The sequence below is a fragment of the Frondihabitans sp. OV104 genome (genome assembly GCF_057787745.1).
This window is the reverse complement of sequence record NZ_CM173541.1, coordinates 1,074,209-1,131,879: the sequence shown is the minus strand read 5'-3', so window position 1 is coordinate 1,131,879 and position 57,671 is coordinate 1,074,209. Positions and strand designations below refer to the sequence as shown.

General features: G+C 68.5%; 51 protein-coding genes and 1 tRNA gene (2 of these 52 running past the window's edge). 36 read left to right on the top strand and 16 right to left on the bottom strand.

Translation table 11 applies throughout. The annotated features are described in order from the left end of the window. The 5 genes from lgt to AC3CBB_RS05315 form a co-directional block, all read left to right on the top strand. Positions 1 to 176 carry the end of a prolipoprotein diacylglyceryl transferase gene (gene lgt / locus AC3CBB_RS05335; protein WP_370454060.1) on the top strand. 838 nt of this gene lie to the left of the window's left edge, so 176 of the gene's 1,014 nt are visible here — the last part of the coding sequence; the start codon falls outside the window, past its left edge; it ends in the stop codon at positions 174 to 176. A gap of 298 nt (positions 177 to 474) precedes the next feature. Further along, positions 475 to 5,046, top strand: a complete 4,572-nt coding sequence (gene gltB / locus AC3CBB_RS05330; RefSeq protein WP_488626253.1) for a glutamate synthase large subunit — start codon at positions 475 to 477, stop codon at positions 5,044 to 5,046. Between the two features lie 53 nt (positions 5,047 to 5,099). Further along, positions 5,100 to 6,557 (top strand): glutamate synthase subunit beta, encoded by a 1,458-nt coding sequence (locus tag AC3CBB_RS05325; RefSeq protein ID WP_123504571.1) that lies wholly within the window; start codon positions 5,100 to 5,102, stop codon positions 6,555 to 6,557. Positions 6,558 to 6,644: 87 nt separating this feature from the next. Further along, a complete protein-coding gene (gene pyk, locus AC3CBB_RS05320) occupies positions 6,645 to 8,090 on the top strand; it encodes a pyruvate kinase (RefSeq protein WP_488626252.1) in 1,446 nt (481 codons plus the stop codon). 171 nt (positions 8,091 to 8,261) lie between these two features. Then, positions 8,262 to 8,891, top strand: a complete 630-nt coding sequence (locus AC3CBB_RS05315; RefSeq protein ID WP_488626251.1) for a hypothetical protein — start codon at positions 8,262 to 8,264, stop codon at positions 8,889 to 8,891. 102 nt (positions 8,892 to 8,993) lie between these two features. Here AC3CBB_RS05315 and AC3CBB_RS05310 read toward each other — a convergent pair whose 3' ends face one another. Continuing rightward, on the bottom strand, positions 8,994 to 9,197 hold the full coding sequence (locus tag AC3CBB_RS05310) for a cold-shock protein (RefSeq protein WP_123504568.1): 204 nt from the start codon (positions 9,195 to 9,197) through the stop codon (positions 8,994 to 8,996). Between the two features lie 261 nt (positions 9,198 to 9,458). Between AC3CBB_RS05310 and AC3CBB_RS05305 the strand changes: the two genes are divergently transcribed. Together AC3CBB_RS05305 and AC3CBB_RS05300 are read left to right on the top strand one after the other, a co-directional pair. After that, positions 9,459 to 9,540 (top strand) — tRNA-Leu (locus AC3CBB_RS05305). Between the two features lie 122 nt (positions 9,541 to 9,662). Beyond that, positions 9,663 to 10,268 (top strand): ANTAR domain-containing response regulator, encoded by a 606-nt coding sequence (locus tag AC3CBB_RS05300; RefSeq protein WP_123504567.1) that lies wholly within the window; start codon positions 9,663 to 9,665, stop codon positions 10,266 to 10,268. Between the two features lie 145 nt (positions 10,269 to 10,413). Here the strand turns inward: AC3CBB_RS05300 and AC3CBB_RS05295 are convergent, their stop codons facing one another. After that, positions 10,414 to 10,758 carry a hotdog fold thioesterase gene (locus tag AC3CBB_RS05295; protein ID WP_123505153.1) on the bottom strand — a complete coding sequence of 115 codons (345 nt, stop codon included), beginning with the start codon at positions 10,756 to 10,758 and terminating at the stop codon, positions 10,414 to 10,416. 149 nt (positions 10,759 to 10,907) lie between these two features. Here AC3CBB_RS05295 and polA point away from each other — a divergent pair, with 149 nt between their 5' ends. The 17 genes from polA (at position 10,908) to AC3CBB_RS05210 (ending at position 32,748) form a co-directional block, all read left to right on the top strand. After that, positions 10,908 to 13,571 carry a DNA polymerase I gene (gene polA / locus AC3CBB_RS05290; protein ID WP_488626250.1) on the top strand — a complete coding sequence of 888 codons (2,664 nt, stop codon included), beginning with the start codon at positions 10,908 to 10,910 and terminating at the stop codon, positions 13,569 to 13,571. Between the two features lie 56 nt (positions 13,572 to 13,627). Beyond that, positions 13,628 to 13,939 (top strand): PTS sugar transporter subunit IIBC family protein, encoded by a 312-nt coding sequence (locus AC3CBB_RS05285; protein WP_123505152.1) that lies wholly within the window; start codon positions 13,628 to 13,630, stop codon positions 13,937 to 13,939. A 35-nt stretch (positions 13,940 to 13,974) separates the two neighbouring features. Next, entirely contained in the window at positions 13,975 to 15,678 is a 1,704-nt protein-coding gene (locus AC3CBB_RS05280) for a DUF885 domain-containing protein (RefSeq protein WP_488626249.1), read from the top strand. A 208-nt stretch (positions 15,679 to 15,886) separates the two neighbouring features. Next, entirely contained in the window at positions 15,887 to 17,338 is a 1,452-nt protein-coding gene (gene rpsA, locus AC3CBB_RS05275; protein WP_123504564.1) for a 30S ribosomal protein S1, read from the top strand. Between the two features lie 98 nt (positions 17,339 to 17,436). Next, positions 17,437 to 18,051, top strand: a complete 615-nt coding sequence (gene coaE, locus AC3CBB_RS05270; RefSeq protein WP_488626248.1) for a dephospho-CoA kinase — start codon at positions 17,437 to 17,439, stop codon at positions 18,049 to 18,051. Between the two features lie 77 nt (positions 18,052 to 18,128). Next, positions 18,129 to 20,195, top strand: a complete 2,067-nt coding sequence (uvrB, locus tag AC3CBB_RS05265; protein ID WP_123504562.1) for an excinuclease ABC subunit UvrB — start codon at positions 18,129 to 18,131, stop codon at positions 20,193 to 20,195. Then, positions 20,185 to 21,099 carry an SDR family NAD(P)-dependent oxidoreductase gene (locus AC3CBB_RS05260; protein ID WP_123504561.1) on the top strand — a complete coding sequence of 305 codons (915 nt, stop codon included), beginning with the start codon at positions 20,185 to 20,187 and terminating at the stop codon, positions 21,097 to 21,099. The genes uvrB and AC3CBB_RS05260 overlap by 11 nt, the downstream gene beginning before the upstream one ends. Before the next feature lie 127 nt (positions 21,100 to 21,226). Beyond that, the gene (gene uvrA / locus AC3CBB_RS05255) at positions 21,227 to 24,181 is read left to right on the top strand and encodes an excinuclease ABC subunit UvrA (protein WP_370454059.1); all 2,955 of its coding nucleotides are present in this window, start codon (positions 21,227 to 21,229) and stop codon (positions 24,179 to 24,181) included. 9 nt (positions 24,182 to 24,190) lie between these two features. Beyond that, the gene (uvrC, locus tag AC3CBB_RS05250) at positions 24,191 to 26,152 is read left to right on the top strand and encodes an excinuclease ABC subunit UvrC (RefSeq protein ID WP_488626247.1); all 1,962 of its coding nucleotides are present in this window, start codon (positions 24,191 to 24,193) and stop codon (positions 26,150 to 26,152) included. Next, positions 26,149 to 27,048 carry an RNase adapter RapZ gene (rapZ, locus tag AC3CBB_RS05245; RefSeq protein WP_488626246.1) on the top strand — a complete coding sequence of 300 codons (900 nt, stop codon included), beginning with the start codon at positions 26,149 to 26,151 and terminating at the stop codon, positions 27,046 to 27,048. Before uvrC ends, rapZ begins: the two co-directional genes overlap by 4 nt. Before the next feature lie 98 nt (positions 27,049 to 27,146). Beyond that, a complete protein-coding gene (gene whiA / locus AC3CBB_RS05240; protein ID WP_123504557.1) occupies positions 27,147 to 28,127 on the top strand; it encodes a DNA-binding protein WhiA in 981 nt (326 codons plus the stop codon). Positions 28,128 to 28,294: 167 nt separating this feature from the next. Next, positions 28,295 to 28,918 (top strand): superoxide dismutase, encoded by a 624-nt coding sequence (locus AC3CBB_RS05235; RefSeq protein ID WP_123504556.1) that lies wholly within the window; start codon positions 28,295 to 28,297, stop codon positions 28,916 to 28,918. Positions 28,919 to 29,016: 98 nt separating this feature from the next. Next, on the top strand, positions 29,017 to 30,021 hold the full coding sequence (gene gap / locus AC3CBB_RS05230) for a type I glyceraldehyde-3-phosphate dehydrogenase (RefSeq protein ID WP_488626245.1): 1,005 nt from the start codon (positions 29,017 to 29,019) through the stop codon (positions 30,019 to 30,021). Positions 30,022 to 30,076: 55 nt separating this feature from the next. Beyond that, entirely contained in the window at positions 30,077 to 31,288 is a 1,212-nt protein-coding gene (locus AC3CBB_RS05225) for a phosphoglycerate kinase (protein ID WP_488626244.1), read from the top strand. After that, a complete protein-coding gene (gene tpiA, locus AC3CBB_RS05220) occupies positions 31,282 to 32,070 on the top strand; it encodes a triose-phosphate isomerase (RefSeq protein ID WP_123504553.1) in 789 nt (262 codons plus the stop codon). The genes AC3CBB_RS05225 and tpiA overlap by 7 nt, the downstream gene beginning before the upstream one ends. A 55-nt stretch (positions 32,071 to 32,125) precedes the next feature. Beyond that, positions 32,126 to 32,377, top strand: coding sequence for a preprotein translocase subunit SecG (gene secG, locus AC3CBB_RS05215; RefSeq protein WP_123504552.1), 252 nt, complete (start codon positions 32,126 to 32,128; stop codon positions 32,375 to 32,377). Then, positions 32,377 to 32,748 (top strand): RNA polymerase-binding protein RbpA, encoded by a 372-nt coding sequence (locus AC3CBB_RS05210; protein WP_123504551.1) that lies wholly within the window; start codon positions 32,377 to 32,379, stop codon positions 32,746 to 32,748. Before secG ends, AC3CBB_RS05210 begins: the two co-directional genes overlap by 1 nt. A 146-nt stretch (positions 32,749 to 32,894) precedes the next feature. Here the strand turns inward: AC3CBB_RS05210 and pgl are convergent, their stop codons facing one another. The 5 genes from pgl to tkt all read right to left on the bottom strand — a co-directional run bounded on the left by pgl (position 32,895) and on the right by tkt (position 39,575). Further along, positions 32,895 to 33,665, bottom strand: coding sequence for a 6-phosphogluconolactonase (gene pgl / locus AC3CBB_RS05205; RefSeq protein WP_488626243.1), 771 nt, complete (start codon positions 33,663 to 33,665; stop codon positions 32,895 to 32,897). 2 nt (positions 33,666 to 33,667) lie between these two features. Then, a complete protein-coding gene (locus tag AC3CBB_RS05200; protein WP_123504549.1) occupies positions 33,668 to 34,618 on the bottom strand; it encodes a glucose-6-phosphate dehydrogenase assembly protein OpcA in 951 nt (316 codons plus the stop codon). Beyond that, positions 34,615 to 36,159: a glucose-6-phosphate dehydrogenase gene (gene zwf / locus AC3CBB_RS05195; protein WP_123504548.1), complete on the bottom strand. Its 1,545-nt coding sequence runs from the start codon at positions 36,157 to 36,159 to the stop codon at positions 34,615 to 34,617. Before zwf ends, AC3CBB_RS05200 begins: the two co-directional genes overlap by 4 nt. 153 nt (positions 36,160 to 36,312) lie before the next feature. Next, positions 36,313 to 37,440 (bottom strand): transaldolase, encoded by a 1,128-nt coding sequence (tal, locus tag AC3CBB_RS05190; protein ID WP_488626242.1) that lies wholly within the window; start codon positions 37,438 to 37,440, stop codon positions 36,313 to 36,315. Between the two features lie 32 nt (positions 37,441 to 37,472). After that, positions 37,473 to 39,575, bottom strand: a complete 2,103-nt coding sequence (gene tkt / locus AC3CBB_RS05185; RefSeq protein ID WP_123504546.1) for a transketolase — start codon at positions 39,573 to 39,575, stop codon at positions 37,473 to 37,475. Positions 39,576 to 39,983: 408 nt separating this feature from the next. On the opposite strand from tkt, the gene AC3CBB_RS05180 reads away from it, so the two are divergent. Beyond that, a complete protein-coding gene (locus tag AC3CBB_RS05180; RefSeq protein ID WP_123504545.1) occupies positions 39,984 to 40,916 on the top strand; it encodes a heme o synthase in 933 nt (310 codons plus the stop codon). A 48-nt stretch (positions 40,917 to 40,964) separates the two neighbouring features. Here the strand turns inward: AC3CBB_RS05180 and AC3CBB_RS05175 are convergent, their stop codons facing one another. Beyond that, positions 40,965 to 41,930 carry a COX15/CtaA family protein gene (locus AC3CBB_RS05175; protein ID WP_488626241.1) on the bottom strand — a complete coding sequence of 322 codons (966 nt, stop codon included), beginning with the start codon at positions 41,928 to 41,930 and terminating at the stop codon, positions 40,965 to 40,967. 233 nt (positions 41,931 to 42,163) lie between these two features. On the opposite strand from AC3CBB_RS05175, the gene sufB reads away from it, so the two are divergent. The 5 genes from sufB to AC3CBB_RS05150 are packed head-to-tail and all read left to right on the top strand — an operon-like array spanning position 42,164 to position 46,459. Further along, complete coding sequence (sufB, locus tag AC3CBB_RS05170) at positions 42,164 to 43,582, top strand: Fe-S cluster assembly protein SufB (RefSeq protein WP_123504544.1); 1,419 nt, start codon at positions 42,164 to 42,166, stop codon at positions 43,580 to 43,582. Continuing rightward, positions 43,583 to 44,959, top strand: coding sequence for a Fe-S cluster assembly protein SufD (sufD, locus tag AC3CBB_RS05165; protein WP_488626240.1), 1,377 nt, complete (start codon positions 43,583 to 43,585; stop codon positions 44,957 to 44,959). Beyond that, positions 44,959 to 45,306 (top strand): Rieske 2Fe-2S domain-containing protein, encoded by a 348-nt coding sequence (locus AC3CBB_RS05160; RefSeq protein WP_123504542.1) that lies wholly within the window; start codon positions 44,959 to 44,961, stop codon positions 45,304 to 45,306. The genes sufD and AC3CBB_RS05160 overlap by 1 nt, the downstream gene beginning before the upstream one ends. 41 nt (positions 45,307 to 45,347) lie before the next feature. Further along, the gene (gene sufC, locus AC3CBB_RS05155; protein WP_123504541.1) at positions 45,348 to 46,124 is read left to right on the top strand and encodes a Fe-S cluster assembly ATPase SufC; all 777 of its coding nucleotides are present in this window, start codon (positions 45,348 to 45,350) and stop codon (positions 46,122 to 46,124) included. 2 nt (positions 46,125 to 46,126) lie between these two features. After that, complete coding sequence (locus AC3CBB_RS05150) at positions 46,127 to 46,459, top strand: metal-sulfur cluster assembly factor (RefSeq protein ID WP_123504540.1); 333 nt, start codon at positions 46,127 to 46,129, stop codon at positions 46,457 to 46,459. A 91-nt stretch (positions 46,460 to 46,550) separates the two neighbouring features. Here the strand turns inward: AC3CBB_RS05150 and AC3CBB_RS05145 are convergent, their stop codons facing one another. Next, entirely contained in the window at positions 46,551 to 47,168 is a 618-nt protein-coding gene (locus AC3CBB_RS05145; RefSeq protein ID WP_123504539.1) for a biotin transporter BioY, read from the bottom strand. A gap of 137 nt (positions 47,169 to 47,305) precedes the next feature. Between AC3CBB_RS05145 and AC3CBB_RS05140 the strand changes: the two genes are divergently transcribed. Further along, positions 47,306 to 48,904, top strand: a complete 1,599-nt coding sequence (locus AC3CBB_RS05140) for an ABC-F family ATP-binding cassette domain-containing protein (protein ID WP_488626239.1) — start codon at positions 47,306 to 47,308, stop codon at positions 48,902 to 48,904. Positions 48,905 to 49,109: 205 nt separating this feature from the next. Here AC3CBB_RS05140 and AC3CBB_RS05135 read toward each other — a convergent pair whose 3' ends face one another. Genes AC3CBB_RS05135 through AC3CBB_RS05125 form a run of 3 tightly spaced genes read right to left on the bottom strand, consistent with a single transcriptional unit; the run spans position 49,110 to position 50,625 of the window. Further along, the gene (locus AC3CBB_RS05135) at positions 49,110 to 49,994 is read right to left on the bottom strand and encodes an SURF1 family cytochrome oxidase biogenesis protein (RefSeq protein ID WP_488626238.1); all 885 of its coding nucleotides are present in this window, start codon (positions 49,992 to 49,994) and stop codon (positions 49,110 to 49,112) included. After that, a complete protein-coding gene (locus tag AC3CBB_RS05130) occupies positions 49,991 to 50,236 on the bottom strand; it encodes a hypothetical protein (protein WP_488626237.1) in 246 nt (81 codons plus the stop codon). The genes AC3CBB_RS05135 and AC3CBB_RS05130 overlap by 4 nt, the downstream gene beginning before the upstream one ends. After that, complete coding sequence (locus AC3CBB_RS05125; protein WP_488626236.1) at positions 50,233 to 50,625, bottom strand: DUF3099 domain-containing protein; 393 nt, start codon at positions 50,623 to 50,625, stop codon at positions 50,233 to 50,235. Before AC3CBB_RS05125 ends, AC3CBB_RS05130 begins: the two co-directional genes overlap by 4 nt. Positions 50,626 to 50,759: 134 nt before the next feature. Between AC3CBB_RS05125 and fabG the strand changes: the two genes are divergently transcribed. Next, positions 50,760 to 51,470 (top strand): 3-oxoacyl-ACP reductase FabG, encoded by a 711-nt coding sequence (gene fabG, locus AC3CBB_RS05120; RefSeq protein WP_488626235.1) that lies wholly within the window; start codon positions 50,760 to 50,762, stop codon positions 51,468 to 51,470. Between the two features lie 87 nt (positions 51,471 to 51,557). Here fabG and serB read toward each other — a convergent pair whose 3' ends face one another. Both serB and AC3CBB_RS05110 read right to left on the bottom strand, forming a co-directional pair. Further along, entirely contained in the window at positions 51,558 to 52,196 is a 639-nt protein-coding gene (serB, locus tag AC3CBB_RS05115; RefSeq protein WP_488626234.1) for a phosphoserine phosphatase SerB, read from the bottom strand. A gap of 75 nt (positions 52,197 to 52,271) precedes the next feature. After that, positions 52,272 to 53,513 carry a glucose-1-phosphate adenylyltransferase gene (locus AC3CBB_RS05110; RefSeq protein ID WP_488626233.1) on the bottom strand — a complete coding sequence of 414 codons (1,242 nt, stop codon included), beginning with the start codon at positions 53,511 to 53,513 and terminating at the stop codon, positions 52,272 to 52,274. 46 nt (positions 53,514 to 53,559) lie between these two features. On the opposite strand from AC3CBB_RS05110, the gene glgA reads away from it, so the two are divergent. The 4 genes from glgA (at position 53,560) to AC3CBB_RS05090 (ending at position 56,383) form a co-directional block, all read left to right on the top strand. Continuing rightward, positions 53,560 to 54,741 carry a glycogen synthase gene (gene glgA, locus AC3CBB_RS05105; RefSeq protein WP_488626232.1) on the top strand — a complete coding sequence of 394 codons (1,182 nt, stop codon included), beginning with the start codon at positions 53,560 to 53,562 and terminating at the stop codon, positions 54,739 to 54,741. A 39-nt stretch (positions 54,742 to 54,780) separates the two neighbouring features. Next, positions 54,781 to 55,563, top strand: a complete 783-nt coding sequence (locus AC3CBB_RS05100; protein ID WP_488626231.1) for an ABC transporter ATP-binding protein — start codon at positions 54,781 to 54,783, stop codon at positions 55,561 to 55,563. Next, positions 55,564 to 56,016, top strand: coding sequence for an SUKH-4 family immunity protein (locus AC3CBB_RS05095; protein ID WP_488626230.1), 453 nt, complete (start codon positions 55,564 to 55,566; stop codon positions 56,014 to 56,016). A 115-nt stretch (positions 56,017 to 56,131) separates the two neighbouring features. Continuing rightward, positions 56,132 to 56,383, top strand: coding sequence for a type B 50S ribosomal protein L31 (locus tag AC3CBB_RS05090; protein ID WP_123504521.1), 252 nt, complete (start codon positions 56,132 to 56,134; stop codon positions 56,381 to 56,383). A 187-nt stretch (positions 56,384 to 56,570) separates the two neighbouring features. Here the strand turns inward: AC3CBB_RS05090 and AC3CBB_RS05085 are convergent, their stop codons facing one another. Then, complete coding sequence (locus tag AC3CBB_RS05085) at positions 56,571 to 57,404, bottom strand: HAD family hydrolase (protein ID WP_488626229.1); 834 nt, start codon at positions 57,402 to 57,404, stop codon at positions 56,571 to 56,573. After that, positions 57,404 to 57,671, bottom strand: the 3' portion of a protein-coding gene (locus AC3CBB_RS05080; protein WP_488626228.1) for a phosphoribosyltransferase domain-containing protein. 2,273 nt of this gene lie beyond the right edge of the window; the window shows 268 of its 2,541 coding nt (coding positions 2,274–2,541); the start codon falls outside the window, past its right edge; it ends in the stop codon at positions 57,404 to 57,406. The genes AC3CBB_RS05085 and AC3CBB_RS05080 overlap by 1 nt, the downstream gene beginning before the upstream one ends.

The following is a 57,671-nucleotide window of genomic DNA, read 5'->3' as shown; positions in this document are numbered from 1 at the left end:
TCGTGCCGAGCGCCTATGTTCCGGGCCGTGGTCCGAACGAGGAGGGCTTCCACCCCGTCATCACCGGTGAGGTCGACCACCCTGAGGTAGACTCGGCGGCAGGCACCGACGACGATGACGACGCGGAGCCCACGGATCGCACCCCATCCGACGCCTCCGCAGATGTGAAGGCCTAACCGGCCGGCAACGATCCAGCACCACCAGCTCTGCACCGGAATCACCAGCACTGCATTCTCAGCACCACAGCACCCCACAAATCACCCCTGGTCCGCACCGAAGACCAGGGGGTCGGCCGGCATTGCCGCATCCGACGAAGCGACTCCTACGGCCACGACCCCGAGCCACGAGACGCCTGCCAGAGTCACTCGGTTTCCTGCCGAGTGGAAGCGAATCGGGCCAGCGACGCCCCGCCCTGCGTTAGTTTTCCTCTACTGGTCATTCAGCGACCAGTTCCCATCGTGAGGACGGATCGACATGGCTCTCACGCCAGCGCACCAGACATTCAGCAGCATCCCGGCGGCCCAGGGTCTCTACGACCCGAGCCTGGAGAAGGACGCCTGTGGCCTCGCCATGGTCGCGACCCTCCGAGGCACGCCAGGACACGACATCATCGACGCCGCCCTCGGCGCCCTGCGCAACCTCGAGCACCGCGGGGCCGTGGGGTCCGACGCGGGCACAGGCGACGGCGCGGGCATCCTCATGGAGGTGCCCGACGCCTTCTTCCGCGATGTCGTCGAGTTCACGCTGCCCGAGGCCGGCCACTACGCGGTCGGCATCGGCTTCCTGCCGACCGACTTCGACGAGCGGGTGACACTCCAGAAGGCGATCGCCAAGATCGCCGCCGAAGAGAGGCTGCGCGTCGTCGGCTGGCGCGACGTCCCCGTCCGCGCCGACGAGCTCGGCACGCTCGCACGCAACGCCATGCCCGCCTTCGAGCAGCTCTTCATCGCGGCCAACCACGGCGAGGACCACGTCTCGGGAATCGAGCTCGACCGCCTGGCGTTCCGTCTGCGCAAGCGCGCCGAGCGCGAGCTGGGCGCCTACTTCACGTCGCTCTCGAGCCGAACCATGGTCTACAAGGGCATGGTCACGACGCTCCAGCTCGAGCCGTTCTACCCCGACCTCTCGGACGAGCGCGTCGCCTCGAAGCTCGCCATCGTTCACTCGCGCTACTCGACGAACACGTTCCCGTCGTGGCCGCTCGCGCAGCCGTTCCGCATGATCGCCCACAACGGCGAGATCAACACCGTGCGCGGCAACCGCAACTGGATGCGCGCGCGCCAGTCTCAGCTCGAGTCCGAGCTCATCGGCGACGTGAAGCCGCTGCTCCCGATCGTGAGCCCGGGCAACAGCGACTCGGCGTCGTTCGACGAGGTCGTCGAGCTCCTGAGCCTGACGGGCCGCTCGCTCCCGCACGCCATCATGATGATGGTGCCGGAGGCGTGGGAGAACCAGGTCGGCATCGACCCGGTGCTCCGCGACTTCTACGAGTACCACTCCATGCTCATGGAGGCGTGGGACGGCCCCGCCGCCGTCACCTTCACCGACGGCTCGCTCGTCGGCGCCACCCTCGACCGCAACGGCCTCCGCCCCGGCCGCTACCTGGTGACCGACGACGGCCTCGTCGTGCTCGCCAGTGAGATCGGCGTGCTCCCCGACATCGACCAGTCGAAGATCGTCCGCAAGGGCCGCCTGCGCCCGGGCAAGATGTTCCTCGTCGACACCGAGGCCGGCCGCCTGATCGAGGACGACGAGATCAAGCAGCAGCTCGCCTCCTCCGAGGAGTACGGCGAGTGGCTCGAGATGGGCCGCCTGCACCTCAAAGACCTGCCCGAGCGCGAGCACATCGTGCACACGCCGGCCTCCGTCACGCGCCGCCAGCGCACCTTCGGCTACACCGAGGAGGAGGTGCGGATCCTGCTCACCCCCATGGCGAAGACCGGAGCCGAGCCCCTCGGCGCCATGGGCAGCGACACGCCCATCGCCGTGCTCTCGGACCGCCCGCGCCTGCTGTTCGACTACTTCACCCAGCAGTTCGCCCAGGTGACGAACCCCCCGCTCGACTCCATCCGCGAGTCGGTCGTGACGAGCCTCAAGGTCGGCCTCGGCCCCGAGCGCAACCTGCTCGCGGCGACTCCCGAGCACGCGAAGCAGGTCATCCTCGACTTCCCGGTCATCGACAACGACGAGCTCGCGAAGATCCAGCACATCGACCCGCGTCCCGGCTCGCGCCTGACGACGACCCTCAGGGGCCTCTACCGCGTCGACAAGGGCCCCCGCGCCATGGAGAAGCGGATCGCGGCGCTCTGCACCGAGGTCGACGAGGCGATCGAGGAGGGCTCGCAGTTCATCGTCCTCTCCGACCGCGACTCGACTGCCGACCTGGCGCCGATCCCGTCGCTCCTCATGCTCGCCGCGGTGCACCACCACCTCATCCGCACCGAGAACCGCATGAAGGTCGGCCTGATCGTCGAGGCCGGCGACGTGCGCGAGGTCCACCACGTGGCGACCCTCATCGGCTACGGCGCTTCGGCGATCAACCCGTACCTGGCCATGGAGACCTGCGAGAACCTGGTCCGCAGCGGCATGATCACGGGCATGTCGCCCGAGCAGGCCGTCAAGAACGTCATCAAGGCTCTCGGCAAGGGCGTGCTCAAGATCATGTCCAAGATGGGCATCTCGACCGTCTCGTCGTACGCGGCCGCCCAAGCCTTCGAGGCCGTCGGCCTGAGCCACGAGTTCATCGACACCTACTTCACCGGCACCTCGACCCGCCTCGGCGGCGTCGGCGTCGACGTGATCGCGACCGAGAACGCCGAGCGCCACCTCAGCGCCTACCCGGCCGACGGCGCGACCGCCGCGCACGAGCGCCTCCAGACCGGCGGCGAGTACCAGTGGCGCCGCGAGGGCCCGCCCCACCTCTTCAACCCGGAGACGGTGTTCCGCCTCCAGCACGCGACCCGCACGCGCCGGTACGACATCTTCCGCGAGTACACGAAGATGGTCGACGACCAGGCCGAGAGCCTGATGACGCTGCGCGGCCTCTTCACGCTGCGCGAGGGAGTCCGCCCCGCTGTGCCGCTCGACGAGGTCGAGCCGGTCTCGTCGATCGTCAAGCGGTTCTCGACGGGTGCGATGAGCTACGGCTCGATCTCGAAAGAGGCTCACGAGACTCTCGCCATCGCGATGAACCGCCTCGGCGGCAAGTCCAACACCGGCGAGGGCGGAGAAGACGTCGACCGTCTCCTCGACCCCGAGCGCCGCAGCGCGGTCAAGCAGGTCGCCTCGGGCCGCTTCGGCGTCACGAGCATGTACCTGACGCACGCAACCGATATCCAGCTCAAGATGGCGCAGGGCGCGAAGCCCGGCGAGGGCGGCCAGCTGCCCCCGTCGAAGGTGTACCCCTGGGTCGCCCGCACCCGCCACGCGACGCCCGGCGTCGGCCTCATCTCGCCGCCCCCGCACCACGACATCTACTCGATCGAAGACCTCAAGCAGCTCATCTTCGACGTGAAGCGCGCCAACCCCTCCGCTCGGGTGCACGTGAAGCTCGTGAGCCAGTCCGGCATCGGCGCGGTCGCGGCGGGCGTGACGAAGGCCCTCGCCGACGTCGTGCTCGTCTCCGGCCACGACGGCGGAACGGGCGCCAGTCCACTGAACTCGCTGAAGCATGCCGGCACCCCGTGGGAGATCGGCCTCGCCGAGACGCAGCAGACGCTTATGCTGAACGGCATGCGCGACCGCGTGGTGGTCCAGGTCGACGGTCAGATGAAGACGGGTCGCGACGTCGTCGTCGCCGCTCTGCTCGGCGGCGAGGAGTTCGGCTTCGCAACGGCGCCGCTCGTCGTCTCCGGCTGCATCCTCATGCGCGTCTGCCACCTCGACACCTGCCCCGTGGGCGTCGCGACGCAGAACCCCGAGCTGCGCGCCCGCTTCTCGGGCAAGGCCGAGCACGTCGTCAACTTCTTCGAGTTCCTGGCTCAGGAGGTCCGCGAGTACCTCGCCGCCCTCGGCTTCCGCTCGCTCGACGAGGCGATCGGCCACAGCGAGATGCTGGGCGTCGACCGCGCCGTCGAGCACTGGAAGGCGTCCGGCCTCGACCTCGAGCCCGTCCTCGTCGGCCCCGACTTCGCCGACGACGAGCCGCGCCGCAACTTCGTGCCGCAGGACCACGAGCTCGAGAAGCACTTCGACAACCAGCTCATCGCGGAGGCGTCCGACGTCATCGACAACGGCGGCCGCATCGATATCTCGCTGCCCATCCGCAACACGGAGCGCGCCGTCGGCACCATGCTCGGCCACGAGGTGACCGTCCGCAACGGCGAGCACGGGCTGCCCGCCGGCAGCATCGACGTGACCCTGACCGGTTCGGCAGGGCAGTCGCTGGGTGCGTTCCTGCCCGCCGGAATCACGCTGCGCCTCATCGGCGACAGCAACGACTACGTCGGCAAGGGGCTGTCGGGCGGCACGGTCATCGTCCGACCGCCGGCGGAGGCCTCGTTCGCCGCCGAAGACAACGTCATCGCCGGCAACGTCATCGGCTACGGCGCGACGCAGGGCTCCCTGTTCATCCGCGGCATCGTGGGCGAGCGGTTCCTGGTCAGGAACTCCGGAGCCTCCGCCGTGGTCGAAGGCGTGGGCGACCACGCCCTCGAGTACATGACCGGCGGCCTCGCGGTGATCCTCGGCGAGACCGGGCGCAACCTCGGCGCCGGCATGTCGGGCGGGACGGCGTACGTGCGCGGTCTCAAGACCGAGAACGTGAACGACGACGCGCTGTCGACCGGCGAGCTGCTGCTGCAGCCGCTCGGCTCCGCCGACATCGAGATCCTCGCCGACCTCCTGCGCCAGCACCTCGAAGAGACCGGCTCGACCGTCGCCGAAGCGCTCCTCGCCGACATCGAGGCGAGCGCCGAGGAGTTCGTCAAAGTCCTGCCCCGCGACTACGCCGCGGTCATGGAGACGCGCCGGACCGCCGCGGAAGAGGGCCTGGACCTCGACGGCGACGAGGTCTGGAACCGGATCATGAGCGTCACGGGTGGCTGAGTTCCGGCGCCCCCTGCCCCTAGTCGTGTCTACCCACAGCAAGGAGGTGTCCCATGGCTGACCCCAAGGGATTCCTGAAAGTCCAGAAGCGAGAGCTTCCCCAGCGCCGCCCCGTGTCGGTTCGGCTCATGGACTACAAGGAGGTCTACGAGCAGCAGGAGTCGGGCGAGCTCCGCCGCCAGGCCGGCCGCTGCATGGACTGCGGCGTGCCGTTCTGCCACCAGGGCTGCCCGCTCGGCAACCTGATCCCGGAGTGGAACGACCTGATGTGGCGCGGCGAGGGCCGCCAGGCGATCGAGCGCCTGCACGCGACGAACAACTTCCCGGAATTCACGGGCCGCCTCTGCCCGGCGCCCTGCGAGGCCTCCTGCGTTCTCGGCATCAACCAGCCTCCCGTCACCATCAAGCAGGTCGAGGTGTCGATCATCGACCAGGCCTTCTCGAACGGCTGGGTCACCCCGCACCCGCCCGAGCGCCTCACGGGCAAGACGGTCGCCGTGGTGGGCTCCGGCCCCGCCGGACTCGCCGCCGCCCAGCAGCTCACGCGCGCCGGCCACACGGTCGCTGTCTACGAGCGCGACGACCGCATCGGCGGCCTGCTCCGCTACGGCATCCCCGACTTCAAGATGGAGAAGAAGCAGATCGAGCAGCGCCTCGCTCAGATGCAGGCCGAGGGCACCCGCTTCCGGGCCGGCGTCGAGATCGGCCGCGACATCACCTGGGATGACCTCCGCGCGCGCTACGACGCTGTCGTGGTCGCCACGGGCGCGACCGTTCCGCGCGACCTCCCGATCCCGGGCCGCGACCAGTCGGGCGTGCACTTCGCCATGGAGTACCTCGTCCAGCAGAACAAGGCCGGCGCCGGAGACAGCGTCGGCGACCAGATCTCAGCCGAGGGCAAGCACGTCGTCGTCCTCGGCGGCGGCGACACCGGCGCCGACTGCATCGGCACCGCGCACCGCCAGGGCGCGCTGAGCGTCACGAACCTGGCCATCGGCACGCAGCCACCCGCGGAGCGCCCCGACAGCCAGCCGTGGCCCACGCAGCCGACGCTGTTCGAGGTCTCCAGCGCCCACGAGGAAGGCGGGGAGCGCATGTTCCTCGCCTCCACCGTCGAGTTCCTGTCGAACGAGGTCGGAGAGGTGCGCGCCATCCGCGTCGCCGAGACCGAGTTCATCGACGGCCGCCGCGTGCCGAAGTCGGGCACGGAGCGCGAGATCCCCGCCGACCTCGTCCTGCTCGCCCTGGGCTTCACCGGCCCCGAGAGCGACGCGCTGGAGAGCCAGCTCGGCCTCCCGATCGACGGTCGCGGCAACGTCCAGCGCGACGGATCGTACGAGACCAGCCAGCCGGGCGTGTTCGTGACCGGCGACGCCGGCCGCGGCCAGTCGCTCATCGTCTGGGCCATCGCCGAGGGCCGTGCCACCGCCGCGGCGGTCGACAAGTACCTCGAGGGTGCGACCTCGCTGCCCTCGCCCGTCAAGCCGACCGACCGGGCTCTGTCCCTGTAGGTCACCGCTCTGACACCCGCTGGTTAGATTCCACCCCCTCGCCGGGAATAGGGTGGACAGCGAAATCACCCCCCAACGAAGGAAAAGATGAGACGAGCAAAGATCGTCGCGACCCTCGGGCCCGCGACGTCGAGCTATGAAGACATCCGAGCGATCATCGATGCGGGCGTCGACGTCGCGCGGATGAACCTCAGCCACGGAACATACGACGTCCACCAGGGGGTGTACGAGAACGTTCGCAAGGCAGCGGCCGACTCCGGACGCGCTGTCGCGGTCCTCGTCGACCTCCAGGGCCCGAAGATCCGTCTCGGCAAGTTCTCCGACGGCCCGCACGAGCTCGCGGTCGGCGACATCTTCAAGATCACGACCGAAGAGATCCTCGGCACGAAGGAGATCTGCGGCACGACGTTCAAGGGCCTTCCGCAAGACGTCTCCGCTGGCGACCCCCTGCTGATCGACGACGGCCGCGTCAAGCTGCGCGTGCTCGACACCGACGGCACCGTCGTCACCACCGAGGTCGTCGTGGCCGGCACCGTCTCGAACAACAAGGGCATCAACCTGCCCGGCGTCGCGGTCAACGTGCCCGCCCTCTCCGAGAAAGACGAGGCCGACCTTCGCTGGGGCCTCCAGCTCGGCGCCGACTTCATCGCCCTCTCCTTCGTCCGCAACGCCGACGACATCGACCGCGTGAACGTGATCATGGGGGAGGAGGGCCGCAAGGTCCCCGTCTACGCCAAGATCGAGAAGCCGCAGGCCGTCGACAACCTCGAGGCCATCATCGACGCGTTCGACGGCATCATGGTCGCGCGCGGCGACCTGGGCGTCGAACTGCCCCTCGAGGCCGTGCCGATCGTCCAGAAGCACGCGGTCGAGCTCTCACGCCGCATGGCCAAGCCGGTCATCGTCGCGACGCAGATGCTCGAGTCGATGATCTCGTCGCCGATCCCGACCCGTGCCGAGACGTCCGACGTCGCGAACGCGGTGCTCGACGGCGCCGACGCGGTCATGCTCTCGGGCGAGACCAGCGTCGGGGAGTTCCCCGTCATCACGGTGCAGACCATGGCCCGCATCGTCTCCTCGACCGAAGAGCACGGCCTCGAGCGCATCCCCGAGCTGGGCACCAAGCCCCGCACGCTCGGCGGAGCCATCACGCTCGCCGCGGCCGAGGTCGCCGAGTTCGTCCAGGCCTCGTACGTCTGCGTCTTCACCGAGGGCGGCGACACGGTGCGCCGCATGGCCCGCCTGCGCCACTCGATCCCGATCGTGGCCTTCACGACCGACGAGGCGATCCGCCGCCGCATCGCGATGAGCTGGGGCGCCCAGGCGTACGTGGTCGAGCCGGTCACGCACACCGACGCCATGTTCAGCCAGGTCGACGACGTCCTCCTCGGCAACGGCCTCGCCCAGGCCGGTGACAAGGTCATCGTGATCTCCGGCTCCCCTCCCGGAATCTCGGGATCGACGAACGACCTCCGCGTGCACCGCGTCGGAGACGCTCACAACGAGGCCGCGCCGGCGTACGCCCGCAGCTAGCGGTCATCCGCTCAGCAGAAGGCCCGTGCCCCTCGGGGTGCGGGCCTTCGCCGTGCCCGGAGGCGGCGGGGCGGATCCTGCGCCCGATCAGAGATGTCGAGGAGGGGCGCGCCAGCCGTGACCCTCCTGAGATTCGGTCATGGCACTGGGCCGCGTCGATAGTGTCGGGGCATGGCGATCGACGGTTCGCACCCCGGGTGCTTCACGCACGGCTCGCGGCTCTATGCGGTGCCGACCAGGACCGGCCACAGCGTCCCCGACACGCGCGAGAGCTACATCGCCGCCGAGCGGGTCCGCCGCACGCGTCGTCGCCCGCGCATCCACTGGACCGCCATCGTCGGGGGAGTCGCCGGCGGTCTCCTGATCGACCTGTCGGCCGTCAACAACGCAGGCGTCAGCGACTGGCTCGCCCTCGCGATGATGTTCGCGCTCGGCGGCCTCGTGGGCTTCGCCAGCGCGATCGGCATCCGAGACGCCTTCGTCGGCCGAGCGCCCGAGCCGGTCGTGCTGCGTCTCCCGGCGGTCGAGATCCCCGGTGACGTCGCCCGGCTGGCGCCCGACGACTCGACAGCCGACGAGCTCGCCCTCTGGAGCCTCGTCACTCGCCGCTACCGCGCGGCCAAGGTCGCCGTCGAGAACCTGCCCTTCGAGAACGACCACGGCCTCTTCGTCAGCGGCCCGACCACGGTCGCCGCCCCTCCGTCGACCGAGGCGCTGGCCTCCGCGGAGCTCACCTACATCACGGCCCGTCACGACTTCGAGCCGGTCGCCGAGCTCCTCGGTCTGCCGCTGCCGCGCTGAGCCCCTTCGCAACTCCGGGCGCAGGAACTCGCCACCCGACGCCGAGCACGAAGAAGCCCCGCCGACCGAAGTCGACGGGGCTTCTCGAGTAAGTCGTTCGACTTAGAGAACGCGGATGTTCTCGGCCTGGAGACCCTTGTTGCCCTGAGCGGTCTCGAATTCGACCTTCTGGTTCTCTTCGAGGTTGCGGTAGCCATCGCCGGCGATCGCGGAGAAGTGCGCGAACACGTCAGTGGATCCGTCGTCGGGGGTGATGAAGCCGAAGCCCTTTTCGGAGTTGAACCACTTCACGGTGCCTGTTGCCATTTTTCTTATTCCTTCAATCAGAGGTGTTCGATCCCGTCCATCGAGATCTCTCGTCGCGGTGCTTTTTTGGTCCGCTCCCTCTAAGAACGATGAGACGAAGCGCCTCATCGCGAAGTACAAATGCGTAACACAACAACCAGTGCGGCTCACACTATCGCAGGCTGACCCCCGAACGCGCGGTTTTCGCCCAAGAAGATCCAATGTGACGCCCGTGTCGTCGCGAATCGACCCTTCATGGAAGCCGGTAGGCTTGTCGCCTGCGCGAATGTGGTGGAATTGGCATACACGGGGCACTCAAAATGCTCTGCCTCACGGCTTGCGGGTTCGAGTCCCGCCATTCGCACGACACGAACGACGACGCTCGTGATTCGCGATGGTGCGAACGTCCAGCAGACGCCCCGTGCTCACGCCCTCGTGTGCACCGAAACGGCGCGCCCCCACGAACAGACCGGTAGGATTCATCCCGTGAGTGATCAAGAAGCACCGTCCGCAGCACCCCGTCGCGTCGTCGTCGCCGAAGACGAGTCGCTCATCCGCCTCGACATCGTCGAGATCCTCCGCGACAACGGGTTCGAGGTCGTCGGCGAGGCCGGCGACGGCGAGACCGCCGTGGCTCTGGCCACCGAGCTCCGGCCCGACCTCGTCATCATGGACGTCAAGATGCCCAAGCTCGACGGCATCTCCGCGGCCGAGCAGCTGTCCAAGAACCACATCGCGCCCGTCGTCCTCCTCACGGCCTTCAGCCAGAAGGAGCTCGTCGAGCGGGCCAGCGAGGCTGGGGCTCTCGCCTACGTCGTGAAGCCGTTCACCCCGAACGACCTCCTTCCGGCCATCGAGATCGCCCTCTCGCGCTACACGCAGATCATCACCCTCGAGGCCGAGGTCGCCGACCTGGTCGAGCGCTTCGAGACCCGCAAGCTCGTCGACCGCGCCAAGGGCCTGCTCAACGAGAAGATGGGGCTGACCGAGCCCGAGGCGTTCCGCTGGATCCAGAAGGCGTCGATGGACCGCCGCCTCACGATGCACGACGTGGCGCAGGCCATCATCGAGCAGCTCAGCGTCAAGAAGTAGCAGTCGCGTTACGGACGGCCGGTCCCTTCGGGGGCCGGCCGTTTTCGCGTCCAGCCCAGAAATTCAAGGAGATTTTTGCCTGCGCAGACCCGGATCGGCGCGGATCGCCCCGCCCGGCGAAAAATCTCCTTGAATTTCTGAGGGCCTAGGCGTCGCGGAGGATGTTCGTGATGCGGACGGTCGACAGGCGCCGGCCCTGCTCGTCGGTCATGACGATCTCGTGGGTCGTGAGCGTGCGGCCGAGGTGCAGCGCCGTGCAGGTGCCCGTGACGACCCCCGACGAGGCGGCCCGGCTGTGCGACGCGTTCAGCTCGATGCCCATGGCGATGCGGCCCTCGCCCGCGTGCACGCTCGCGGCCATCGACCCGAGCGACTCCGCGAGCACGACGTGGGCCCCGCCGTGCAGGATGCCGACCGGCTGGCGGTTGCCCTCGACCGGCATGGTGCCGACGGCTCGGTCGGCGCTCAGCTCGAGGATCTCGATGCCCATCTTCTCGGCCAGCTCGCCGGCGCCGCGACGCTCCAGGAACTCGATTGCGGCAGGGCTGAACGGCTGGTCGGTCACGGTGTCTCCCGGGGTTTCGTCGCGTCAGCTCTCGGGCAGGGACGAGTGTCGGAGGGGGCCGCTAGGCTGACGGGGTGTCGGACGCAGCAAAGCCTACCCTCCTCGTAATCGATGGTCATTCCCTCGCATTCCGGGCCTTCTACGCCCTACCGGTCGACAGTTTCGTCAACCGCGAGGGGCAGCACACGAATGCCATCCACGGCTTCATCTCGATGCTCCTCAACCTGATGAAGAACGAGAAGCCGACCCACCTCGGCGTGGCCTTCGACATCTCGCGCTACTCGTTCCGCACCCGCGAGTACCCCGAGTACAAGGGCACGCGCGATGCGACCCCGGTCGAGTTCGTCGGGCAGATCCCCCTGCTGCAGGAGGCCCTGCACGCCATGGGCATCACGACCATCACCAAAGACGACTTCGAAGCCGACGACATCCTCGCGACGCTCGCCGCCCGCGGCTCGGCAGCCGGCTACACGGTCAAGGTGGTCTCGGGCGACCGAGACGCGATCCAGATGGTCAACGACGACGTCACTCTCCTCTACCCCTCGGCTCGCGGGGTCACCGACCTCACCCGCTACGACCGTGACAAGGTGTTCGAGCGCTACGGCATCGAGCCGCACCAGTACCCCGAGATCGCCGCCCTCGTCGGCGAGACCAGCGACAACCTCATCGGCATCGACAAGGTCGGCGAGAAGACCGCCGTCAAGTGGATCAACCAGTTCGGCTCCCTCGACGAGATCGTCGCGCACCGCGACGAGGTCAAGGGCGTCGTCGGCGACAAGCTCCGCGAGCAGTACGACCGCGCCGTTCGCAACCGCAAGCTCAACCGCCTCGTCACCGACGTCGATCTGCCGGTCGGCCCGGACGACCTCGAGCGCCGCCCCATCGACGTCTCCGCGGTCCGCGAGGTGTTCGACAAGCTGCAGTTCCGCACCCTGCAGGAACGCGTCGTCGCCCTGGCCGACGACTCCGCAGCACCCGCCGAAGCCGAAGCCGTCGCGGCCGGCCCGGCGGCGCCCGTCATCCGCACCCTCATCGACGAGGAGCTCGATCACTGGCTCCGCACTCACGCGGGCGCCGACAAGCCGCCGGTCGGCGTCGCCGTCGAGTACGGCGCCGACGGCACGGTCACGGGCCTCGGCATCGCCGCGCCCGACGACTCCGTGTACGTCCCGTGGGCCGCCGGCCGCGGTGACTACGTCGCCCTCGAGGCCTGGCTCGACACCGAGTCGCCCAAGGTCGTCCACGACTCCAAGCGCGCCTACAAGGCGCTCAAGCGAGCCGGCCTGGAGCTCACCGGCCTCCACGGCGACCCGCGGATCGCGGCCTGGCTGCTGCGCCCCGGCAACCACTCCTTCGTGCTCGCCGACCTCGCCTACGAGCTGCTCGGCGAGCGGATGCCGGTCGCCGACCCCAATCAGCTGGTCCCCGTCGACGAAGCCGGAGGTGTCGCGACCGAGGCCTGGTTCGCGCTCCGCGTCTCCGACGAGCTCGACGAGCTGCTCGACGAGGGCTCCCGCGGCGTGCTCCGCGACATCGAGCTCCCCCTCGTGTCGGTCCTCGGCGACATGGAGCTCACCGGTGTCGCGACCGACCAGCCCGGCCTGCGTGCCCTCTCCGCTCGCCTCGGCGAGTCGGCGGCCAACATCGCCGCCGAGGCGTTCGAGGTCATCGGCCGCGAGGTCAACCTCGGCTCGCCGAAGCAGCTGCAGGAGGTGCTCTTCGAGCAGCTCGACATGCCCAAGACCCGCTCCATGAAGACCGGCTACTCGACCGACGCGGGGTCGCTCGCCGACCTGCAGGACAAGCATCCGCACCCCTTCCTCGGCCTGCTGCTCAAGCACCGCGACGCGACGAAGCTGCGCCAGATCATCGACACGCTCGACAAGGCCGTCGACGGCGGCGGGCGCATCCACACGACGTACGACCAGACTGGCACCACCACCGGCCGGATCTCGTCGATCGACCCGAACCTGCAGAACATCCCGGTCAAGACGGAGGTCGGCCACGAGATCCGCGCCGCCTTCCAGCACGGTCCCGAGTACGAGACTCTGCTCACCGCCGACTACTCGCAGATCGAGATGCGGATCATGGCGCACCTCTCGGGCGACGCCGGCCTCATCCAGGCCTTCACCGAGGGCGAAGACCTTCACCGGTTCGTCGGCGCCCGCATCTTCGGCGTCGAGCCCGCCGACGTGAGCCCGACCATGCGCACGAAGGTCAAGGCGATGTCGTACGGCCTGGCCTACGGCCTCAGCGCGTTCGGCCTCTCGAAGCAGCTCCGGATCGAGACCGCCGAGGCGAAGCAGCTGATGACCGACTACTTCCACCGGTTCGGGGCTGTTCGCGAGTACCTGCGCAACGTGGTCGAGCAGGCTCGCGAAGACGGCTACACCGAGACGATCTTCGGCCGCCGCCGCCCCTTCGCCGATCTGAAGTCGTCGAACCGCGTGCTGCGCGAGAACGCGGAGCGCGCCGCGCTCAACGCTCCCATCCAGGGCTCCGCCGCCGACATCATGAAGATCGCGATGCTCGGCGTCCAGGCCGAGATCGACGAGCGCGAGCTGCAGTCCCGAGTCCTGCTCCAGGTGCACGACGAGCTCATCGTCGAGGTCGCCACCGGCGAGGTGGACGTGATCGAAGACGTCGTCCGCCGCCGCATGGGCTCCGCCGCCGACCTCCGGGTGCCGCTCGACGTCTCCGTGGGCACCGGCGAGAGCTGGGACGCCGCCGCGCACTGAGACGGCGCATGATGGAACAAGAGCACTCCCTTCCGTCCTCGAACAAGGAGCACCCCGTGGCCACCCTCGACGGATCACACGTCAAGAAGCTGATCGTCGCCTGCGACGCCGGCATGGGCTCGAGCATCATGCTCGCCTCCAGCCTCAAGAAGCTGCTGAAGAAGAACGGCGTCCACGTCGAGCACTCGGCGGTCCGCGAGATCCCCGCCGACGCCGATGTCGTCGTCACTCAGAACAACCTGGCCGCCCGCGCGCGCGAAGTCGTCACCGAGGGCACGCCCATCGTGCCGTTCCAGCTCTTCATGGGCGACCCGGCCGTGGCACGGCTCGTCGAGGCGATCCAGTCCGGCTCGACGATCGAGGTCTGACCGCCGCTGTCGGCCGGTCGTCCTAGGCTCGGACCATGAGCTTCGAGTCCACGCCCGCTGTCCGCCAGCCCACCCCGATCGACGCCGTCGCCGAGAAGTGGGTCGACACGATCGTCGACCTCGATCCGAAGTGGGCCACCTGGCTCGGCCGCGAGGGGCGCACCGGCGAGTACGGCGACACCTCGCCGGCCGGCCACGCGGCGTACATCGCCGCCGTGCGCGCGACACTCGACGAGCTCCGCGCGGCACCGGTCGTCGACGCCGTCGACCAGGTCACTCGCGACGATCTCGAGTCCTCGCTCACGCTCGACCTCGAATACGACGCCCTGCACCTGCAGCTGCGCGACCTCAACGTGCTCGCATCGCCCGCCCAGGGCATCCGCGAGATCTTCGACCTCATGCCCACCGCCACCGAGAAAGACTGGCGCGACATCGCCGCGCGCCTCGGCAATGTCGCGGGCGCCCTCGACGGCTATACCGAGACCCTGCGCGCGGGGATCGCCGAGGGCGTCGTGCCCGCCAAGCGCCAGGTAGCCGCGGTGGCCGAGCAGTGCGCGCGCCACTCCGCACCCGGCGGATTCTTCGAGTCGCTGGTCTCGACGCCGGAGCTCGCGGGCGACGCGGTGCTGCCGGAGGCGGTGGGGGAGGCGCTGACGGTCGGAGCGGTGGAGGCTGCCGCCGCGTACACGGCCTTCCGCGAGTTCCTGCTCTCCGAGCTCCTTCCGGCCGCCGGCGACGGCGACGGAGTCGGCCGCGAGGCGTACTCGCTGCACTCGCGGCGGTTCCTCGGGGCGACGGTCGACCTCGACGAGACCTACGAGTGGGGCGTGGCCGAACTCGCGCGCATGACCGCCGAGCAGGAGGCCATCGCCGAGGCCATCGATCCCGGGGCGAGCGTCGCCCGCGCCATCGAGGTGCTCGACGCCGACCCGGCCCGCGTGCTGCACGGCACCGACGCCCTGCGCGAGTGGATGCAGCAGACCAGCGACCAGGCCGTCGAGGAGCTCGGGCGCACCCACTTCGACATCCCGGAGGCGATCCGCACCCTCGAGTGCAGGATCGCCCCGACGCAAGACGGCGGGGTCTACTACACGAGCCCGAGCGACGACTTCACGCGCCCCGGCCGCATGTGGTGGTCGGTTCCTGTCGGCGTCACCACCTTCACCACCTGGCGCGAGAAGACCACGGTGTACCACGAGGGCGTTCCGGGCCACCACCTCCAGCTCGGCCAGGCGGTCTACAACCGCGCGAGCCTCAACACCTACCGCCGCTCGATCGCCGGCACCTCGGGCCACGCCGAGGGCTGGGCCCTCTACGCCGAGCGGCTGATGGACGAGCTCGGCTACCTCGCCGACCCGGCCGACCGACTGGGCATGCTCGACGGGCAGCGGATGCGCGCGGCCCGCGTCGTGCTCGACATCGGCGTGCACCTCGGCAAGGAGTTTCCCGGCACTCCGTCGCACGCGGCCGGAGGCACGTGGGACCACGAGAAGGCCCTCGCCTTCCTCGCCGACAACTACAACGCCGACGAGGCCACGGTGCGCTTCGAGGTCGACCGCTACCTCGGCTGGCCGGGGCAGGCGCCGTCGTACAAGGTCGGCCAGCGCGTGTGGGAGGGGCTCCGTGCCCGGCTCGCGGAGCGCGAGGGCGACGGGTTCGACGTGAAGCGCTTCCACTCGGAGGCACTGGCGCTCGGCGGCGTCGGTCTCGAGACCCTCGAGAAGGCGCTTCTCGGCTGACTGGACGGCCGGGCGGAGGGGGCGAACACGCCGCTCGCCCGGGTTGATCGCCCCTGCGGCAACCCGTTAGAATCGATTGGCGCAAACTGCGTTGAACTATCCGCACGCCGCACTCTCACAATCACCGCGACAGCCTCCGATCCGAACGGATCCTGCTGTCACCGGCGAGATGCGGCCCGAGAAATGCCCAAAACGGAGCAATCACTACATGACAATCGTAACGACCAAGGCACCCAAGCAGGTCGCCGTCAACGACATCGGATCTGCTGAAGACTTCCTTGCCGCGGTCGAAAAGACTCTCAAGTTCTTCAACGACGGAGACCTCATCGAGGGCACCGTCGTCAAGATCGACCGCGACGAGGTCCTCCTCGACGTCGGGTACAAGACCGAGGGCGTCATCCCCTCGCGCGAACTCTCGATCAAGCACGACGTCGACCCCACCGAGGTCGTCAACGTCGGCGACACGGTCGAGGCCCTCGTCCTCCAGAAGGAAGACAAAGAAGGCCGTCTGATCCTCTCCAAGAAGCGCGCTCAGTACGAGCGTGCCTGGGGAGACGTCGAGAAGATCAAGGACGCCGACGGCGTCGTCACCGGTACGGTCATCGAGGTCGTCAAGGGCGGCCTCATCGTCGACATCGGCCTGCGTGGCTTCCTGCCCGCGTCGCTCATCGAGCTGCGCCGCGTCCGCGACCTCACGCCGTACCTCGGCCAGGAGATCGAGGCCAAGATCCTCGAGCTCGACAAGAACCGCAACAACGTCGTCCTCTCGCGTCGCGCTCTCCTCGAGCAGACGCAGTCCGAGAGCCGCACCTCGTTCCTCAACAACCTCCACAAGGGCCAGGTCCGCAAGGGCATCGTGTCGTCGATCGTCAACTTCGGCGCGTTCGTCGACCTGGGCGGCGTCGACGGTCTCGTCCACGTCTCCGAGCTCTCGTGGAAGCACATCGAGCACGCCTCCGAGGTCGTCGAGGTGGGCCAGGAGGTCACCGTCGAGATCCTCGAGGTCGACCTCGAGCGCGAGCGCGTCTCCCTGTCGCTCAAGGCGACGCAGGAGGACCCGTGGCAGGTCTTCGCCCGCACCCACGCCATCGGCCAGGTCGCACCGGGCAAGGTCACGAAGCTCGTTCCGTTCGGTGCGTTCGTCCGCGTCGCGGACGGCATCGAGGGCCTCGTCCACATCTCCGAGCTCTCCGCCAAGCACGTCGAGCTCGCCGAGCAGGTCGTGTCGGTCGGCGACGAGGTGTTCGTCAAGGTCATCGACATCGACCTCGAGCGTCGCCGCATCTCGCTGAGCCTCAAGCAGGCCAACGAGGGTGTCGACCCCGAGGGCACCGAGTTCGACCCCGCGCTCTACGGCATGCTCACCGAGTACGACGACCAGGGCAACTACAAGTACCCCGAGGGCTTCGACCCCGAGACCAACGAGTGGCGCGAGGGCTTCGAGTCCCAGCGCGAGAAGTGGGAGCAGGACTACGCTGCCGCCCAGGCTCGCTGGGAGGCCCACAAGAAGCAGGTCGCGGCGTCGCTGGTCGAAGAGGCCACCGCGTTCGACGTGCCGACCGGCTCCTCGTTCTCGAACGAGTCGACCTCTGGCGCCGGCACCCTCGCCGACGACGAGTCGCTCGCCGCGCTTCGCGAGAAGCTGTCGAACAACAACTAGTCACACCGCACCATCCGCGAACGGCGGTCACCCTCGGGGTGGCCGCCGTTCGGCATTGCAACAGGTGTCGCCTTCCGTCGGGGCACTAGGGTGGAGGCGTGTTCGTAGTGGGATTGACCGGCGGGATCGCCGCAGGCAAGACGATCGTGTCGTCGCGGCTCGCCGAGCGCGGAGCCGCGCACATCGACGCCGACAAGCTGGCGCGCGAGGTCGTCGAGCCGGGGACACCCGGTCTCGCGGCGATCGAGCAGCGCTTCGGTGCGGGAGTCCTCCAGGCCGACGGCAGCCTCGACCGAGCTGCACTCGGTGCGGTCGTGTTCTCGGACGCCGATGCCCGCAGAGCCCTCGAGGCCATCACGCACCCGGCCGTCCAGGCGCTCAGCCAGGAGCGCATGCGGGAGTCCGTCGCCCACGACCCGACCCGCGTCGTCGTCTACGACGTGCCGCTGCTCGTCGAGGCCAGGGGAGCGGGCGAGTTCGACCGCGTCGTCGTCGTGCACGCGCCTCGGGCGATGCGGATCAAGCGCCTCGTCGCGCTCCGCGGCATGGCCGAGGCCGACGCCGTCCGCCGGGTCGACGCGCAGGCGTCCGACGACGAGCGGCTGGCAGTCGCCGACGACGTCATCGACTCGTCGAGCAGCCTCGAGTCGACCGTCCAGCAGACCGACGCCCTCTACCGGAAGCTCGCGGCTCTCGCACTCGAGAAGGCGTAGCCGCCTGTTCGCTCCCAGCGGCGGCGGTCGGCGTCTCCCGGCGGACGAGTGTCGGTGGCCACTCGTAGACTTGTTCTATGGAACCGACTCGCAGCGTCCGCCCCTTCGAAGTGGTCAGCGAGTACCAGCCGAGCGGCGATCAACCAGCCGCCATCGCTGAACTCGCCGGCCGAATCAACGCCGGTGAGACCGACGTCGTGCTTCTCGGCGCAACCGGTACCGGCAAGTCCGCGACGACCGCGTGGCTCGTCGAGGCCGTGCAGCGTCCGACCCTGGTGCTGGCCCACAACAAGACGCTCGCCGCCCAGCTGGCCAACGAGTTCCGAGAGCTGTTCCCGAACAACGCCGTCGAGTACTTCGTCTCGTACTACGACTACTACCAGCCCGAGGCGTACGTCCCGCAGACCGACACCTTCATCGAGAAAGACTCCTCGGTCAACGCCGAAGTCGAGCGCCTGCGCCACTCGACCACGAACTCGCTGCTCAGCCGGCGCGACGTCATCGTGGTCTCGACCGTCTCCTGCATCTACGGCCTCGGTACGCCCGAGGGCTACATGGAGGCGATGATCGCGCTCCAGGTCGGCATGCAGATCCCGCGCGACCAGCTGATCCGGCGCTTCGTCGCCATGCAGTACCAGCGCAACGACATCGACTTCTCGCGCGGCAACTTCCGCGTGCGCGGCGACACGATCGAGATCATCCCGATGTACGAGGAGCTCGCCGTGCGCATCGAGATGTTCGGCGACGAGATCGAGGCGCTCTACTACCTCCACCCTCTGACCGGCGACGTCGTGCGCACCGTCGAGGCCGTCTCGGTGTTCCCGGGCTCGCACTACGTGGCCGGCACCGACGTGATGCACCGCGCCATCGGCACGATCAAAGAAGAGCTCGCCGTGCGGCTCGAAGAACTCGACAAGCAGGGCAAGCTCCTCGAGTCGCAGCGTCTGCGCATGCGCACCACGTTCGACCTCGAGATGATGGAGCAGATCGGCTTCTGCAACGGCATCGAGAACTACTCGGCCCACATCGACGGCCGCTCGCCGGGCGAGGCGCCGCACTGCCTGCTCGACTACTTCGCCGACGACTTCCTCGTCGTGATCGATGAGTCGCACGTCACCGTGCCGCAGATCGGCGCCATGTACGAGGGTGACGCGTCGCGCAAGCGCACTCTCGTCGATCACGGGTTCCGCCTGCCGAGCGCGCTCGACAACCGGCCGCTCAAATTCGACGAGTTCCTCGACCGGGTCGGCCAGAAGGTCTACCTGTCGGCGACGCCGGGCCGCTATGAGCTCGGCATCACCGACAGCGTGGTCGAGCAGATCATCCGTCCGACAGGCCTCATCGACCCGAAGATCGTCATCAAGCCGTCGGAGGGGCAGATCGACGACCTCCTCGAAGAGATCCGACTCCGCACCGAGCGCGACGAGCGCGTCCTGGTGACGACCCTGACGAAGAAGATGGCCGAAGAGCTCACCGACTTCTTCACCGAAGCGGGGGTACGGGTGCGCTACCTGCACTCCGATGTCGACACGCTCCGTCGTGTCGAGCTCCTCACCGAGCTGCGGCAGGGCGTCTACGACGTCCTCGTCGGCATCAACCTGCTGCGCGAGGGCCTCGACCTCCCCGAGGTGTCGCTCGTGGCCATCCTCGATGCCGACAAGGAGGGCTTCCTCCGCTCGTCCACCTCGCTGATCCAGACGATCGGCCGCGCCGCCCGCAACGTCTCGGGCGAGGTGCACATGTACGCCGACAAGATGACCGACTCGATGAAGCAGGCGCTCGACGAGACGGACCGTCGCCGCGAGAAGCAGGTCGCCTACAACCTCGAGCGCGGCATCGATCCGCAGCCGCTCCGCAAGAAGATAGCCGACATCACCGCGGTGCTCGCCCGCGAAGGAGCCGACACGGCCGAGCTGCTCGCCGGCCGCCAGGGCGGCAAGCGCGCCCCGACGCCGAACCTCCGCCGCGAGGGCATGGCGGCCGGTGCGGCCGGCGGGCTCGAGACGATCATCGCCGACCTCAACGAGCAGATGCTGCAGGCCGCTGCAGAGCTCAAGTTCGAGCTGGCCGGCCGCCTGCGCGACGAGGTCGCCGACCTCAAGAAAGACCTCCGGCAGATGGAGGCCGCGGGCCATGTCCGCTGAGCCCGGGGCGCCGCGCCTCCGGGTCGTCGTCACCGGAGCGAACGCAGGTCTCGGCTACTTCGTCACCGAGCAGCTCGCCGCCACCGGCGCGGTGGTCATCCTGGCATGCCGTGACGCGGCCCGCGCGCAGGCGGCTGTCGACAGCATCCGCTCCCGCCTGCCGGACGCACAGCTCGAAGTCGTCATCGCCGACCTCGCGAACCTGGAGTCGATCCGCACGGCCGCCGCAGAGATCCGCGCGGGCGGCCCGGTCGACGTGCTCGTCGCCAACGCCGGCGTCGTCGGCTCGCGGTCGCGAGCGACGACCTCCGACGGCTTCGAGCTGCAGTTCGGTACCAACCACCTCGGCCACTTCGCGCTGATCTCGCACCTGATGCCGGCACTGAAGGCCGCGAAGGCCGGGCGCATCGTGCACCTCGGCAGCATCAGCCACCGCTGGGTGCGACTCGATCTCGACGACCCGATGATGGTGACCCGCTACCGCGGCTACGTCGCGTACGCGCGGTCGAAGCTCGCCGTGATGACCTTCGGGTTCGACCTCGACCGGCGACTCCGCGCCTCGGGCTCGAGCGTCCGAAGCGTCGTCGCCCATCCCGGCTTCGCTCTCGAGAACCTGACCGAGCGCCGGCCCGGCATCGTCCGGCGCCGCTGGCTCCCCGCCCCGATCATCGGCCTCATGCGGACGGTCTCGCAGGGTAAAGACCAGGGCGCGCGGCCCTTGGCGCACGCCGCCGTCGGCGCCGATGCGCAGGGTGGCGAGTACTGGGGGCCCGACGGCTGGTTCCAGCTGACCGGCGCCCCCGCCGTCGTGCGGGCCAAGAAGCACGCGCACGGCCGCAAGGCGGCGACCCGCCTCTGGAACCTCTCCGTCCGCCTCACCCGGGTGCAGCCCTCTGTCGACTGAGACCGCCCGCCGACTTCCGAAATCCGAACGCCGTAGAATGGACACAGTGTCGACTTCACCCGCGCAGACCCCCAAGAAGACTCCCTCCAAGGCTCCGAAGAAGGCCGCACCAGCGGCTGAGACGGTCCTGACCCCGGCCGTCGTCTCCGCCTCGATCACCGACCCCGGCGATGTCTCGACCCTGACAGTCCGCGGCGCACGAGTCCACAACCTGCAGAATGTCGACCTCGCGATCCCGCGCGACTCGCTCGTGGTGTTCACCGGCCTGAGCGGCTCGGGCAAGTCGTCCCTCGCGTTCGACACGATCTTCGCCGAGGGCCAGCGCCGCTATGTCGAGTCCCTGTCGGCGTACGCGCGGCAGTTCCTGGGCCAGGTGGATCGACCCGACGTCGACTTCATCGAGGGCCTCAGCCCCGCCGTCTCGATCGACCAGAAGTCGACCAACCGCAACCCGCGGTCGACCGTCGGCACGATCACCGAGATCTACGACTACATGCGCCTGCTCTGGGCCCGCATCGGAATCGCCCACTGCGCCGTCTGCGGTGAGACGATCAGCAAGCAGACGGTCCAGCAGATCGCCGATCAGCTGATGACGCTCGAGACGGGCCGCCGGTACCAGGTGCTCAGCCCCATCGTGTCGCAGAAGAAGGGCGAGTTCGTCGACCTCTTCAAAGAGCTGGCCTCGTCGGGCTACTCGCGAGCGATCGTCGACGGCGAGCAGATCCAGCTCAGCTCGCCGCCGGTTCTGAAGAAGCAGATCAAGCACGACATCTCGGTGGTCATCGATCGCCTGGTCGCCTCCGACGACGTCCTCTCGCGCCTCACCGACTCCCTCGAGACGGCGCTCCGCCTCACCGACGGCCTCGTGACCATCAACTTCGTCGACGAGACGGGCCCGGCAGCGTTCCGCACATTCTCCGAGAAGCTCTCGTGCCCGAACGGCCACCCCGTCCAGCTCACCGAGATTGAGCCCCGGACCTTCTCGTTCAACGCGCCGTTCGGCGCGTGCCCCGAGTGCTCCGGCCTCGGAACGAAGATGTCGGTCGACTCCGACCTCCTGCTGGGCGACGACGAGCTGAGCCTCGCCGAGGGCGTGATCCTGCCCTGGACCCAGTCGGGCAAGGGCCTCTACAACTACTTCCAGAAGCTCCTCGAAGGCCTCTCTGGCGACCTCGGCTTCTCGCTCAAGACGCCGTGGCGCGACCTCTCGGCCGAGGTGAAGAAAGCGGTGCTCGAGGGCAACGACTTCGAGGTCACGGTGCGCTACCGCAACCGCTTCGGCCGCGAGATGAAGTACTCCACCGGCTTCGAGGGCGTCATGCCCTACATCGAGCGCAAGTACGCCGAAGCCGAGAGCGACTCGCAGCGACAGCGCTACGCCAGCTACCTCCGCGAGATCCCCTGCGTCGTCTGCAAGGGCAAGCGCCTCAAGCCCGAGGTGCTGGCCGTGCTCGTCGACGGGCGCAACATCGCCGACGTGTCCGAGCTCAGCCTCACCGACGCGTTCTCGTTCATGAACACCGTCGAGCTCACCGCACGCGAAGCCCGCATCGCCGCCCAGGTGCTGCGCGAGATCCGCGTCAGACTCGAGTTCCTGCTCGAAGTGGGCCTCACCTACCTGTCTCTGTCGCGATCGGCGGGCTCGCTCTCGGGCGGCGAGGCGCAGCGCATCCGTCTGGCCACCCAGATCGGATCAGGTCTCACTGGCGTGCTGTACGTGCTCGACGAACCCTCCATCGGCCTGCACCAGCGAGACAACCGCCGCCTCATCGACACTCTCGTCAAGCTCAAGAACCTCGGCAACACGCTGATCGTCGTCGAGCACGACGAAGACACCATCCGCACCGCCGACTGGATCGTCGACATCGGTCCGGGCGCCGGCGTCAACGGCGGCACGGTCGTGCACTCGGGCGGCTACGAGGAGCTGCTGGCGAACACGTCGTCGTACACCGGCGACTACCTGGCCGGCCGACGCTCGATCGAGACGCCGACGAGCCGTCGCGCCCTCGACCCGGCCCGTAAGATCACGGTCGTCGGGGCCAAGGCCAACAACCTGCACGACGTCACGGTCGAGTTCCCGCTCGGCGCCTTCGTGGCCGTGACGGGAGTGAGCGGCTCGGGCAAGTCGTCGCTCGTGAACGACATCCTCTACAAGGTGCTCGCCAACCAGCTCAACGGCGCCCGGCAGATCCCCGGCAAGCACACCCGCGTCACCGGGCTCGACAACCTCGACAAGGTCGTGCACGTCGACCAGGCGCCGATCGGCCGCACGCCGCGCTCGAACCCCGCGACCTACACCGGCGTCTTCGACAAGATCCGCAACCTCTTCGCCGAGACCGTCGAGGCGAAGGCGCGCGGCTACCTGCCCGGCCGGTTCAGCTTCAACGTCAAGGGCGGCCGCTGCGAGAACTGCGCGGGCGACGGCACGATCAAGATCGAGATGAACTTCCTGCCCGACGTCTACGTCGCGTGCGAGGTCTGCCACGGCGACCGCTACAACCGCGACACGCTCCAGGTGCACTACAAGGGCAAGAACATCTCCGAGGTGCTCGACATGCCGATCAGCGAGGCGGCCGAGTTCTTCGCGCCGATCTCGGCGATCTCGCGGTTCATGACCACGCTGGTCGACGTCGGGCTCGGCTACGTCCGTCTCGGGCAGAGCGCGACCACGCTGTCGGGCGGCGAGGCGCAGCGCGTGAAACTGGCCACCGAGCTCCAGAAGCGCTCGAACGGCCGCAGCATCTACGTGCTCGACGAGCCGACCACCGGGCTGCACTTCGAAGACGTCCGCAAGCTCCTGCTGGTGCTGAACGGCCTCGTCGAGAAGGGCAACACGGTCATCACGATCGAGCACAACCTCGACGTGATCAAGTCGGCCGACTGGCTCATCGACATGGGCCCCGAGGGCGGCGCCGGGGGAGGGCGCGTGCTCGCTACGGGCACGCCCGAGCATCTCGCGGCGGTCCCGGAGAGCCACACCGGGCGGTTCCTGGCCGAGATCCTGTCCATCCCGCGGGGCGAGATCCCGGCGCCGGCCAAGGTGCGGGCGCGTGCACCCCGCGCGAAGGCGCTGGCGAAGTAGGCCCACCCCATGGCGAACACCGTTTCCTGGCGCCCGAAGGCGGGCGACATCCCTACCCAGCCGGGCGTCTACCGCTGGCGCGACGAACGCGGCCGGGTGCTCTACGTGGGCAAGGCGAAGAACCTCCGCGCGCGTCTGAGCAACTACTTCGCGCCGCTTCCGTCGCTGCACGAGCGCACGCGGCGCATGGTGCTGACCGCGCGGAGCGTCGACTGGACCGTCGTCGGCACCGACATCGAGGCGCTCCAGCTCGAGTACACCTGGATCAAGGAGTTCGACCCGCCCTTCAACGTCAAGTTCCGCGACGACAAGACGTACCCCTTCATGGCGATCACCCTGGCCGACGAGGCGCCGCGGGTGATGGTGTCGCGCAACACGAAGATCAAGGGCGCCAAGTACTTCGGGCCCTTCCCCAAGATCTGGGCCGTGCACGACACCATCGACCTGATGATCAAGGTGTTCCCGATCCGCACCTGCTCCGACTCCAGCTACAAGAAGGCCATGGAGACGGGCAAGCCGTGCTTTCCCGGGCAGATCGGCCGCTGCGGAGGGCCGTGCTCGGGGCGGGTCACCGTCGAGGAGCACCGGGCGATCGTCGACGAGTTCGTGCGCTTCATGGGCAGCTACGACCGCAAGGTGATCGCCGAGCGGCAGCGCCTGATGAAGGTCGCCGCCGAAGAGCAGCGGTACGAGGAGGCCGCTATGTACCGCGACCAGGTGGGCGCCCTCGAGGCCGTGCTCGAGAAGTCGGCCGTGGTCCTGCGCGATTCCGTCGATCTCGACCTGTTCGCCGTCGCGGAAGACGAGCTCGCGGCGGCCGTGCAGCTCTTCACCGTGCGAGGCGGCCGCATCCGCGGGGCCCGGGCGTGGGTGCTCGACAAAGAGATCGACATCTCGACCGGCGACATCGTTGAGCAGGCCGTTCAAGACGTCTACAGCAAAGGCGGCGACCTGCCGCGCGAGATCGTGGTGCCGGCGCTGCCCGACGACGCGGAGGCCCTCGAGACATGGCTGACCGACCTGCGACGCGAGGGCAGCGCCGACGGCCGGGTCCGGGGCCGAGTGGCGCTTCACACGCCGGAGCGCGGTGACAAGGCGAACCTGATGCAGACCGCGGCGATCAACGCCGGACAAGCGCTCATGCTCTACAAGACGCGGAGGAGCGCCGACTTCGCGACGCGCTCGACCGCGCTGGCCGACATCCAGGAGGCCCTCGGCATGGACGAGGCGCCCCTGCGGATGGAGTGCTACGACGTCTCGCACCTGCAGGGCACCAACATCGTCGCCTCGATGGTCGTCTTCGAAGACGGCCTGCCTCGCAAAGACCAGTACCGACGGTTCAGCATCCCGTCGTCGACCGACGACACCGAGTCGATCCACCAGACGCTCACGAGGCGCCTGGCCCGCCTCGACGACGAGCTGGCGCCCGTCGAGGAGGTGGGGGAGCAGCGCAAGCGCTTCGCCTACCGCCCGAACCTCCTGATCGTCGACGGCGGCCAGCCGCAGGTCGCCGCGGCTCAGCGCGCGATGGACGACCTCGGCGTCACCGGCATCCAGCTCTGCGGCATCGCCAAGCGGCTGGAGGAGATCTGGCTGCCCGACGACGACTTCCCGGTGATCCTTCCGCGCAACTCCGACGCGCTCTTCCTGATCCAGCGGATCCGCGACGAGGCGCACCGCTTCGCGATCACCTTCCAGCGGCAGAAGCGCAAGAAGGACGTGGCGACGCAGCTCTCCGAGATCCCAGGTCTCGGCGCCGCCCGGGTCGCCACGCTGCTCAAGCACTTCGGCTCGGTCTCGCGCTTGAAGACCGCGACCGCTCACGACATCGCCGAGGTGAAGGGCATCGGGCCGAAGCTCGCCGACAGCATCGTCGCGACGCTCGGCGGCGGTGCTCAGGCCGCGAATCCCGCCTCGACGGAGGAGCCTGCCGATACACTCGTCTCGACCACGACGGAGGGCGAGGCGTGACGGACACCGCAGGAGCCCCGAGCGCCGCCGAGCAACAGGACGTCCTGATCGTCAGCGGAATGTCGGGCGCCGGCCGCTCCACTGTCGGCAACGCCCTCGAAGACCTCGGCTGGTACGTGGTCGACAATCTGCCCGCCCAGATGCTGCGACCTCTGATCGACCTCGCCGAACGCGCGGGCGACTCCCTCCCGAAGGTCGCCGCCGTGGTCGACGTGCGCGGCGGCCGCCTCTTCTCCGAGGCGCAGGAGGCCGTGCGGGCGCTGCAGGAGTCCATGCCGCAGAAGGTGCGCGTGCTGTTCCTCGACGCGACCGACGCCGCCCTGGTCCGCCGATTCGAGCAGGTCCGCCGTCCGCACCCGCTCCAGGGCGACGGCACGCTCCTCGACGGCATCCTCGCCGAGCGCAGCCGCATGGAAGAGCTCCGCGAGTCGAGCGACATCATCATCGACACCTCCGAGCTGAACATCCACCAGCTCGCGACCACGATCACCGAGAAGTTCGCCGCCCCCGAGACCCCCGGGGTGCAGGTCACCGTCCTGAGCTTCGGCTTCAAGTACGGACTGCCGACCGACGCCGACATGATCGGAGACGCGCGCTTCCTGCCGAACCCCTACTGGGTGCCCGAGCTCCGGGCGCACAACGGACTCGACGACGACGTCCAGCAGTACGTCCTGGGGCAACCGGGGGCGCGCCAGTTCATCGTGGCGTTCGGCGCCGCCCTCGAGCCTGTGATGGCCGGCTATCAGCGCGAGAACAAGAGACACGCTACGATCGCTATCGGCTGTACGGGCGGAAAACACCGATCGGTGACCCTCGTCGGCGAGCTGGCCGCGCATCTGCGCGGACTCCCGGGAGTAGCCGTCAGCGTGAAGCACCGCGACCTCGGTCGCGAGTGATCCCGCGATCGGCCCAGCCGTTGCCCGTGCCTGCCGAGGTCGGCACCCCGACCGCTTCGCCAGCGAAGCACCCATCCCGAAACATGTGAGGAACCGCTGTGGCTCAAACCGCCGACGTCAAAGAAGAACTCGCGCGAGTGGAGGTCCAGAAGACCACGGTCCGAGCGGCCGAGGTCGCCACGGTTCTTCGATTCGCAGGCGGTCTGCATGTCATCTCGGGGCGCATCGCCGTCGAGGCCGAGCTCGACAGCGCGCTGCTCGCCCGTCGGGTCCGCAAAGACCTCGCCGAGCTCTACGGTGCCCGCAGCGACGTCTCGGTGATCGCCGCGACCGGCCTCCGCCGCACCAGCCACTACCTTGTCCGCGTCCACGAGGCGGGCGAGACCCTCGCGCGCCAGACCGGTCTGATGGACGCCCGACGCCGCCCCGTGCGCGGCCTCCCCAACCGCCTCACGACCGGCTCCCGCGAAGACCTCGCCGCTATCTGGCGCGGCGCCTTCCTCGCTCAGGGCTCGCTCACCGACCCGGGCCGCTCGGCAGCTCTCGAGGTCGTCTGCCCCGGAAACGAGGCCGCCATGGCTCTCGTCGGCGCCGCAGGCCGCCTCGGCATCGCCGCGAAGGCCCGCGAGGTCCGCGGCGTCCACCGAGTCGTCATCCGCGACGGCGAGTCGATCAGCGCCATGCTCAAGCAGATGGGCGCCGAGAAGAGCGTCAGCGACTGGGAGGAGCTCCGTCAGCGCCGCGAGGTCCGCGCCACGGCCAATCGCCTGGTCAACTTCGACGACGCGAACCTCCGCCGTTCGGCCCAGGCCGCCGTCGCCGCCTGCGCCCGCGTCGACCGCGCCATGGAGATCCTCGGCGACGAGATCCCCGACCACCTCCGCTACGCAGGCGAGCTCCGCCTCGCGCACCGCGACGCGAGCCTCGACGAGCTCGGCCACCACGCCGACCCGCCGATGACGAAAGACGCCGTCGCCGGCCGCATCCGCCGCCTCCTCGCGATGGCCGACAAGAAGGCCGCCGACGACGGCATCCCAGGCACCGAGGCGAACCTGCCGGCCGACCTCGACCTCGACTAGCCGACCGAACACCGGGGCGCAGGAACTCTCCGACCGGCACCCACGAGTTTGGTCAGGCACCCCCCGGGGTTTCCTGAAGGTTTGCGTCGCGCGCGATCACCGTTCGCTGAGCCGTCACTACACTGGGCCAGTCAGCACCGAACCGCACCGCTAGCTAGGAGACGACGATGGCCGAATACACTCTTCCCGACCTTGCGTACGACTACTCGGCCCTCGCGCCGAGCATCTCGGGCCAGATCATGGAGCTGCACCACTCCAAGCACCACGCGACCTACGTCGCCGGCGCGAACACCGCCAACGCGGCCCTCGCCGAAGCCCGCGAGAGCGGCAACCTCGCGAACGTCAACAAGCTCGAGAAAGACCTGGCGTTCAACCTCGGCGGCCACGTCAACCACTCCATCTTCTGGACCAACATGTCCCCGGACGGCGGCGACAAGCCCACCGGCGACCTCGCGTCCGTCATCGACGACCAGTTCGGCTCGTTCGACCAGTTCGTCGCGCACTTCACCGCCGTCGGCCTCGGCGTCCAGGGCTCCGGCTGGGCCGTCCTCGCCTACGACATCGTCGGCCAGAAGCTCAGCATCTTCCAGCTCTTCGACCAGCAGGGCAACGTGCCCTTCGGCCTCGTGCCCCTGCTGATGCTCGACGTCTGGGAGCACGCCTACTACCTCGACTACAAGAACGTCCGCGCCGATTACATCAAGGCGTTCTGGAACATCGTCTCCTGGCAGAACGTCCAGGACCGCTACACAGCCGCCACGACCAAGACCGACGGCCTCATCGTCCTCTGACCCCTCTGCGCTACTGTCGTAGAGGCCCACAGCTCCTCTTTCCTAGCCACAAGCCCCATCACGAAGCGCCTCCCGGCGCCTGAAAAACTGGAGATCCATTGAGCGTCAAGATCGGTATCAACGGCTTCGGCCGCATCGGCCGTAACTACTTCCGCGCCGCACTCGCCAAGGGCAGCGACCTCGAGATCGTCGCGGTCAACGACCTCACCGACAACGCAGCCCTCGCCAACCTCCTGAAGTTCGACTCGATCACGGGCCGCCTCGACGCGACGGTCGAGCTCGACGGCGACAGCATCGTCGTCAACGGCAAGCCGATCAAGGTCCTCGCCGAGCGCGACCCCGCCAACCTCCCCTGGGGCGAGCTGGGTGTCGACATCGTCATCGAGTCGACCGGCTTCTTCACCAAGGCCGAGGCCGCCAGGAAGCACATCGACGCCGGTGCCAAGAAGGTCATCATCTCCGCCCCCGCGACGGGCGACGACGTCACCATCGTCCTGGGCGTGAACGAAGACCAGTACGACCCCGCCAACCACCACATCATCTCCAACGCGTCGTGCACCACGAACAGCCTTGCGCCGCTCATGAAGGTCTTCCTCGACAAGTTCGGCGTCGAGCGCGGCCTCATGACGACGGTCCACGCCTACACGGCCGACCAGAACCTCCAGGACGGCCCGCACAGCGACCCGCGCCGTGCCCGCGCCGCAGCGCTCAACATCGTCCCGACCTCGACCGGTGCGGCCAAGGCCATCGGCCTCGTCCTCCCCGAGCTGGCCGGCAAGCTCGACGGCTACGCCCTGCGCGTCCCGGTGCCGACCGGCTCGATCACGGACGTCACGCTGGTCACCGAGACCCCCGTCACGGTCGACGAGATCAACGCTGCCTACAAAGAGGCCGCTGAGGGTCCCCTCAAGGGCATCCTGCTCTACTCCGAAGACCCCCTGGTGTCGAGCGACATCCGCACCGACCCGCACTCGTCCATCTACGACTCGGGCCTGACCAAGGTCATCGGCAACATGGTCAAGATCACGTCGTGGTACGACAACGAGTGGGGCTACTCGAACCGTCTCGTCGACCTCGCCGAGTACGTCGCCGCCAAGCTCTGAGCTAGTCTCACGACTGCCCAGACGTCTGCGATCTAGAACAGAGACAGGCCACTCAATGCCTCTTCGTACCCTCGACTCCCTCGGAACCCTCTCCGGCAAGCGCGTCATCGTCCGCTGCGACCTGAACGTGCCGTTGAAAGACGGCGTGATCACCGACGACGGTCGCGTCCGCGCTTCGCTGGGAACCTTGAACACCCTGATCAACGCGGGTGCACGAGTCATCGTGATCTCGCACCTCGGCCGCCCCGACGGCGAGGTCAAGCCCGAATACAGCCTCGCGCCGGTCGCCCAGCGACTGAGCGAGCTGCTGGTCAAGTCGGTGGGCTTCGCCCCCGAGACGACCGGTCAGGCCACGACCGACGCGGTCATGGCGATGACCGACGGCCAGATCACGGTGCTCGAGAACCTCCGGTTCCAGGCTGCCGAGACGTCGAAGAGCGACGACGAGAGGAAGGCCTTCGCCGCGGAGCTCGCAGCTCTCGGCGAGGCCTTCGTCTCGGACGGCTTTGGTGTTGTGCACCGAAAGCAGGCCAGCGTGTACGACCTGCCGCAGCTCCTCCCGAGCGCGGCAGGCTCGCTCATCGAGACCGAGCTGAAGGTTCTCGACCGCCTGACCGAGAACCCCGAGCGCCCCTACACGGTCGTGCTCGGAGGCTCGAAGGTCTCCGACAAGCTCGGCGTCATCGAGCACCTGCTCCCTCGAGTCGACAATCTCCTGATCGGCGGCGGAATGCTCTTCACGTTCCTCGCGGCCCAGGGCCACGCCGTGGGCAAGAGCCTGCTCGAGGCCGACCAGCTCGACCGGGTCCGCGGCTACATCGCCGACGCGGAGTCGCGCGGCATCGAACTCGTCCTGCCGACCGATGTCGTGGTCGCCTCCGGCTTCTCGGCCGATGCCGAGCACGAGACGGTCGCAGCCGACGCGATCGAGTCCACCGGCTTCGGAGCGGACGGCATCGGACTCGACATCGGCCCCGACACGGCGAAGGCGTTCGCCGACATCATCACGGCGTCCACCACCGTCTTCTGGAACGGCCCCATGGGCGTGTTCGAGTTCGACGCGTTCGCCGCCGGCACCAAGACCGTCGCCCAGGCGCTGACCGAGGTCTCCGGCCTCGGTGTCGTCGGCGGCGGCGACTCCGCCTCCGCCGTCCGGGCCCTCGGGTTCCACGACGACCAGTTCGGTCACATCTCGACCGGCGGCGGCGCCAGCCTCGAGTTCCTCGAGGGCAAGAAGCTCCCCGGACTGGAGGTCCTCGGATGGTAACCGCACGTCGCCCGCTCATCGCCGGCAACTGGAAGATGAACCTCGACCACCTGCAGTCGATCGCCTTCGTGCAGAAGCTCGCGTGGAACCTCAAAGACGCGAAGCACGATGCCGCTACCGTCGAGGCGGCGATCTTCCCCCCGTTCACCGACCTCCGTAGCGTTCAGACCCTGATCGACGCCGACAAGCTCGAGCTCGAGCTGGGTGCGCAGGACCTCTCCGACAACGACTCCGGAGCCTTCACCGGCGACATCTCGGGCGCCTTCCTGTCAAAGCTCGCCGTGAAGTACGTCATCGTCGGCCACTCCGAACGCCGCACGATCCACCTCGAGTCCGACGAGGTCGTGGCCAGCAAGGTCGCCGCGGCTCACCGCAACGGCCTCGTGCCGGTCGTCTGCGTCGGCGAGACGGCCGACGATCTCGAGAAGCACGGCCCGAGCGCCGTGCCCGTCGCCCAGCTCAAGGCCGCCCTGGCGGCCGTTCCGTCCTCTGCCGAGATCGTCGTCGCCTACGAGCCCGTGTGGGCCATCGGCTCCGGCCAGGCGGCTACGCCCGACCAGGCCCAGCAGGTCTGCGCCGCCCTCCGCGCGACTCTGGTCGACCTCCTCGGAGCCGATGCCGCGGCCTCGACGCGGGTCCTCTACGGCGGCAGCGTGAAGGCGTCGAACATCGCCTCGTTCATGCGCGAGCCCGACGTCGACGGCGCGCTGGTGGGCGGTGCGAGCCTCGATATCACCGAGTTCGCGAGCATCATCCGCTACCAGAACCACGTCGGAGTCTGAAACAGCGGGCCGTCCAGTTATAATTGCTGTCGGCCCGCCCCTCGAAAGGTTCTCCGTGCAAATTCTCCAGGTCGTACTGCAGGTGGTGCTCGGCATCACGAGCCTCCTGCTGACCCTCCTCATCCTCCTTCACCGCGGGCGTGGTGGTGGCCTCTCCGACATGTTCGGCGGCGGCGTCACCAGCAACCTCGGCGCGTCGGGGGTCGCTGAGCGCAACCTCAACCGCATCACCGTCATCCTCGGCCTGATCTGGATCACCTCGATCGTGGTCCTCGGCCTCATCACCAAGTTCTCGGCAGGTTCGTAATGGCTTCAGGCGGCAGCGCAATCCGTGGGTCTCGCGTCGGCGCAGGTCCCATGGGCGAACAAGACCGCGGCTTCCACGCCGAGCGGATCACTATCTCCTACTGGGATGCCCTCGGCAACGAGGTCGTCCGCCACTTCGCGGCGAATGTCCCCGACGAAGAGATCCCCGAGACGGTCGACTCGCCCTCGAGCGGCCTGCCGGCCGGTCGCGACAAAGACAACCCGCCTGTCGTCGCGAAGCTCGAGCCGTACAAGACGCACCTCGCCTACGTGAAAGAGCGTCGCACCGAAGAAGAGGCGGCACAGCTCCTCGACGAGGCGCTTCAGCAGCTCCGCCAGCGTCGCGGCAAGGTTCCGGCCAAGAAGGCGTAGCGCCGCGGCTTTCCGCACGAACTGGCAGAGGCCCCCGAACGTCATGTTCGGGGGCCTCTGCCAGTTCCTGCGCCCCTCTGAGTCGCCCGCCACGAACGACGAAGCGCGCACACCCTGAGGGGCGTGCGCGCTTCGAGATGCCGCGACTAGTAGGTCGAGGCGATGAGCTGCTCGGGTACTTCTGCGGCAGCGTCTTTGTCGACGAAGAACACGGTGCGCTTGCGGCCCTTGACGCCCGCGACCGGCACCTGGTCGGCGCCGGCACCCGCGAGGGCGAGCCCGAGCGACGCGGCCTTCTCAGCGCCCGCGAGGATCATCCACACGCGTTGGGAGTTGTTGATCGCCGGGAGACTGAGCGAGAGGCGGACGGGCGGCGGCTTGGGGGAGTCGTCGATCGTGAGGACAGTCGGCTCGGTCGCACTGATCTGCGGCTTGTCCGGGAACAGCGACGCGACGTGACCATCGGGCCCGACGCCGAGCAGTGTGATGTCGAAGCGGGGCGACTCGTCGTCACCCTGCGCGAACTCCTTGAGCTCGGCCACGTACGCGGCCGCGGCCTCGTCGACAGAGGCGAGCTCACCCACTGCGGCGAAGCGGTGCACGTTCTCAGCGGGAACGCCGATGTGGTCGAGCAGATCGATGCCGTTCTGCCTGTCGTTGCGGTCGGCGCTGTCAGCCTCGACCCAGCGCTCGTCAGACCACCAGAAGGAAACCTTCGACCAGTCGACGCTGTCGCGCGCCTCAGACCGGTTGATCGCTGCGAGCACGAGGGTGCTGACCGAACCGCCGCTCAGGACGACGGAGGCGTAGTCCTGCTCCTCGATGACATCGATGATCTTGGTGATGAAGCGGGCCGCGACGGATGCGCCGAGGCTCTGCTTGTCAGGGTGAACGAGCACCCGGCGTTCATTCGTCACACTCAGTTGCTTTCTTGGTCGTCGCGCAATTGCTTCACGCCGGTCTTCACGACATTCCCGAACAGGGAGTCTGGGTCGAGTCTACGGAGTTCCTCGGCCAGGCAGTCGCGCAGGGACCGGCGTGGCAGCGACAGGTCGTGCACGGGCTGCCCCGGCTGCGACAGCGTGGCGACGTTCACGATCGACCGCTCGAGCTCGATAGGGCCCGATTCGCGGATCAGCTTGACGCCGTGGATGCCGCTCGAGCCGGTCGCCCGGGTCGTGAGCGAGTGATCCACCGGGACCTGCAGCTGCAGGCGGAGCCAGGCCGCGAGCAGAAGCGTCGACGGGGAGTCGGCTGCTCCGGACACCTCGACAGCGGTCACGGGCTCGTAAGGCGGCTGGTCGAGAGCCGCGGCGAGCTGCGTGCGCCAGAGGGTGAGGCGGGTCCACGCGAAGTCGGTGTCGCCCGGTTCGTACGTCGACGCCAGGTCGACGATCGACTGGAGGGGATTGCTCTGCGCGGCGGCGTCGGTGATGCGGCGCTGCGCGATCCTGCCCAGGGGCGACTCCGAGACGACGGCGGGCGCCTTGCCCGGCCACCAGGCGACGACCGGAGCGTCGGGAAGGAGCAGGCCCGTGACCAGCCCCTCCTCGTCGGCCGCGATGTCTCCGTACGCGCGGAGCAGGATGACCTCGCTCGCGCCAGCGTCGCCGCCCACACGGATCTGGGCGTCGAGGCGGGCCTCGGAGCCGTCGGCGCCGTCGTCTTCGGTCGAGATCACGATGACGCGCATCGGGTGCTCGCGCGACGCCTCGTTGGCGGCCTCGATGGCCTCCTCCTCGTGCCCGAGGCTCGTGGAGATGACCAGCGTGAGCACGCGACCCAGGGCGACCACGCCGCCCTCCTCGCGGATCTTGACGAGGGCCTTCGAGATGTGGCTGATGGTGCTGTCGGGAAGATCGACGATCACGGACGCCTCCAGGTTCGGCCGTCACGGGCCATGAGCTCATCGGCGGAGGCGGGGCCCCACGTGCCGGGTCGGTACTGATCGGGCTGGCCCTGCGTCGCCCAGAACTCCTCGATCGGGTCGAGGATCTTCCACGAGAGCTCCACCTCTTCGTGACGGGGGAACAGCGGCGGGTCGCCGAGGAGGACGTCGAGGATCAAGCGCTCGTAGGCCTCGGGACTCGCTTCGGTGAAGGCGTGGCCGTAGCCGAAGTCCATCGTGACGTCGCGCACCTGGGTGCCGATGCCGGGGACCTTGGAGCCGAAGCGGAGCGTGACGCCCTCGTCGGGCTGCACGCGGATGACGAGGGCGTTCTGGCCGAGCTCGGCGCCGTCACCCAGACCGAAGACGTTCTCGGGGACGCGCTTGAAGACGACCGCTATCTCCGTGACCCGGCGGCCGAGGCGCTTGCCGGCACGGAGGTAGAACGGGACTCCCGACCAGCGACGCGTCGCGATCTCGAGCTTGATCGCTGCGAAGGTCTCCGTGACGGAGTCGGGGTTCATGCCGCCCTCCTCCAGGAAGCCGAGCACCTTCTCGCCGCCCTGCCAGCCACCGGAGTACTGCCCGCGAGCGGTGCCCTTCGAGAGGTCTTCGGGGATGCGGACGGCGGAGAGGACCTTCTCCTTCTCGGCCCGGAGGTCCTTCGCGCCGAAGCTCACGGGCTCTTCCATCGCCGTGAGGGCGAGGAGCTGGAGCAGGTGGTTCTGAATGACGTCGCGCGCCGCGCCGATGCCGTCGTAGTAGCCGGCCCGGCCGGCCACGCCGATGTCCTCGGCCATCGTGATCTGCACGTGGTCGACGTAGTTGCTGTTCCACAGCGGCTCGTACATCTGGTTGGCGAAACGCAGCGTCAGGAGGTTCTGGACGGTCTCCTTGCCGAGATAGTGGTCGATGCGGAACACCGAGTCGGGTTCGAAGACGGTCTCGACGACGGCGTTGAGCTCGCGCGCGGTCGTCAGGTCGGAACCGAACGGCTTCTCGATGACCACGCGGCGCCAGGCGCCGTCCGCCGTGTCGTCGGCCAGGCCGGAGTTGCGGAGCTGCTCGGTCACGAGCGGGAACGCCTTCGGAGGGATGGACAGGTAGAACGCGTGATTGCCCATCGTGCCGCGCTCGGTGTCGAGCTCGTCGATGGTCTGCTTGAGCTCGGCGAAGGCGCTCGCGTCGTCGAAGGAGCCCTGGACGAACCGGATCCCCTCTTTGAGCTGACGCCAGACGTCTTCGTCGAAGGGGGTGCGAGCGTGCTGCTTGACCGCCTCGTAGACGACCTGCTCGAAATCCTGGTCCTCCCACTCACGCCGGGCGAAGCCGACGAGAGCGAAGCCCGGGGGGAGGAGGCCGCGATTGGCCAGGTCGTACACGGCCGGCATCAGCTTCTTGCGTGACAGATCGCCTGTCACGCCGAAGATGATGAGGCCGCTCGGACCGGCTATGCGGTTGAGTCGGCGGTCGGAGGGCAACCTCAGAGGGTTGAACTCCGGCGTGATTTCCACCGGTGCCATTGTCGAATCGATGTCCTTGCCTCGTAGTGCTGTGACGTGCGCGCCGCCCCGACGTGCAGCAGGGCCCGGGCGGCAAGAAGGCGGGCGCGGGGATGACCCCGCGCCCGCCTCGTTGTCAGCGGGTTGCGCTGATGCTGATCGCTTGGATCACTGCTACTTGGCAGCCTCGAGAGCGGCCGTGACCGTGTCGAGCAGCTCGTTCCAGGAGACGATGAACTTGTCGACGCCCTCCGACTCGAGCACCCCGACGACGTCGTCGTACGAGATGCCCTGGGCCGCGATGGCGTCCATGACCTCGTTGGCGGCGGCGTAGGAGCCCGTGATGGTGTCGCCGGCGATGACTCCGTGGTCGAAGGTGGCCTCGAGGGTCTTCTCCGGCATGGTGTTGACGACGTCGGCAGCGACGAGCTCGACCACGTACGTGGTATCGAGGACCGCAGGGTCCTTCACGCCGGTCGAGGCCCAGAGCGGACGCTGCTTGTTGGCGCCGGCGGCCAGGAGGCCCGTGGCGCGCTCGGTGGCGAAGGCCTGCTCGTAGACCTCGTAGGCGAGCTGGGCATTCGCGACGCCCGCCTTGCCCTTGAGTGCCTTGGCCTCGTCGGTGCCGACGGCCTCGAGGCGCTTGTCGATCTCGGTGTCGACGCGCGACACGAAGAAGGAGGCGACCGAGTGGATCTTAGAGAGGTCCTTGCCGGCGGCCTTGGCCTGCTCGAGACCGGCCAGGTAAGCCTGGATCACGGCACGGTAGCGCTCGAGCGAGAAGATCAGCGTGACGTTGACGCTGATGCCCTCGGCGATGACGGCGGTGATGGCCTCGAGACCCTCGATGGTCGCCGGAATCTTGATGAGGACGTTCTCTTTGTCGACCTTCGCGTAGAGCTGCTTGGCCTGGCTGATCGTGCCGGCGGCGTCGTGAGCGAGCCCCGGCTCGACCTCGATCGAGACGCGGCCGTCGAAGCCGGCGGTCGAGTCGTAGATCGGCTTGAAGACGTTGCAGGCATCCGCGACGTCGTCCGTCGTGATCTCGAAGACCGCGTCGGTGACGCCGGTGCCGGCCTTGGCCAGCTCAGCGACCTGCTCGTCGTAGGCCTCGCCCTTGGCGAGAGCCGATGCGAAGATCGTCGGGTTCGTGGTCACGCCGACGACGTTGCGCTCGGCGATCAGCTTCTGCAGGCCCTCGGACTTGATGCGCTCGCGCGACAGGTCGTCGAGCCAGATGCTCACACCCGCAGCCGACAACTCGGCGGTGGGGGTGGTGGCGGTGGTCTGGGTGTTAGTCATTTTTCTTCTTCCTTCGTCTGGCTCGTCGCCCGTTACAGGGCGGCCAGCGAGTTCAGCGAGTCCTTGGCAGCGGCGACCGCGGCCTCGGTCGTCATGCCGAACTTCTTGTAGAGGGTCTTGTAGTCGGCCGAGGCGCCGAAGTGCTCGATCGACACGGAGCGGCCGGCGTCGCCGACGATGCCGCGCCACGGCATGGCGATGGCGGCCTCGATCGAGACGCGCGCCTTGATCGACGACGGGAGCACGGACTCCTTGTACTCGTCCGACTGCTCGTCGAACCACTCGAGGCTCGGGGCCGAGACGACTCGGGCGTTGATGCCCTCGCCGCGAAGCGCCTCGCGGGCGTCGACTGCGATCTGGACCTCGGATCCGGTAGCGATGAGGATCACGTCGGGGGTTCCGCCCGGGGCCTCGGCCAGGACGTAGGCGCCCTTGGCGACGTTCTTCGCCGAGGCGAAGGTCTCGCCGACGGCGTCGCCGTCGCCGCGCTCGAAGACGGGGAGGTTCTGGCGGCTGAGCGCGAGGCCGGCGGGGCCGGAGAAGCGCTGCAGGATCGTCAGCCAGGCGTAGGCGGTCTCGTTGGCGTCGGCGGGGCGCACCATGTCGAGGCCCGGGATCGCGCGCAGGGCAGCGAGCTGCTCGACCGGCTGGTGCGTCGGGCCGTCCTCGCCGAGAGCGACGGAGTCGTGGGTCCAGACGTAGGTGACCGGCGACTTCATGAGGGCGGCGAGTCGGACTGCCGGGCGCATGTAGTCGGAGAAGATCAGGAACGTTCCGCCGAAGGGGCGCGTGTTGCCGTGCAGCGCGATGCCGTTGAGGATCGAGCCCATGGCGTGCTCGCGGATGCCGAAGTGGAGGACGCGGCCGTAGGGGTTGCCCGTCCACTCGTGGGTCGACCACTCCGACGGCACAAACGACTGCGCGCTCGAGATCGTGGTCAGGTTCGACTCGGCGAGGTCGGCCGAGCCGCCCCAGAACTCGGGGACGACGCCGGCGATGGCGTTGATGACCTTGCCGGAGGCGGCGCGGGTCGAGACCTCTTTGCCGGGCTCGAAGACGGGCAGCGCCGCCTCGAGGCCATCGGGCAGCTCGCCCGCGAGCATGCGGTCGAGGAGGGCCTTCTTGTCGGGGTTCGCCGCAGCCCACTCGTCGAGCCTGGTGTTCCACTCGGCGTGCTGGGCCTGGCCGCGCTCGACGGCCTTGCGGGTGTGCGACAGGACCTCGGGGTCGACGTCGAACGACTTCTCCGGGTCGAACTCGAGGAAGCGCTTGAGGCCGGCGATCTCTTCGGCGCCGAGAGCGGAGCCGTGCGACTTGCCGGAGCCCTGCTTGGTGGGCGACGGCCACGCGATGATGGTCTTGAGGATGATCAGCGACGGCTTGTCGGTGACGCCCTGGGCGCGCTCGATGGCGTCGTTCAGCTCGGCGACGTCTTCGACGTACTCGCCGGTCTTCTTCCAGTCGACGACCTGGACGTGCCAGTCGTAGGCCTCGAAGCGCTTGTGGACGTCCTCGGTGAAGGCGATGTTCGTGTCGTCCTCGATCGAGATCTGGTTCGAGTCGTAGATCGCGATCAGGTTGCCGAGCTGCTGGTGGCCGGCGAGCGAGGCGGCCTCGCTGGTCACGCCCTCCTGCATGTCGCCGTCGCCGGCGATCACGTAGACGAAGTGGTCGAAGGGGCTGGTGCCGGCGGGGGCCTCCGGGTCGAACAGGCCGCGCTCGAAGCGGGCCGCGTAGGCGAAGCCGACGGAGCTGGCGAGACCCTGGCCCAGGGGGCCGGTGGTGATCTCGATTCCGTCGGTGTGGCCGTACTCGGGGTGACCCGGGGTCTTCGAGCCCCACGTGCGGAGCTGCTCCAGGTCTTCGAGCTCGAGGCCGTAGCCGCCGAGGTAGAACTGGATGTACTGCGTCAGCGACGAGTGGCCGACGGACAGGATGAAGCGGTCGCGACCGATCCAGGTGCTGTCGCTGGGGTCGCGGTGCATGACCTTCTGGAAGAGGAGGTAGGCGGCAGGAGCGAGGCTCATGGCCGTGCCGGGGTGGCCGTTGCCCACCTTCTCCACCGCGTCGGCCGCGAGAACGCGGACAGTGTTCACTGCCTTGTTGTCAATGGATTCCCATTGCAGATCTGCCACTTGAAGATGACCCTTCTTGATGCGAGATTGTCTTGTTGCAGGATTGGGCGGGTTGTCGATCCCGCACCGTGTCTGTCGAAGACACTGACATGCTCGCCGAGGCTCCATCGACTCGACCCCGGGACGCACTTGTTGCATACGAGCCCTCCGGGCCTGCTGCCGGGCATACCTCTAGGAACGACATCGACACGGACTGTGTGATCGGCGCCCTGGGCCCTGCAACTGGCAAGCACCCCCAAGTATAGAGAGGTCAGGGCACCCTTCGCCCGCTCGCGTCGCATCGATTCGCGCTGAGCGCAGACATTCATCGATTAGACTTCACGAGGCCACAGACTCGCTTGCGACGACGCATGCGCCGGGTTCGCCTCGGCGCCGCCTCCGGGCGAGTCGCACAACGTTTGAGGACCGATGACTGCAGCAATCGACACCCCCGCCGGCTCCGCCAAGAAGGAGCCCGTCGGTGTCGCCCGCAAGGTCAGGGGCTACATCTCCCTGACCAAGCCACGCGTCATGGAGCTCCTGCTCGTCACGACCATCCCGACCATGTTCCTGGCCCAGGGCGGCGTGCCCCCGGTCTGGCTCGTCGTCGCGACCCTCGTCGGCGGCGCCCTCAGCGCCGGCTCGGCCTCCGCGTTCAACTGCTACATCGACCGCGACATCGACCGGGTCATGAAGCGCACCAAAGACCGCGCCCTCGTGACCGGCGACGTCACCGACCGCGAGGCCCTCGTCTTCTCGTACGCCATGGGCATCGCCTCCATCGCCTGGCTCGCGCTGACGGTCAACATCCTGGCGGCCGCCCTGTCGCTCGCCGCGATCCTCTTCTACGTCTTCGTCTACACGCTCTGGCTCAAGCGCCGCACCCCGCAGAACATCGTCTGGGGCGGCATCGCCGGCTGCATGCCGGTGCTCATCGGCTGGGCGGCCGTCACGAACTCGCTGTCCTGGGCGCCCGTGATCCTCTTCATGGTGATCTTCCTCTGGACTCCGCCGCACTACTGGCCGCTGTCGATGCGCTACCGCGACGACTACGCGTCCGTCGGCGTGCCGATGCTCGCCGTGGTTCGCGGCCGCGCCCACGTCGGCCTCCAGGTGATCCTGTACGCCTGGGCGACCGTCGTGTGCTCCGTGCTGCTCATCCCCGTCGCGCACATGGGTGTCGTCTACACCGTCGTGGCCGTCGCAAGCGGCATCTGGTTCATCGTCGAGGGCCACCGCCTCTACGGCCGTGCCATCACCGAGGTGGCCGAGGTCAAGCCGATGAAGGTCTTCCACGCTTCGATCACGTACTTGACGCTGCTCTTCATCGCGGTCGGCATCGACCCGCTCCTGCCCTTCTAGCTTCCCTCCATCTGGCTCCCGCCCCTGTGGGCCAGTAGCAGGAACCACCTAGGCCGTCGCGCTGACGGCCGCCTCCGGCACCGGCTTGGCGAGATCGGCGTCGTTCTCGAGCGTGTGCGTCACCGCCGTCATGGCGGCGACGAGCAGCCCCGCCAGCACGAGGTGCGCACCCACGAGGAACGCCGGCAGGCCGGTGTTGGCCTGCACGAGGCCGACGATGATCTGAGCGACCTCTACGCCGAGGAGCATCAGCACGAAGCGGTGCTGGAGCCCGAGCCGGAAGGCGCCGGCGACGAGCACGAGGGTCAGCGCGAACACGGCGAAGGCAGGGACGGCGTGGAGCACCTCGATCGTCTTCGGGTCGAAGCCGTTGCGGTGCGTGTTCGCGTCTCCTGCGTGCGGACCCGCGCCGGTCGTCAGGATGCCCAGCACGACGGTGATCGCGACGAAGACGGCCGCGACGCGCGTGACGGCGGCGTACCAGCGGGGAGTGGCGGGGGAGTCACCGCGCGGACCGTTGTAGACGCGGTAGACGAGCGTCGCGGTGATGCGGACCAGGACCATCGAGACGATGAAGTGCGAGCCGACGACGTACGGGTTGAGCTTGGCAAGCACGCTGATGCCGCCGAGGACGGCCTGGAACGGAATGCTCATGCCCTGGATGAACGTCAGCCAGAACAGGTCGCGACGGACTCGTCGCATGCGGAACACGGCCAGGAACGCGGCGATGACGACGATCACCAGCACGAACGTGAGCAGCCGGTTGCCGAACTCGATGACGCCGTGCAAGCCCATCTCGGGCGTCGTCACGAACGATCCGGCGCTGCACTGCGGCCAGGTGGGGCAGCCGAGGCCCGACCCCGTGAGTCGGACGAGGCCGCCGGTGCCGACGAGCAGCAGCTGGCAGGCGAGCGACGCCCAGGCGATGACACGGACACGGCGGTCGATCGTCGCGGGGAGATAGTCGAGGAGACGGGCGAGGATGCCCGCAGGCCCAGCCTGAGCGTTGGTCACGGATTGCTGCCCTTCGTTCCTTTTGGAGTCTCGACCTGTAGAATCGATGAGTTCAGGAAGACACCCGTTTCGGTGAGTCGACGCAGACCGCAGATCAAGACGAAGTCAATTCTATTGAGGCTGATCTGGGTGCGAGCCTGAACCCATCCCCGCGGCTGCTGCCGTGGGGTCACCCAGCAACGGGAATGCCGCAACGGACGTACAGGTTCGAGTCGGCAAAGGAAGAGGTACGAATGTCAGACGTGTTGATTGACCGCCCCGAGCTCGAAGGCCTCGGCCAATACGAGTTCGGCTGGGCCGACTCCGACGCAGCAGGCGCTTCTGCGCGCCGCGGCGTGAACCCCGAGGTCGTCACCGACATCTCGAACCTCAAGAGCGAGCCCGAGTGGATGCTCAAGAACCGTCTCAAGGGCCTCACCCTGTTCGAGCGCAAGCCCATGCCGACCTGGGGCGCCGACCTCTCGGGCATCGACTTCGACAACATCAAGTACTTCGTCCGCTCCACCGAGAAGCAGGCGACCAGCTGGGAAGAGCTTCCCGACGACATCAAGGCCACCTACGAGAAGCTCGGCATCCCCGAGGCAGAGCGCAACCGCCTCGTCGCCGGCGTCGCCGCTCAGTACGAGTCCGAGGTCGTCTACCACCAGATCCGCGAGGACCTCGAGGCCCAGGGCGTCATCTTCATGGACACCGACACGGCCCTCCGTGAGCACCCCGACATCTTCCAGGAGTACTTCGGCACGGTCATCCCGGCCGGCGACAACAAGTTCGCGGCATTGAACACGGCGGTCTGGTCGGGCGGCTCGTTCGTCTACGTGCCCAAGGGCGTCCGCGTCGAGATCCCGCTCCAGGCCTACTTCCGCATCAACACGGAGAACATGGGCCAGTTCGAGCGCACGCTGATCATCGCCGACGAGGACTCCTACGTCCACTACATCGAGGGCTGCACCGCTCCGATCTACAAGAGCGACTCGCTGCACTCGGCCGTCGTCGAGATCATCGTGAAGAAGAACGCCCGCGTGCGCTACACGACGATCCAGAACTGGTCGAACAACGTCTACAACCTCGTCACCAAGCGCGCGATCGCGCACGAGGGCGCGACGATGGAGTGGATCGACGGCAACATCGGCTCCAAGGTGACGATGAAGTATCCGTCGATCTACCTCGCCGGCGAGCACGCGAAGGGCGAGACGCTCTCCGTCGCCTTCGCCGGTCCCGGCCAGCACCAGGATGCCGGCGCCAAGATGATCCACATGGCCCCGTACACCACGTCGTCGATCGTCTCGAAGTCGATCGCCCGCGGCGGCGGCCGCGCCGGCTACCGTGGCGAGGTCCGCGTCGACGAGGGAGCGCACCACTCCGCGAACACCGTGCGCTGCGACGCTCTGCTCGTCGACACGATCTCGCGGTCCGACACCTACCCGGCGATCGACATCCGCGTCGACGACGTCCAGCTCGGTCACGAGGCCACGGTCTCGCGCGTCAGCGAGGAGCAGCTCTTCTACCTGATGTCGCGCGGGATGGCGGAAGACGAGGCCATGGCGATGATCGTCCGCGGCTTCATCGAGCCGATCGCCCGCGAGCTCCCGATGGAGTACGCACTCGAATTGAACAAGCTCATCGAGATGAGCATGGAAGGATCCGTCGGCTAGATGTCTGCAACTCCCGCACCAACCGAGGCTCCGGTCATCGATGCCCCCGCTCAGCACGGCGCCGTCGCCCACAGCGACGGCGACTGGGCGAACCGGGCGATCCCCGTCCAAACCCGCTCCGAGCGCTTCTCGTCGACCGATCCCGCCGCGTTCCCCGCGGTCACGGGTCGCGAGGTCGACTGGAAGCTCAGCCCGGTCCCGGCCCTCCGTCCGCTGATCGACGGCCCTCTCGACGGCTCGCCCTACGCGTATCTCGCACGTGAGACTCCCGGCGCGACGGTCGAGTGGGTCTCACCCCAGCACGAGCTCGTCGGCACCGCCGGAACACCCGAGGATCGCGCCTCCGCCAACGCCTGGTCGAGCGTCGAGAACGTCCTGCTCGTCACGGTCTCGGGCGACGAGCCCTCCTCCATCACGATCGGTCGCTCCGGTCTCGACGCGGCGCCCCGGGCCGGCCACACCGTGATCCATGCGACGCCCAACTCGTCCGGTCTGGTGATCCTCCAGAACTCGGGTGACGCTCAGCTCGTCGAGAACGTCGAGATCATCGTCGACGAAGGGGCGCACCTCACGGTGGTCACCGTTCAGGAGTGGAATGACGGCGGCATCCACCTCGCGAGTCACCTCGCCAGGATCGGTCGCGACGCGCAGCTCAAGCACTTCGTGGTGACCCTCGGCGGCAGCATCGTGCGCGTCAATCCCTCGGCGCACCTCGCCGCTCAGGGCGCCGACGCCGACCTCAACGGGGTCTACTTCGCCGATGCCGGTCAGCACCTCGAGCAGCAGGTCTACGTCAACCACGACGCACCCAGCACGAAGAGCCGCGTCAACTACAAGGGCGCTCTCCAGGGCGAGGGCGCGCGGACGGTCTGGATCGGCGACGTGCTGATCGGCCGGACGGCACCGGGCACCGACAGCTACGAGCAGAACCGCAACCTCGTCCTCTCCGAGGGCACTCGCGCCGACTCGATCCCGAACCTCGAGATCGAGACGGGCGACATCCTCGGGGCAGGGCACGCCTCCGCCACCGGCCGCTTCGACGATGAGCACCTCTTCTACCTGGAGTCCCGCGGGATCCCCGAGGAGGAGGCGCGACGCATCGTCGTGCTCGGGTTCCTCAGCGAGATCGTCCAGCACATCGGCGAACCCGCCCTCGAGGAGCGCCTCATCGCGGCTCTCGAGGCCGAGCTCGCCGACGGCGCCCAGGCACGAGCCGAGGCCAACGCCGCCGGTGCGCCGGGCCGGAAGGCGCGTGCTCCCTACGTCGACTCCCAGCCCGGAGCCGCAGTCGCCGTCGGAACCGACCACGTGACGAGCGAGCCCGACGTCGCCGCCGGGGTGACCGGCGAGGGCACCTCTCCCGGGGGAACGCACTGATGGCCCCGACAGCGCAGGGGCAGCCCGTCTGCTCCGAGGCCGATGTCAGCGTCTCCGAGGCGCTCCGCGTCGTCGTCGACGGCGTGGCTGTCGCGGTCGTCCGCGACTCGGCGGGCCAGCTTCACGCACTCGGCGACACCTGCACCCACGGCGACATCTCGCTGTCGGAGGGCTTCGTCGAAGACGACACCCTCGAGTGCTGGGCCCACGGCTCGAAGTTCGAGCTCACCTCGGGCAAGCCGCTGACGCTTCCGGCCTACGAGCCGGTGCCGGTCTTCCCCGTCTCGGTCGTGGACGGCCAGGTCTACGTCGACGTCACCCCCGCGTCGGCTCCGCCAGCAGCCTGACGCCCTCCGCTCTTCTTCCCCGCTTCACTCAAAGGAATCGCATGTCAACCCTCGAAATCCGCGACCTCCAGGTCTCGATCGACACCGAGCAGGGCAACAAGCCCATCCTCAAGGGTGTCGACCTCACCATCAACAAGGGTGAGATCCACGCCGTCATGGGCCCGAACGGCTCCGGCAAGTCCACTCTCGCTTACACGATCGCGGGACACCCTCGCTACAAGGTCGACGGCGGCTCCATCATGCTCGACGGCGTCGAGGTCCTCGACATGACGGTCGACGAGCGCGCCAAGGCCGGCCTCTTCCTGGCGATGCAGTACCCGGTCGAGATCCCCGGCGTCACGGTCGCGAACTTCCTCCGCACGGCCAAGACGGCCCTCGACGGCGAGGCTCCCGCACTCCGCACGTGGGTCAAAGACCTCCGCCAGCACATGAGCGACCTGAAGATGGACTCCTCGTTCGCCGAGCGCAACGTCAACGAGGGCTTCTCCGGTGGCGAGAAGAAGCGCCACGAGATCATGCAGCTCGAGCTCCTCAAGCCGAAGTTCGCGATCCTCGACGAGACCGACTCCGGCCTCGACGTCGACGCGCTCAAGATCGTCTCCGAGGGGGTCAACCGCGCGCACGCGGCGACCGACCTCGGCATCCTGATGATCACGCACTACACGCGCATCCTCCGCTACATCAAGCCCGACTTCGTGCACGTCTTCGTCGACGGCCACGTCGCCGAGCAGGGCGGCCCCGAGCTGGCCGACCAGCTCGAGAACGAGGGCTACGACCGCTACGTGACGGCAGCCGCTGCAGCCGCCGCGGGAGCCTGATCATGCCCGTCGCTCTCGCGCCCGAGAAGTTCGATCAGGTCGAAGAGGCCCTGAAAGAGGTCATGGACCCCGAGCTCGGCGTCAACGTGGTCGACCTCGGCCTCATCTACGACCTCGCCCTGGACGACGAGGTCGAGAACGCGCTGATCATCAGCATGACCCTGACCAGTGCCGGCTGCCCTCTCACCGACGTGATCGAGTCCGAGACCGCCAACGCCCTCGACGGCGTCGTGGAGGCGTTCCGCATCAACTGGGTGTGGATGCCGCCGTGGGGTCCCGAGCGGATCACCGACGACGGCCGCGACATGATGCGCGCCATCGGCTTCTCGATCTGAGACGCCGGGCTGGCTCCTGCGACTGAGCAGTTGCTGTGCCCCAACGACGAAGGGCCCCCGCCATGTGGCGGGGGCCCTTCGTCGACCAGTGCTAGTTCGAGCGGCGCTGGTCGATCGCGCGCACCGCACGCCACAGCAGCGGGAGGCTGCCGGCCGCGATGACCCACTTGACGAGGCCGCCGACGATGAACGGCGTGAAGCCGGCCGCGAGGACGTCGGCGACGGAGTGCGGGTAGCCGAGGTTCGCCAGCGCGAAGCCGAGGTAGGGGAGGCCGAACGCGAACGGGATCAGGCTGGCCCCGAGGAAGGCGGCGAGCGAGCGGACCACGTGGCGGTCCCAGTTGCGCTCGGAGAGCCAGCCGACCAGGGCGGCCGCGGGGATGAAGCCGATGATGAAGCCGAAGCTCGGCAGCTGGAGGCTCGAGACGCCGCCGGCGTGACCGGCGAAGATCGGCGCTCCGATGAGGCCGATCAGCGCGTAGAGCGCGAGCGAGAGGGCACCGCGGCGGAGGCCGAGGGTGGCGCCGACGAGCATGACGGCGAGGGTCTGACCGGTGATCGGAACGGGCCAGAGAGGGATCTCGATCTGGGCCAGCAGGCCGGTGAAGGCGACGCCGCCGAGCACGAGCGCGGCGTCGGTGGCGAGGCTGCGAGACACGAAACGGTCGGCGAGGACGGGCCTCGTGGTCGCGGCGGCGGTGTTCGTCATGCAGATCTCCTAGAATGGGTAGGTTGATCGGCGCCACTGGCACCGAGACACGGTTCCACGCTGATCCCTTTCATCCTAGGGGCGGCCCACCGGCGGGCGGCGTTGTGGACACCTCCTCAGATGATTGGACTTTTGCTGTGCTCTCCGTGCACGACCTCGAGATTCGCGTAGGCGCCCGCCTCCTCATGGAGGGCGTGACCTTCCGGGTCGACAAGGGCGACAAGATCGGCCTGGTCGGCCGCAACGGCGCCGGCAAGACCACCATGACCAAGACCCTTGCGGGCGAGACGCTCCCGACGGGCGGCTCGATCGAGTCGAACGGCGAGATCGGCTACCTGCCGCAGGATCCCCGCAGCGGCAACCCCGAAGACCTCGCCCGCACCCGGATCCTGGATGCGCGCGGCCTCGGGCAGATCCTGCTCGGGATCCAGCAGGCGAGTCTCGACATGGGCAGCGACGACCCGGCCGTCGCCGAGAAGGCGATGAAGCGATACGGCGACCTCGACGACCGCTTCAACGCGCTCGGCGGGTACGCCGCCGAAGCGGAGGCCGCGTCGATCGCCAGCAACCTGAGTCTGCCCGACCGCATCCTCGACCAGCCCCTCTCGACCCTCTCGGGTGGTCAGCGCCGACGCATCGAGCTCGCGCGCATCCTGTTCTCGGCCGCTGAGACGATGATCCTCGACGAGCCGACCAACCACCTCGACGCCGACTCCGTCGTCTGGCTGCGCGAGTACCTCAAGACGTACCAGGGCGGGGTCATCGTGATCTCGCACGACATCGAGCTCGTCGACGAGGTCGTCAACCGCGTCTTCTACCTCGACGCGAACCGCCAGCAGATCGACATCTACAACATGGGCTGGAAGCACTACCAGCGTCAGCGCGCCTCCGACGAGGAGCGCCGCAAGAAAGAGCGCGCCACCGCCGAGAAGCAGGCCGGCCAGCTGCAGAAGCAGGCCGCCCGCTTCGGTGCGAAGGCGTCGAAGGCCGCTGCCGCCCACCAGATGGTCGCTCGCGCCGAGAAGCTGCTCGCCGGCCTCGACGAGGTGCGCGCCGTCGACCGGGTCGCCAAGCTGCGGTTCCCGACGCCGGCCGCCTGCGGCCGCACGCCCCTCATGGCGACGAACCTGTCGAAGAGCTACGGCTCGCTCGAGATCTTCACGGCTGTCGACCTCGCGATCGACCGCGGCTCGAAGGTGGTCATCCTGGGCCTCAACGGCGCCGGCAAGACGACCCTGCTCCGCATCCTCGCGGGCGTCGACGAGCCCGACACCGGCCAGCTCGAGCCCGGCCACGGCCTGCGTGTCGGCTACTACGCCCAGGAGCACGAGACGATCGACGTGAAGCGCAGCGTGCTCGAGAACATGGTGTCGTCGTCGCCGAACATCACCGAGATGGAGGCGCGTCGCGTACTCGGCTCGTTCCTGTTCACGGGCGACGACTCGGCTAAGCCCGCCGGCGTGCTGTCGGGCGGCGAGAAGACGCGTCTGGCGCTGGCCATGATCGTCGTCTCGGGCGCCAACGTGCTGCTGCTCGACGAGCCCACCAACAACCTCGACCCGGCCTCGCGCCTCGAGATCCTCGATGCGCTCAACAACTACGAGGGCGCCGTCGTGCTCGTGAGCCACGACGAGGGCGCGGTCGAGGCGCTCAACCCCGAGCGCGTGCTGATCATGCCCGAGGGCACCGAAGACCACTGGACCCCCGACTACTCGGATCTGATCACTCTGGCGTAGCGAAGCGGAATCAGAGTGATCAACCGGCGCAGGACTCTGGCGTAGCGAAGCGGAGTCAGAGTGATCAACCGGCACAGGACTCTGGCGTAGCGCCTTCGGACCCGCGAGATGGCCGTGCCTGTCGACCTCACCCCCGTGAGACGACAGGCACGGCCATCTCGCGGCCCGAAACCGCGGGCGCAGGAACTCCGAGCCCGCCGCCCGACTACCGGCTGATGCCGGCTCCGGGCGTCGACTCCTCCCACCCGACCTCGTCGAGGTGCGCGTCCTCGATCTCGGCGTCGTCGGGCCCGCGTTTGAGGCGCTTGCGCTCGCGCTCCTCGTCGAGCCAGCGCTGGTCCTCCTCGTCGGAGTTCCGCGCGTCGTACTCCTGGCGGATGACGTAGATGAAGAAGCCGAACGCGGCGAGGGCGAACATGACCCACTGGATCGCATACGACAGATTGAGGCCGTAGTCGACCGACGGCTTCTGGGCGAGCTTCGGCAGGGTCGAGGCGGCGGGCGTCTCTGTCTTGAGCTGCCCGAACGCCGCCGTGTAGGTCGGGAGTCCGAGTCTCTTGCCGATGGTCGACGGCTTGATCACCGCGAGCTCGTTGGTCTTCGGGATGTCCGTGCGGCCGGGAACGTCGGCCTCGGTGGCCGCGAGGCGCGCGACCACCGTGACGGTGCCCGACGGGGGAGCAGGGATGGAGTCGGGGTAGTCGTGCGTGTTGCCCGTGGGCACCCAGCCGCGGTCGATCACGAAGACCTCGCCGGTCGAGGTCTCGAGCGGCACGAGCACCTCGAATCCGGGGTAGCCGTTGTAGCTGCGGTCGCGGGCGAGGAAGAAGTCGTCGGCGAGGTACGTGCCGGTCACCGTGACCGGCTTGAACTCGTCGGCCGACGAGTACGAGTCGAGGTTCGTCAGCACGTCGGCCAGCGGCACGGGCTCGGCGTCGTAGTTGGCCTGGAGCGTGTGCTGCAGGGCGAGGTTCTCACCGCGACGCTCCCACTGCCAGTGCGACAGGAACGCGCAGACGATGGCGAACACGACCGCGACGGCGAAGTAGCCGACCCACTTGCGTGAGAAGGCGAAGCGCCACTCCTTCACGAGGTCGTCTCCACTCCGACCGAGTCGACGGTCTCGCCCAAGGCGGTGACGATGACCGGGAAGTCGCGCGACCGCAGGAACTCTGCGAGAAAGTCTACGTGCTCGTCGCAGGCCGCCCAGACCTTCACCCGGTCGACGCCGTGGATCCTGGGGTTGCGCCAGTGGACGGCGCGAGTCGCGTCGGCTCGGCACCCCGCACGGGAGCACTGGGGAGCCGACGGCCCCGCCGAGCCGATGATCACGAGCGGCGGTCGTCGCCCGACGGAGCGTCTCGCGCGGACGGCTGGTCGGTCGACTGATCATAGGGGAACGCGTCGGGCGTCGGACCGTAGCCGGGAGCGTCGGCCTGCTGAGGCCGGTACAGCTCCACGCCGCCGGGGCGCTGGACGTCGCCGCGCTGTCCCTCGGCTCCGACGTTGGCCAGGACCACCGCGACGTAGGGCAGCACGATGGCGCCGATCGCCGGAGCAAGAGCCCACCAACCGGGGACCAGGAAGGCGACGATGATGCAGACGAGACGCACGAGCATGGCAAGCGAGTACCGAATCATCCGACCGCGGCGCTCGTCGTAGGGCGACGGCGGAAGCGAGGTGATCGCGTTCGCGGAGGTCTTCTTCGTTCTGATCTTCATTCCCTCACGGGCTCGGGTCGGGGGCGGAGCATCCGCCGATTCTAGGGCGGTGCTCCATGAACACTAGGCTTGTCCGGGTCGTCCGGGCCTTGGGAGGCTCGGCGTCAAGCAATCACACAGAGACGGAGTTCCTCATGACCACGCCCCGCACAGTCCTCGTCACCGGCGGCAACCGCGGCATCGGCTACGCCATCGCCCAGCAGTTCGCCGCCGACGGCCACCGCGTGGCCGTCACAGCCCGCTCGGGCTCCGGACCGGAGGGCACGATGACCGTGCAGGCCGAGATGACCGACGCTGTCTCGATCGACGCCGCGTTCACCGCCGTCGAGGCCGAGCTCGGCCCGGTCGAGGTCGTGGTCGCCAATGCCGGCATCACCAGGGACACCCTTCTCATGCGCATGTCGGAAGACGACTTCACCAGCGTGATCGACACGAACCTGGGCGGCACCTTCCGGGTCGTGAAGCGTGCCTCGAAGGGGATGCTCAAGGCCCGTTTCGGCCGGATCATCCTCATCTCGAGCGTCGTGGGCCTCTACGGCAGTGCGGGCCAGGTCAACTACGCCGCGTCGAAGTCGGGTCTCGTCGGCTTCGCCCGCTCGCTCACCCGCGAGCTCGGCGCCCGCGGCATCACGACCAACGTCGTCGCCCCGGGCTTCGTCGAGACCGATATGACGGCCGTGCTCCCCGAGGCCCAGCAGCAGGAGTACCGCCGCAGCATCCCGCTCGCCCGCTTCGGCTCGGTCGACGACATCACCGGCGCCGTGTCGTTCCTCGCCGGCGACCACGCCGGCTACATCAGCGGCGCGGTCATTCCCGTCGACGGCGGCCTCGGCATGGGCCACTGACGACGTCTCGCGCCGTCTGCGGCACGCTGACAGACCGCGTCGGCCGCGCCAGCAATGCTGCGCCCGTCGCGTTCGGCAAGGGTGGGGTCAGCCCTTCAGGCCGAGCAGGGCCAGTACCTGCGACAGGTCTCGGTGCGGCATCGCCACGTCGGCCTGAGCGCGCACGCGGGGCTTCGCGTCGAAGGCGACGCTGAGCCCCGCCTCGCGCATCATCTCGAGGTCGTTGGCGCCGTCGCCGACGGCGACGGTGCGGGCCAGCGGGATTCCGGCGGCAGCGGCCCACTGGGCGAGGGCGGACGCCTTCGCAGCGGCGTCGACGACCGGTCCGTCGACGAGTCCGGTGAGGCGGCCGTCACGGGCCCCGAGGCGGTTGGCTCGCCAGTGGTCGAGGCCGAGTTCCTGCGCCAGAGGGTCGAGGATCTCGTGGAACCCGCCCGAGACCACGCCGACGAGTCCGTCGGCCGCGTGGACTCCGGCGATCATCTCGGCGACGCCGCCGGTCACGCGCACTCGGGCCCGGGCATCGTCGAAGCACGACTCGGGCAGCCCCTCGAGGGTGGCGACGCGCTCGCGCAGACTCTCGGCGAAGTCGATCTCGCCCGCCATCGCGCGCTCGGTGATCTCGCGGACCCGGTCGTGGCTGCCCGCGGCGTCGGCCAGGAGCTCGATCACCTCGTTCTCGATGAGCGTGGAGTCGACGTCGAGGACGAGCAGGAATCGTGGCACGCACGTATCGTATCGGCGCGCCGCCCCCCGTTACGCGGACGATCGAGCTTCGGACAGCACGAGACCGTACGCGCCCTACTGCTCTACTCGGACGCCCTTGCCGACGACGGTGATGCCCGACGGGGTCACGGTGAAGCCGCGAGCCCGGTCGGCCTCGGCGTCGAGACCCACGTGCGCTCCATCGACGATCACGACGTCCTTGTCGAGGATGGCGCGGTTCACGATGGAGTTCTTGCCGACGTAGATCCGGTCGAACAGCACCGAGTCGACGACACGGGAGCCGGAGTCGAGGGTGTTCCAGGGGCCGACCACGCTGCGCTCGATGTGCGAGCCGACGGCCAGCGTGCCGAGCGAGACGATCGACTCGATGACCGAGCCCGGGTTGCCGTGCTCGTCGCGCCCGAACTTGGCCGGCGGCGAGTTGAGCTGCTGGCTGAAGATCGGCCAGTCGGTGTTGTACAGGTTGAACACCGGCAGCGCTGCGATGAGGTCGCGGTGCGCGTCGTAGAACGATTCGATGGTCCCGACGTCGCGCCAGTAGTAGCGGTCGCGCTCGGTCGAGCCCGGGACCTCGTTGCGGTTGAGGTCGTACACGGCGGCGTCTCCGCGCGACACGAAGTCGGGGATGATGTCGCCGCCCATGTCGTGGTCGGACTCGGCGTTCTCGCCGTCGCGGAGGACGGCGTCGATGAGCGCGTCGGCGTTGAAGACGTAGTTGCCCATCGAGGCGAGGACCTCGTCGGGCGAGTCGGCGAGCCCGACGGGGTTCTTGGGCTTCTCCAGGAACGCGTCGATCAGCGTCGCGTCGTCGGCGTTCGTCTGGATGACGCCGAACTGGTCTGCGAGCGAGATCGGCTGGCGGATGGCCGCGACGGTGGCGCTCTTGCCGGAGGCGATGTGCGCCTCGACCATCTGCTCGAAGTCCATGCGGTACACGTGGTCGGCGCCGACCACGACGACGATGTCGGGCTTCTCGTCGCGGAGCAGGTTGAGGCTCTGCAGGATCGCGTCGGCGCTGCCGGCGAACCAGCGCTTGCCGAGGCGCTGCTGCGCGGGCACCGAGGCGACGTAGGCGCCGAGGAGGCCCTCGATGCTCCAGGTCTGCGACACGTGCCGGTCGAGGCTGTGCGACTTGTACTGCGTCAGGACCACGATCTGCCGCAGCCCCGAGTTGATGAGATTGGAGAGCGCGAAGTCGACGAGGCGGTAGTTGCCGCCGAAGGGGACTGCGGGCTTCGCACGGTCGGCCGTGAGGGGCATGAGTCGCTTGCCCTCTCCGCCGGCGAGGACGATGCCGAAGATCTTCTTTGATGCCATGGGGCCAGAATGGCACGTTTCGCGTCCGGACGACTACGGTGAACCCGTGCGAGTCGATGTGATCACCAAGGAATACCCTCCGAACGTCTACGGCGGTGCCGGCGTCCACGTGACGGAGCTCGTCAAGGCGCTCCGAGAGTCCATCGACGTGCGCGTCCGTGCCTTCGGGGAGACGATCGCCGAGGACGGCACGACGGGCTATCCCGACCTGCCTGAGCTCGCCGGGCGCAACGGAGCCCTCACGACCCTCGGCGTCGACGTCTCGATCGCCGACGACGTGGCCGGCGCCGACGTCGTCCACTCGCACACCTGGTACGCCAATGCCGCCGGCCAGCTCGCGCAGCTCCTCCACGACGTGCCTCACGTGCTCACCGCGCACTCTCTCGAGCCGCTCCGGCCGTGGAAGGCCGAGCAGCTCGGCGGCGGCTACCGCGTGTCGAGCTGGATCGAGCGCCAGGCCTACGAGTCGGCCGACCACATCATCGCGGTGAGCGACGGCATGCGCCGCGACATCCTCCGCTCCTACCCGCAGGTCGACGAGTCGAAGGTCAGCGTCGTCTACAACGGCATCGACCTCGAGGGCTGGCGCCGCCTCGACGAGCCCGAGCTCGTGCGCTCGCTCGGCATCGACCCCGACCGGCCCGCCGTCGTGTTCGTCGGCCGCATCACCCGCCAGAAGGGCCTCCCGTACCTCCTGCGAGCCGCCGCGTCGCTGCCCGCCGACGTGCAGCTGATCCTGTGTGCCGGGGCCCCTGACACCCCTGAGATCATGCGCGAGGTCACCGGCCTGGTCGAAGAGCTCCAGCAGACTCGCACGGGCGTGGTCTGGATCGAGAGGATCCTGCCTCGCGACCAGCTCTGCGCCGTGCTCTCGGCCGCGACGGTCTTCGTCTGCCCGTCGATCTACGAGCCTCTCGGCATCGTGAACCTCGAGGCGATGGCCTGCGGCGTCCCGGTCGTGGGCACGGCGACCGGCGGCATCCCGGAGGTCGTCGCCGACCAGCTGACCGGCTGGCTCGTGCCGATCGACCAGGCCACCGACGGCACCGGCACGCCGCTCGACGCCGACAGGTTCGTCGGCGACCTCGCGGCCACCCTGACCCACGCCCTCTCGGACCCCGGAATGGCGAGGCTCATGGGCCGCGCGGGCCGCCTGCGGGCCGAGTCGGAGTTCAGCTGGTCGTCGATCGCCGAAGAGACCGTGAAGGTCTACAACTCGCTCGCGTAGCGCCGCCTCCTCCCACCTCGGTGGCCTAGAGTTCTAGCCATGCCCACCGTTCTGCAGCTCACCGATGTGTCCGTCGTCCGGGATGGCTCGCCGGTCGTCGACTCCGTCTCCTGGACCGTCGACTCCGACGAGCGCTGGGTGGTGCTCGGCCCCAACGGCGCCGGCAAGACCACCATCCTGCAGATCGCCGCAGCGCAGACGCACCCCTCCTCGGGGTCGGCCGAGATTCTCGGCGAAGACCTCGGCAAGAGCGACCTGTTCGACCTGCGCCCCCGGATCGGCTTCGCCTCGACCACGCTGGCGCGCCGCATCCCGCCGAAAGAGAGTGTCCTCGACGTCGTCCTGACCGCGGCCTACTCGGTGACCGGCCGCTGGAACGAGGAGTACGAGAACGTCGACGTCCGTCGCGCGCAGAGGGTCCTCGACGAGTGGAAGCTCGGCCACCTCGCCGACCGCACGTTCGGCGGCCTCTCCGACGGCGAGCAGAAGCGCGTGCAGATCGCCCGCTCGGTGATGACCGACCCCGAGTTGCTCCTGCTCGACGAGCCGGCCGCGTCGCTTGACCTCGGCGCCCGCGAAGAGCTCCTGCGCATGCTCGGCGGCTACGCCTCGAGCAAGGGCTCACCCGCCATTATCATGGTGACCCACCACGTCGAAGAGATCCCTCAGGGCTTCACCCACGCGCTCCTGCTCGCCAAGGGCCGGATCGTCGCCTCCGGTCCCCTCGACGAGGTCGTCACGGGCACCGCCCTCAGCGACACGTTCGGCCTCGACCTCGCGGTGACCGAGAGCGACGGGCGCTTCACCGCTCGCGCGCGCTAGGTGGTCTCCGATGCCCGGTTCGGGATCGAGCTCTACGAGGCCGACGACCGCGGCCGACCTCAGAGCGGCCGCATCGGCCACGTCTGGAGTCCCGACGCCGAGCTGATCGTGCGCGACGCCGATGGCGCCGTGAACATCGTCGACCCCAGCGGGGCCAACCCCCGGTTCGTCAACTCGTCGATCGCCTCACTTGAGGGCTTTCTCGAGGCGTTCCGCGTGTTCTACCTCGGCGACCGCCCGGCTGTGCCGGCGAAGATGACCGTCGATGAGGCGCGGGCCCGGCTCGCCGCCCTCCACCGCGGCGAGACCCTTGCCGACCCCGTCGCAGCCGCGCCGATCGCCCGGCCCGAGCGCCTTGCGACCCTGCGCCAGACTCTCGGGGCGCAGGATCCGCCCGCGGTCGCCGAGGGCACGTGGTGGGCGCGGATCCTGCGCCGCCCCGAGTTCGACTAGCAGCGCGGCGAGCCCCGCCCATCTGGTATCGTTGACAGCTGTTTGCGCCGTGCATTCGGCCGACATTCCGGGGCTGGCAAAAACCAGTCCGACCACAGACCTTTGAGGAACAGCCATGAAGACCGATACCCACCCCGCGTACAACCCCATCGTGTTCCGCGACCTCGCCTCGGGCGAGACGTTCCTCACGCGCTCCACCGCGACCAGCGACAAGACGATCGAGATCGACGGCGTCACGTACCCCGTCATCGACGTCGAGATCTCGTCGGCTTCGCACCCGTTCTACACGGGCAAGCAGCGCATCCTCGACTCGGCCGGTCGCGTCGAGAAGTTCAACCAGCGCTTCAAGAACTTCGGCAGCAAGTAAGAGGTAGAACTTCGGCGGAGCGCAGGCTCGCCTCGAAGGGCGTCGCACACTCGGTGTGCGGCGCCCTTCGGCGTTTCCGGAGGCGCGCGGCGGCCCGGGCACCACGATCGGGACTCGGCACCACCGCACGAGGCGGTGCGGAGTGCCAATCGTGGCGCGGCGGTGGCGCGGGGGTGGCGCGGCGATGCTACGGAGCGACGGGCGCGGCCACGACGGGAGCGTCGACCGCTGCGACGAGCCGCTCGACGATCTCCTGGCCGGCCATCACGCCGCGGGCGGCGGTGACCTCGAGGTGCGGGAGCGTGATCCCGGCGTCGTGCAGCTCGCCGTGCGCCGGCCGGATCGCCGCGTCAGCGTAGCGCAGCAGGTCGAGATCGAGCAGCGAGTCGCCCGCGGCCACGACCCGATCGGCCCCCGTGCGCGCGGCGATCTCCGCGATTGCGGCGCTCTTCGTCAGCGGCGACGGCACCAGGTAGAGCTTGCGACCCTGAAGCGAGACGGTCCAGCCGCGGGCCTCGCACGCGTCGGTCAGGGCGGAGAGCTCGTCGGCAGGCAGGTTCGCCCGATCGACGATCGCGTAGACGAAGAGCTCTTCGGCATGGTTCAGGCGCAGGAACGCGGGGTGGTCGCCAGGTCGCGGAACGAGCGCCTCGATCTCAGCCAGCGGGGCGCAGGCGTGATCGAGGCGAGCCGCGACGGTCGCCGTCCAGTCGGCATCGGGCTCGCCGCGGTGCAGGATGACGCCGCCGTTCGTCGTGACCGCCCAATCGTGGCGGGCACGGGGGAGCCGCACCCGGCGGTACTGAGCCACCGTGCGCGTGGTGACCGGGACGAAGACACCGCGCTCCGCCAGCCGCTCCAAGCCGTCTTCGGCGTCCCGTGTCAGGTACGACAGAGGGGCACCGTTGTACACCTCGGCCACCGTCAGCAGCGGTGCCTCGGCGTCCGTGCCGTCGAGCATCAGGGCTCCGGCCGAGTAGATCAGCGTGCGGTCGAGGTCGGAGGCGACGATCACGGGCATCAGACGCTGCCCTGCGCCGCGTCCTGCTCGCCATCGGCCAGCGGCTTGATCAGCCCGACGCAGCTGTAGGGCAGGTCGTCGACCTCGACGACGTCGACGCCGCGCTGGCGCGCCAGGAGGAGCACGTGCGCGACGTCGCTGAGGGCATCGGGTCGCACGAGGATCTTCCAGGGCACTCGGCGCAGCAGCACCCGGGTGGTCTCCCCGACGCCGGGCTTCACGAGGTTGACGTCGTCGAGGCCGTACTCGCGCTGCAGCCGCTCGACG

Excerpts from the sequence above, each read along its gene's own strand:
- gltB (WP_488626253.1), top strand. The coding sequence starts at position 475 with ATGGCTCTCACGCCAGCGCACCAGACATTCAGCAGCATCCCGGCGGCC.
- AC3CBB_RS05325 (WP_123504571.1), top strand. The coding sequence starts at position 5,100 with ATGGCTGACCCCAAGGGATTCCTGAAAGTCCAGAAGCGAGAGCTTCCC.
- pyk (WP_488626252.1), top strand. The coding sequence starts at position 6,645 with ATGAGACGAGCAAAGATCGTCGCGACCCTCGGGCCCGCGACGTCGAGC.
- AC3CBB_RS05315 (WP_488626251.1), top strand. The coding sequence starts at position 8,262 with ATGGCGATCGACGGTTCGCACCCCGGGTGCTTCACGCACGGCTCGCGG.
- AC3CBB_RS05310 (WP_123504568.1), bottom strand. The coding sequence starts at position 9,197 with ATGGCAACAGGCACCGTGAAGTGGTTCAACTCCGAAAAGGGCTTCGGC.
- AC3CBB_RS05295 (WP_123505153.1), bottom strand. The coding sequence starts at position 10,758 with ATGGGCATCGAGATCCTCGAGCTGAGCGCCGACCGAGCCGTCGGCACC.
- AC3CBB_RS05280 (WP_488626249.1), top strand. The coding sequence starts at position 13,975 with ATGAGCTTCGAGTCCACGCCCGCTGTCCGCCAGCCCACCCCGATCGAC.
- rpsA (WP_123504564.1), top strand. The coding sequence starts at position 15,887 with ATGACAATCGTAACGACCAAGGCACCCAAGCAGGTCGCCGTCAACGAC.
- uvrB (WP_123504562.1), top strand. The coding sequence starts at position 18,129 with ATGGAACCGACTCGCAGCGTCCGCCCCTTCGAAGTGGTCAGCGAGTAC.
- AC3CBB_RS05260 (WP_123504561.1), top strand. The coding sequence starts at position 20,185 with ATGTCCGCTGAGCCCGGGGCGCCGCGCCTCCGGGTCGTCGTCACCGGA.
- uvrC (WP_488626247.1), top strand. The coding sequence starts at position 24,191 with ATGGCGAACACCGTTTCCTGGCGCCCGAAGGCGGGCGACATCCCTACC.
- AC3CBB_RS05235 (WP_123504556.1), top strand. The coding sequence starts at position 28,295 with ATGGCCGAATACACTCTTCCCGACCTTGCGTACGACTACTCGGCCCTC.
- AC3CBB_RS05225 (WP_488626244.1), top strand. The coding sequence starts at position 30,077 with ATGCCTCTTCGTACCCTCGACTCCCTCGGAACCCTCTCCGGCAAGCGC.
- tpiA (WP_123504553.1), top strand. The coding sequence starts at position 31,282 with ATGGTAACCGCACGTCGCCCGCTCATCGCCGGCAACTGGAAGATGAAC.
- AC3CBB_RS05210 (WP_123504551.1), top strand. The coding sequence starts at position 32,377 with ATGGCTTCAGGCGGCAGCGCAATCCGTGGGTCTCGCGTCGGCGCAGGT.
- zwf (WP_123504548.1), bottom strand. The coding sequence starts at position 36,159 with ATGGCACCGGTGGAAATCACGCCGGAGTTCAACCCTCTGAGGTTGCCC.
- tal (WP_488626242.1), bottom strand. The coding sequence starts at position 37,440 with ATGACTAACACCCAGACCACCGCCACCACCCCCACCGCCGAGTTGTCG.
- AC3CBB_RS05180 (WP_123504545.1), top strand. The coding sequence starts at position 39,984 with ATGACTGCAGCAATCGACACCCCCGCCGGCTCCGCCAAGAAGGAGCCC.
- sufB (WP_123504544.1), top strand. The coding sequence starts at position 42,164 with ATGTCAGACGTGTTGATTGACCGCCCCGAGCTCGAAGGCCTCGGCCAA.
- sufD (WP_488626240.1), top strand. The coding sequence starts at position 43,583 with ATGTCTGCAACTCCCGCACCAACCGAGGCTCCGGTCATCGATGCCCCC.
- AC3CBB_RS05160 (WP_123504542.1), top strand. The coding sequence starts at position 44,959 with ATGGCCCCGACAGCGCAGGGGCAGCCCGTCTGCTCCGAGGCCGATGTC.
- sufC (WP_123504541.1), top strand. The coding sequence starts at position 45,348 with ATGTCAACCCTCGAAATCCGCGACCTCCAGGTCTCGATCGACACCGAG.
- AC3CBB_RS05150 (WP_123504540.1), top strand. The coding sequence starts at position 46,127 with ATGCCCGTCGCTCTCGCGCCCGAGAAGTTCGATCAGGTCGAAGAGGCC.
- AC3CBB_RS05145 (WP_123504539.1), bottom strand. The coding sequence starts at position 47,168 with ATGACGAACACCGCCGCCGCGACCACGAGGCCCGTCCTCGCCGACCGT.
- AC3CBB_RS05125 (WP_488626236.1), bottom strand. The coding sequence starts at position 50,625 with ATGAAGATCAGAACGAAGAAGACCTCCGCGAACGCGATCACCTCGCTT.
- fabG (WP_488626235.1), top strand. The coding sequence starts at position 50,760 with ATGACCACGCCCCGCACAGTCCTCGTCACCGGCGGCAACCGCGGCATC.
- AC3CBB_RS05110 (WP_488626233.1), bottom strand. The coding sequence starts at position 53,513 with ATGGCATCAAAGAAGATCTTCGGCATCGTCCTCGCCGGCGGAGAGGGC.
- AC3CBB_RS05100 (WP_488626231.1), top strand. The coding sequence starts at position 54,781 with ATGCCCACCGTTCTGCAGCTCACCGATGTGTCCGTCGTCCGGGATGGC.
- AC3CBB_RS05090 (WP_123504521.1), top strand. The coding sequence starts at position 56,132 with ATGAAGACCGATACCCACCCCGCGTACAACCCCATCGTGTTCCGCGAC.
- AC3CBB_RS05085 (WP_488626229.1), bottom strand. The coding sequence starts at position 57,404 with ATGCCCGTGATCGTCGCCTCCGACCTCGACCGCACGCTGATCTACTCG.